Below are 56,303 nucleotides of genomic sequence, written 5' to 3' on the forward strand. Positions count from 1 at the left end.
CCCTACCGTCGGGCGCACCCGGAGGACGGGGCCCTGCCGCACGAGCACGAGGAGCGCACATGCACGACGGACGAGAACGCCATCGCCCACCGCCGGCCTCGGCCGCCGACGCTTCCTCCCGGCCGCGGCCGGCGTGGGCGCCGGGGGCGCGTTGGCGCCAGGCGCCCCGGCCCGAGCGGGTGCCGTACCCCGCCTGCGGCCCCCCCCCGCCCCCCCCCCGGGGGGCCCCCGCGCCCCCCCCCCGGGGGGCTCGCGGGCCTCTCGCGTGTTCACTGTTGTGTGATGTTGTGTTCCGATCTGTTCACTCGCGGGCCAAGTTGTTACCGCACCGAGACCGCAGGAGTTTGACCAGATCGGCCAAGATCGGCCAGAGTGTGTCGCGGACACCAGCTCATCACCCTCGTTGCCGAGGTTGACCCACAGGGACGTGGACATGACGAGTTCACAAACTCACACTCTTGAACACAGAAACTCACAGACGACACCACGACGGCTCAGCGACGGACAGTTCGCCGTCCTCCTGCTCCTGCCGGGCGTCGCGCTGCTGGCCGGCGTCGTGCTCTACCCGCTCATCGCGGCACTGGTCACGGCGTTCTTCGAGCAGAGCCTCGTGCTGCCCGGACGCACGTTCGTCGGGCTGCAGAACCTCGTGGACGTGCTGCAGGGCGACTTCCTGCGGCTGTTGCGCCAGACGCTCGTCTTCACGCTCGGCACCACGATCCTGCCGTTCGTGGTCGGCTTCGCCCTCGCGCTGGCGCTGAACACGAGGATCCGCGGCGCCAAGGTGCTGCGCGGCCTCATGCTCATCCCCTGGCTCGTGCCCGGCGTCGTCGTCTCGTTCCTGTGGATGTGGATCTTCAACGCCAACTACGGCGTGATGAACGCGCTGCTCCAGACGGTCGGCCTCGTGGACGAGCCGCAGGCGTGGCTCGCCCAGCCGGGCACCGCGATGGGCGCCGTGATCCTCGCGAAGACCTGGCAGTCGTTCCCCTGGATGATGGTCATGCTCCTGGCCGGCCTCCAGACCGTGCCGGTCGAGCTGCACGAGGCCGCCGAGATGGACGGTGCGGGTACCGTGCGCCGGTTCTTCTCCATCACGCTGCCCCACCTCAAGGGCATCGTCGGCCTGGTGCTGCTGCTGGAGTTCATCTGGAACTTCCAGCACTTCGACATCATCTACGTCCTCACCGGCGGCGGCCCCGCGGGTGCCACCCAGACGTTCGCCACCGCCGTGTACGAGACCGCCTTCCAGGGCTACGACCTCGGCAAGGCCGGCGCGCTCGGCCTGCTGTGGATGGTCCTGCTCATGGCGCTCGTCGTCGTGTACGTCCGCTTCTCGGAGAAGGGAGAGGAGCGATGAGCGCGACGACGCAGCTCCCCGCCGCGCCCACCCCACCGTCGGCGCCCTCCCCGGCCGACGACGCGCCCCGCCCGCCGCAGCGCCTCCGCCGCGGCGCGCTGCGGTCGGAGCGCCCCGGCGTGCGGATCGCCGCCTGGGCCACGGTCGTCGTCTGCGGCGGGTTCGGCCTGCTGCCGGTGTACTGGCTGCTCGCCACGTCGCTCACGCCGCGCGACCAGGTGTTCAGCTACCCGCCGAAGTTCTTCCCGTCGGCGCCGACGCTGGACGCGTTCGCCTCGCTCGCCTCGAACGACCAGCTGTTCGGCTACCTGCGCAACAGCGTCATCGTCTCGGTGATCACCGCGGTGCTGTCGGTGCTGGTCTCGGCGTACATGGGGTACTCGTTCTCCAAGTTCCGCTACCGCGGCCGTCGCTCGCTCATGTACCTGGTGCTGGCGTCGCAGATGTTCCCGCAGGCGCTGCTGCTGGTCACGCTCTACAGCGTGTTCAGCGCCTACAACCTGCTGAACACGTACACCGCGCTGGTGCTGAGCTTCACCACGTTCACGCTGCCGCTGTGCGTGTGGATGCTCAAGGGCTTCTTCGACACCATCCCCGACGAGCTCATCGAGGCGGCGCGGGTCGACGGCGCCTCCCGGCTGCGGATCATCCACTCGATCGTGCTGCCGCTGGCCGCGCCGGGCCTCATCGCCGCGGGGCTGTTCGCCTTCGTCCGCGGGTGGAACGACTTCGTCTTCGCCCTCACCCTCGCCGGCCCGGAGAAGCAGACCCTGCCGCCCGGCCTGGTCAACACGTTCATCGGCGAGGCCTCGACGGCGTGGCCGGAGCTCATGGCGGCGTCGCTCGTCGTCTCGCTCCCGGTCGCCATCGCGTTCATCGCCCTGCAGAAGTACCTCGTCGGCGGCCTCACCGCCGGCGCCGTCAAGGGCTGACCGAGCCCGCGACGCCCGTCGTCTCCACCCACCTTCCCCACCCCGAACGACCCTCGATGCGGAGGACCCCCATGTCTCTCACCCTTCCCCAGAGCACCATGTCGCGACGTCGCGTGCTCCAGCTGCTCGGCATCGGCGCCGGCACCGCCGCCCTCGCCGCCTGCGCGCCGTCCGCCGGCTCCGCGACCGGCAGCGCCGCGTCGGCCGCCGCGACCGGCGGCGCGAAGACGGACTTCGCGTTCTCGTCGTGGTCGTTCACCGAGGAGGCCGCGGCCCCGGCCCTCGAGGCGATCGTCAAGGCCTACCAGGACCAGGCCGGCGTCACCGTGAAGGACGTCTCGTTCCCCTACAACGAGTACATCAACCAGCTCACGCTGCAGGTGAAGGGTGGCCAGTTCACCGGCGCGGCGCACGTCGACGTCGCGTGGCTCGGCTCGCTCGCCGCCATGGGCAAGCTGCAGGACCTGTCGGCGCTGACCGAGGGTCGCGGCTACACCGACGCGGCGCTGTCGGCGGCCCAGTTCGACGGCGTGCAGTACGGCCTGCCGTGGACCATCGGCGCCATCGGCCTCGTCGCAAACTCCGAGATCCTGCAGAAGGCGGACATCGACCCCGACGCCTTCCCGGCGACGGTCGACGAGTTCGAGAAGGCGCTCAAGGACCTCAAGGGCCTCGGCGGCGGGCTGATCCCCTACGCCGCGTCCACCAAGGCGGCCCAGCTCAAGGACATCCTCATCTGGATGGAGACGTTCGGCAGCCCGCTCGTCGACGGCGACACCGTCACCATCGGCGACGACGCGTCCGTCGAGGCCGTGACCTGGTACAAGTCGCTGTACGACCAGAAGCTCATCGCCGCCGACGTCGACCGCTTCGACGCCCGTTCCCTGTTCGCGCAGGGCCGCGCCGCGATCTACGACGACGCCCCCGTCGGCCGCAACGCCGTCCAGGAGGAGTCGCCCGACAAGGACCTCGGCAGCAAGCTGACGCCGCTGTCCCGCCCGGTGCTCACGGCGGGCGAGACCCCCCGCGCGCTGGTGTGGGGCGGCGCGATCGCCGTCGTCGACGGTGAGGGCGCCGGGACCGCCGCCGACTTCGCCCAGTTCGCGACGTCCGACCTCGACACGGTGCTGGCCGACTACGAGGTGCGCGGCCTGCCCCCCGTCACCACGGAGGCGCAGCAGTCCGACGTCGTCGCCGCCGACACCTTCGGGTCGCTGTTCAACGAGCGCATCACCGCGACGTCGACGAGCAACCCGTTCTGGAAGTTCACCGCGTACTCGCAGGTCGAGACGGTCATCGCCGAGCAGGTGCAGGCCGTGCTGGTCGGCAAGACCGACGCGAAGACGGCCATGAAGAAGGCCGGCGAGGCAGCGCAGAAGCTGGTCGGCTGATGGGCCGCCGGACCGCCCGCGGGGTCGCCCTCGCGTCGGCGGCGCTCGCCCTGGTCGCCGGCACGTCCCTCGCCGGCGCGGCGTCGGCGGCGCCCGCCGGCGTGACCGCGCAGGGGAAGCACGCCGAGACGATCGAGCAGCTCCCCTACCCGGTGGACCGCTCCAACAACGCGGGCTGGTGGACGCCGCTCGACGTGGTGGACGGCGTCACCTACATGGCGTTCGACTCCCCCGCCGCCGACGCCGCGCGCCACGAGGTGCACGTCGCGGCGAAGGGCGCCGACGGCGCGTGGACCGTCGGCTGCCTGCGCGCCGACGACGGGTCCTGCGCGACGTTCCTCGACGACAGCGGGCACGACCAGCCGTCGATCGTCGTGGACGGCGAGGGCACGATCCACGCGTTCGTGTCGATGCACCACGTGCCGTGGCAGTACTACCGCTCGACGACGCCGGGCGACGTCACGTCGCTGGTCGACGCGAGCGCCGACCTGCCCGACCAGGGCGTCCCCATGACCTACCCGGTCACGGCGCGCGGCGCCGACGGCGACGCGTACGTCATGGTGCGCGGCGGCCGGGACGAGGCCACCGTGCGCGACGGCCGCCTGTACCGCTTCGACACCGCGGCGGGCACCTGGTCGCGGGTGGCGGTCTTCGCCTCGGGCACGGGCGCGTCGGTCTACCCGGACGACCTGGAGGTCGGCACGGACGGGCGCCTGCACGTGCTGTGGGAGTGGCACCGCTGGGCCGCCGGCCCGTACCGGCACCTGGGCTCCTACGCGGTCTACGACCCGAAGGACGACTCGTGGCACGACGCCGCGGGCAACGCCCTGAGCACGCCGATCGCCCCGTCCGCGGGCGGCGCCGTGGTCTACCAGCCGTTCGCCGACGGCGAGTCGCTCCAGACGGACGGCCCGACGGTGCAGACCGCCAAGCTGGCCGTGCACGGCGACACGCTCGCCGGCGTCGTCTACCGCTACGCCGCGGCGAAGGCCGACGGCACGCCGGACCGCTTCGACGTGCGGTTCGCGCAGTGGGACGGCTCCGCCTGGCAGCGGGAGACCGTGATCGACGCCGCCGACCTGGGAGCCGGGACCGACACCGTGGCCGCGCTCGACGCCACCTCCGCGGCGGGGACCACCCGGGCGTACGCCGTCGTGCAGGGCACGGTCGACGGCCAGGTCCGCACGCAGGTGGTCCGCGCGGAGCGCGGGCTGGACGGCGGGCAGTGGCGCTTCGCCGGGCTCGGCGACGTGCAGGTGGGGCAGCAGCGCCTCGCCGCGCGCACGATCCGCACCGGCCCCTCGTCGGGCACGGACGTGCTGTACGTGAGCGCCGCCGAGTCGGGGCCGACGTCGGGCACGCTGTTCCACGCCCGCGTGCCCCGCACGGGCGGGCCGCTGGTCGGCAGCCCGATCGCGGACGTCGTGGCGGGGGTCCGCGGCGACGACGGCGGCGAGGACGGCGGCGACCCGGGCACCCCGGGGCCCACCGGCAACCTCGCCCTCGGCGGCACCGTCACGGCGTCGTCCGCGCTGCGCGCCGACACGGGCGGCGACAAGGCCGTGGACGGCCTCCTCACCGACGCCAGCCGCTGGATCTCCGCCGCGGACGACGCCACCCCCACGCTCACCGTCGCCTGGGACGACGCCGCCCCGGTGGCGTCGGTCCGGGTGCACAGCGGCTACCGCGCCGCCGTCGACCCGGCCTCGGCCGTGCTGCGCGACTTCACCGTCGAGCTGCACACCGCCACCGGCTGGGTCGAGGTCGGCTCCGTCACCGGCAGCACGTCGGGCACCGTCACCGTCCCCACCCCCGGCGTCACGGCCGACCAGGTCCGCCTGGTCGCCACCGACCCGTCGGCGTCCGAGACCGACGTCGCCCGAGTCTTCGAGATCGAGGTGCTGGCCGCGGGCTGACGCCCGTGCCCCGCGCCGCACACCCACCCCTGCACCACCAGAAGCACCGCGTTCGACCAGCACAACCACCGGATTGAGGACTGAGAGATCATGCGCACGCAGACCGTCGAGGCGGACGTCGTCGTCGTCGGAGGAGGGCTCGCCGGCGTCAGCGCGGCGGTCGCCGCCGCGCGGCTGGGCCGCCAGGTGGTGCTGGTGAACAACCGGCCCGTGCTGGGCGGCAACTCCTCCTCCGAGGTGCGGGTGTGGGTGTGCGGCGCCACCGCGCACGGCAACCAGCGCTGGGCCCGGGAGACCGGGATCGTCGGCGAGATGTACGTCGAGAACCAGTACCGCAACCCGGAGGGCAACCCGGTCTACTGGGACGACGTCGTGCTGGACACCGTCCGCCGGGAGAAGAACATCCGGCTGTTCCTCAACACGGACGTGCGCGACGTCGCCGCGACCGGCCCCGACGACGCGCGCCGCATCGAGTCCGTCACGGGCTGGACGATGGGCTCGGAGATCCTCACGACGTTCACCGCGCCGGTCTTCCTCGACTGCACCGGCGACGGCCTGGTCGGGCACCTGGCGGGCGCACGGTACCGGCTCGGCAAGGAGTCCCAGGCGGAGTTCGGCGAGGAGTGGGCGCCGCCGGAGCCGGTGCGCGAGTTCCTCGGCTCCACGCTGCTCTTCTACACCAAGGACCTCGGCCACCCGGTGAAGTACGTGGCGCCGGAGACCGCGATCGACATCACCACCACGCCCATCCCGATGAACCGCGTGATCCGCAGCGGCGACTCGGGCGCCCACTACTGGTGGATCGAGTGGGGCGGCGAGCTCGACATCGTCGACGACAACGAGCGCATCCGCGACGAGCTGCGCGGCGTGATCCTCGGTATCTGGGACTACATCAAGAACTCCGGCAAGTTCGACGCCGACAACCTCACGCTCGAGTGGATCGGCAACGTGCCGGGCAAGCGCGAGTACCGCCGCCTGATCGGCGACTACACGCTGCACCAGGGCGACGTCGTCGACCAGACCGTCTTCGAGGACGGCGTCGCGTTCGGCGGCTGGTCCATCGACCTGCACCCCGCCCAGGGCATGTACGCCGAGGGCGCGGGCGCGCTGCAACGGTTCTCCGAGGGCGTCTTCGAGATCCCCTACCGCTCCCTGTACTCGGTGAACGTGGAGAACATGCTGTTCGCGGGTCGCGACGTGTCCGCCACGCACATCGCCTTCGGCGCCGCGCGCGTCATGGCGACGTGCGGCGCGATGGGCCAGGCCGCGGGCACGGCGGCGGCCCTGTGCGTGGAGCACGGCACCACCCCGCGCGGGATCTACACCGACCACCTCGACGAGCTGCGCCAGACGCTGCTGCGCTGGGACGCGCCCGCCGTCGGCATCGCCAACACCGACACGCACGACCTCGCCCGCCGCGCCCGGGTCACCGCGTCCAGCACGACGACGCGGGTCGCCGCGCCCGTCGCCGAGCCCAGCGACGGCGACCCCTACGACGCGTACGACGTCTACGACCTCGACGTCGACCTCGGCATCGTGCTGCCCGTGGACCCGCGCCTCGACACGGTCGAGCTGCTCGTCTCCGCCCGCCGCGACACGACGCTGTCGGTCGAGGTGTTCTCCACCGGCAAGCCGCAGAACGTGGTGCCCGCCCACCTGGAGGCCAAGACCGACGTCGTCGTGCCGGCGGGCGACGAGCGCTGGGTCACGGCGCACGTGCCGTTCGCCCCCGACGTGCCGCAGAACGCCGTCGTCGTGCTGCGCGCCAACCCGGACGTCGCCGTCCGCCTCACCTCCCCGCTGCCGGCCGGGGTGCTCACGCTGGTGCACCGCGTCGACAACGACGACCAGAACGTGCAGATCAGCTCCGAGGAGCTGCTGGTGCAGTGGCCCACCAAGCCGCTGCGCGGGCGGTCCGTCGTGTTCCGCGCCGGCCCGGACACCCGGGCGCTCGCGCCGGAGCGTGCGACGAGCGGCTACCACCGCAACCACGGCGGCCCGAACCTCTGGGCGTCGTCGCCGATGGTGGCGGGCCGCGACGAGTGGCTGCGCCTCGACTGGGACGAGCCGGTGACCGCGCGCGAGGTCCGCCTCGTGCTCGACGACGACCTCGACGTCGAGCTGAACACCCTGCACCACCACCGCACGCCCGACGAGATCATGCCGACCCTGGTCAAGGACTACCGGGTCGAGGTGCTGCCGGCGGACGGGGGCGACTGGGTGACGGTGGCCGACGAGACCGACAACCGGTGGCGCCTGCGCACCCACCCGCTGCCCGACGACCTCGGCGCGCTGCGGGCCGCGCGGCTCGTCGTCCGCGCCACGAACGGCTCGGCGCAGGCCCGCGTGGTCGCGCTGCGCGTGCAGGAGTGACCGTGCCCCATGCAGGACTCGCCCGCACCGCGCGCAGCGTCGCGACGGTGTCCCGGACGGCGGACCGGGCTACGCTGACCGCCGTGCACAGGAAGGAGCGCACCGGCATCGTGGCGCTCGCCGTGCCGGACCTCGAGGAGCCGTACTTCGCCGAGCTCACGGCGCTGCTCGTGCGGCGCGCCGACGAGCGCGGGCTGTCGATCCTCATCCAGCAGACCGCGGGCGACCACGAGCGCGAGGTGGACGTCGCCAACGGCATCGGGCTGCCCCCGACCGACGGGCTCATCCACATCCCCCGCGCCCTGTCCGTGGCCGACCTGACGCGCCGCACCTCCCCCGGGCCGTTGGTGCTGCTCGGCGAGCACATCCTCGTCAGCCCCTTCACGCACGTGACGATCGACAACCGGGCCGCGTCGTACGCCGCCACCGAGCACCTGGCGTCGGTCGGGTGCCGGCGGGTCGCGTTCGTCGGCCCGCGGGACGCGCGCCCCTCGGACGCCGCCGACCGCCGGTACGCCGGCTACCGCGAGGCCGTCACCGCGCTCGGGATCGCGGACGACCCCGCGCTCGTCGCCCAGGTCGAGTCGTTCACCCCCGCCGAGGGGCGGCGCGCCGTCCGCGACCTGCTGGAGCGTGGCGTCGAGCTCGACGGCATCGTCTGCTCCAACGACTCCGTCGCGTTCGGGGCGCTGCCCGCCCTGCACGAGGCCGGGCGGCGCGTCCCCGACGACGTCGCCGTCGTCGGGATCGACGACGTGCGCGGCGCGCAGTTCGCGACGCCGTCGCTCACGTCCGTCTCCCCCGACAAGGAGGCCCTCGTCGAGCGCGCGCTGAGCGAGCTGGAGCGGCAGATCGCCACCCCGCCGGGTGCCAACCTGCCGGTGCAGCACGTGGTCGTGGACGCGCGCGTCGTGCCGCGCGCGAGCACCGCCCGCTGACGGGTGGCGCCGCCCGACAGCGTGCCGGGGCACGGCGGTCAGTCGACCGGCACCACCCAGAGCTCGCCCACGTGCGCCTCCAGCAGCTCGCGCGCGTCGTCGTCCAGGCCGTCGTCCGTGACGAGGTGCTCCACCTCGTGCAGGTCGACGATCGTCGTGAGGCCGACGACGCCCCACTTGGTGTGGTCGGCGAGCACGACGGCGTCCTGGCCCGCGGCCAGCAGCGCGCGGTCCGTCTCCGCCTCCAGCAGGTTGGGCGTCGTGAGGCCCGCGTGCAGGTCGACGCCGTGCACGCCGAGGAACGCGAGGTCGAGGTGCAGGTGCTCCAGCGACCGGACCGCGACGGGGCCCACGAGCGCGTCGGACGGCGTGCGCACCCCGCCGGTCAGCACCACGGACTGCGTGTACGGCTCGTCGGAACGGTCGGGGCGGCGGAACACCTCCGCGACCGGCAGCGAGTTGGTCACCACGGTGAGGTCCGGGACGGCGCGCAGCTCCTGGGCGAGCACCCACGCCGTCGTGCCGCCCGAGAGCCCCACGGCCATGCCGGGCTCCACGAGCTGCGCGGCGCGGCGGGCGATGGCCCGCTTGGCCCCGACCTGCTGCTGCACCCGCGAGGCGAACCCGTGCTCCTGCACGGCGCCCGCGTCCCCGCGGGTGGTGGCCCCGCCGCGCACCCGGTCGAGCTCGCCCGCGTCCGCGAGCGCCTCGATGTCCCGGCGCACCGTCATCGCGCTGACGCCCAGCTCCTGCGCCAGCTCCGTGACGCTCGCGGCGCCCCGGCGGCGCACCTCGGCCACGATCCGCGACCTGCGTTCTGCGACGAGCACCCGCTCCCCTTTCGACCCGCGGCACAGTCTGTCACGCAGCGTGCCGCCCGTTCCCCCGGACCTCGAGAACCTGGAGCTCCCGTGACCCTGCCCGCCCCCTACGACGCCTGGTTCCCGGACAGCCCGATCGACGGCACCTACGGGTACGACGAGGCCGGCCTGCGGGCCGTGCCGCCCGCCGCCGAGCCGGACGGCTTCGCCGACCTGTGGCGGTCGTGGCACGCCGCGGCGCGCGGGGTCCCCGCCGACGTCGTGGCCGAGCCGGCGGGCCGCCGGGGAGCGCACGAGGTCTCCGTGGTGACGTTCACCGCCGACGGCGGTCTGCGCCTGCGCGCGTGGCTGGCGCTCCCCGTGGACGGCCCGGTCCGGGTGGGGATCGTGCACGGCCACGGGTACGGCGGGCGCGAGGCGCCGTCGTTCGAGCGGGTGCCGCACGACGCGGCGGTGATCTTCCCCGTCGCGCGAGGGCTCGGGACGCTCAACGCCGGGGTCGGGGCGCCGGACGTGAGCACCGCGCACGTGCTCGCCGGGATCGAGGACGTCGAGGCGTACGTGCTCGGCCGCTGCGCCGTCGACCTGTGGCACGCCGCGACCGCGCTGCAGGAGGCGCTGACCGACGTCCCGGGCGTGCCCGCCGACCTTCCCCTGTACTACGCGGGGACCAGCTTCGGCGGCGGCGTCGGCGCGCTGGCCGTGCCGTGGGACGACCGGTTCGTGGGCGCCACGCTGGAGGTGCCGAGCTTCGGCCAGTACGACGAGCGCCTCGCCGTGCCGTGCACCGGCAGCGGCGAGGCGCAGCGCGCGTACGTGGCGGAGCACCCGGAGGCCCGCGCGGTCCTCGCGCTCACCGACGCGTCCGTCGCGGCGACGTACCTGCGGGTGCCGACCCGCGTGGAGTGCGCCCTGTGGGACGCGCACGTGCCGCCGCCCGGGCAGTTCGGCGTGGCGGCCGGCGTCTCCGCCGCCGAGCGCGCCGGGACCGGGGCGGAGCTGGAGCTGGCGGTGCACTCCGCCGGTCACGCGGAGTACCCGGGCCAGGCGCGCGAGATGGCGGCGGCGTTCGCCGCCACCCGCGGCCACGTCAAGCGGGCGGTCAGCCGCGCGACGTCGCCGCGTCTTCGGTGAAGAAGTCGAGCAGCAGCTGACGGCTGGTCTGCGAGGTGAGACTGCCGTAGGCGTCGTCGAACGCGTGCTCCGCGAACGGCAGCACCTCGACCTGGGTGTCGACCCCCTGCTCGGCGAGGGCACCGCCGAGGTCGGTGACGGTCCCCGGCCGGGCGCTGCGGTCGCGGTCGCCGACCACCAGGAGGGTACGGGGCAGGCCGGGGCCGACGTGGCTGGTCGGGGACACCTCGCGGTAGCGGTCGGGGTGCTCCTGCGGCGTGCCGCCGGTGAACAGCTCGGCGGCCTCCCGGGTACCGGCCACGTCGTCCGCCCACATCCGGGCGACGTCGGTGCCGGGGTAGAAGCCGACCACCGACGCCGGGGGCTCGACGGCGGCACCGTCGGCGGCGGCGAGGGTGCCCTCCTGGAGGCGGTAGGCAGCGTCCAGCGCGAGCGTGCCGCCCGCTGACATCCCGCCGAGGGAGACCTGCGCCGGGTCGACGCCGTACTCGTCGGCGTGCTCCCGCACCCAGGCCAGCGCCGAGGCGAGGTCCTGCGGCGCCTTGTCCCAGGTCGGCCGGTCGGCGCGGGCCAGGCGGTAGTCGACGGCGAAGACTGCCACGCCGTGGTCGGCGAGCCAGCGGCCGGTGCCGCGCAGGTCGCTCTTGTCGAAGGTGTGGAAGCCGCCCGCGTGGGCCAGGACCACGGCCGGAACCGTGGTGCCCGGCGTGCTGTCAGGCACGTAGACGTCGACGTCGAGCGGCTCGCCGTCGGGGCTCGCGAAGGTCGTGGTGTCGTCGGCCACCACGTCGGGATAGCCGACCTCGGAGAGGACCGAACCCCAGGAGACGTCGGCTCCGGCGTCTTGCGCGGTCTGAAGCTGGACGCCCCCGATCGCGAGCGCCCCGACGGCGGACGCCGCGGCGACCGCCGCGACCGTCCGGCCCCAGCGCACCGTGCCGCCGAGCCAGGCGAGGGCCGCGAGGGCGGCGGCGAGCACCGCCAGCATCGCGACGTGGAACGGGTACTGCCCGCCGAGCACGGGCCCGATCACCCCGATCCTCGGGATGGCGGGGACGTACGCCCCGAGGACGATCGCGACGGCGAGGAAGGCGAGGACCGACGCCACGAGGGCGCTCAGGGTCCGCAGGACCCGGACGGGCCGCGACCGCCGGCGGTCGGGGTCGCGGCGGGCGCGCGGTGCGGGCGGGGTCAGGACGGGGTAGGTCACGGAGGAGGTCATGCCACGACGCTAGGAACGGGGTACCCGCTCCCACCTCCCGCCACGGAGCCAACTTCCGGCCTGGCTCTCAGGTAGGGGGTGTCCGAGGTGCCGTGCGTCCCGGGGCGACGAGGCCCGACTCGTAGGCGTAGACGGCCGCCTGCGTGCGGTCCCGCAGCTGCAGCTTCGCCAGGATGCTGCCCACGTGCGTCTTGACCGTCTGCTCGGCGACGACGAGCTCGGCGGCGATCTCGGCGTTCGACAGCCCCTGGGCCACGCACGTCAGCACCTCGGTCTCGCGGCCGGTGAGCGCCTCGACCCGCGCGCCGGGCACGGGCCGGCCCGGGCCGCTCAGCCGCGAGAACTCCGTGATGAGCCGCCGGGTGATCTCCGGGGACAGCAGTGCGTCGCCCGCGGCCACGACGCGCACCGCATCGGCGAGCTGCGCCCCCGACGCCTCCTTGAGGAGGAAGCCGCTGGCGCCGGCGCGCAGGGCCTCGTACACGTACTCGTCGAGGTCGAACGTGGTCAGCACGAGGATCTTCGCGGCCAGGTCGGGGTCGCCCACGATCTGGCGGGTGGCCTCGATGCCGTTCGTCCCCGGCATCCGGATGTCCATGACGACCACGTCGGGCCGCAGCTCCCGCGCGCGGGCCACCGCCTCCGCACCGTCGGCTGCCGTCGCGACCACCTCGACGTCCGGCTGCACGCCCAGGAGCACCGAGAACGCCTCGCGCACCATCGCCTGGTCGTCGGCGATCACCACCCGGATCGTCATGCGGGACGCTCCTCACTGGTCGGCGCCGCGAGCCGGGCGGCAACCTCGTAGCCGCCGTCGGGCGTCGGGCCCGCGGTCAGGTCCCCGCCGAGCATGGCGGCCCGCTCGCGCATGCCCGGGATCCCGTGCCCGGCGCCCGGGAACGCGGTCGCCGGGCGGCTGCCGGGGCTGTTGACCACCCGCAGGCGCAGGACGTCCGGGGCGTAGTCCAGCTGCACCCGCGCCGCCGCGCCGGGGGCGTGGCGCAGCGTGTTGCTCAGCGCCTCCTGCACGATCCGGTACGCCGACAGCTCCACGCCGTCGGGCAGCCGGCGGCGGGCGCCGGAGACCGCGGTCGTGACGTCGAGCCCGGCCGCCCGTACCCCGGCGACCAGCTCGTCGAGGCCGTCCAGGGTGGGCTGCGGGGCGTCGGGAGACCCCGCGTCGGGGCGTTCCTCGGAGCGCAGCACCCCGAGGATGCGCCGCAGCTCGGTCAGCCCGGACAGCGCGCCCGCGCGGATGTCGCCGAACGCGCCGACCAGCTCCTCGGGCGGGGCCGGCACCCGGTGGGGGGCGGCGTCCGCCTGGATCGCGATGACGGACATGTGGTGCGCGACGACGTCGTGCAGCTCGCGGGCGATGCGGGTGCGCTCCTCCAGCACGGTGCGCGCCGCGCGCTCCTGCGCGAGGGCGACCTCCTGCTCCGCGAGCCGGGAGCGGACCTCCCGCGTGCCGCGCGCCCCCGCCGCGGCGGCCACCGCGGCGGCGAACATCGCCAGCACGATGAGCGTGAAGCGCCACGGGCCCATCTCTCCTGCCGCCAGCAGGACGCCCAGCATCACGAGGCTCAGGCCGACGGTCTCGAGGGTCACCCGCCAGGGGTTGCGCAGCGCCACCAGGAAGAGCAGCCCGGCATGCACCGCCCACGCCCACCCCACGTAGGTGGCGAACGACGGCACGAGCGCGACCACCGGGAGCGTCGCCAGCGACAGCCACCACGCGGGCAGCGGCCACCACAGCGCCACGACGAGCAGGGCCACGTGGAGCACCGCGACGACCCGCGTCGGGACGTCCTCGGTGGCCGTGACCGCCGCGAACGCCGCCACCGCGACGATCGCCCCGTGCGGCAGCCGGCGCAGGGCCCGCGGGCCGCGCATCGGCGGCATCGGCTGCGGGGCCAGGGTGAGCAGGTCGCGGCGCACCATGCCAAGCGCCTCGCGCACCCCGCTCCCGACCATCCGCCCAGTATGGCCGCCGGTCGGGGACGGCTCCCGACGCGGCCTCAGTTCCAGTTGTCGATCTTCACGTCCCGGGGCGACGGCGCGGCGTCGCCGCCCTCGACCAGGGCCTTGAGGCTCTGCAGGAACGTGGCCCACTTGGTGCTGCAGTGGTGCATGAACTCGACGGGCTCGCGCCAGCCGCGGTGCGCGAACAGCAGGATCGTCCAGTCGCCGTCCTGGCGCAGGTCCCACTCGACCGTCGTGCCGACCCACTCGTCCGGGCCGCCGACGACGCGCCACACCACGCGCTCGCGCGGTCGCAGCTCCTCGACCTCCATCACGAACCCGCCGTCGGGGAAGCGGAACTCGATCTTCCCGCCGAGGCCGGCGTCGCCGGTCGTCTCCTCGGTCCACCAGCCGGCGAGACCGTCCACGGTCGTCAGCGCGTCGTACAGCTCCTGGGGCGTCGCGGTCGTCGTCCCGATCCTGTGCAGGATGTCCACCATCGTCGTGCTCCTCTCAGCTCGGTGCTGCTCAGCTCTGCCGTGAGCTCTGGATCGCCTCGGCGATCCCCTTGATGCGCTGCAGGCGGTGGTCCCAGGTGCGGCCGACGGCGGCCAGCTGGTCGGCGGCGCGCGCGAGCTGGGCGGCGTCGACCTCGCACCGCTTCTCCCGGCCCGCGGTCGTCGACCGGACGAGCCCGGCGCGGTCGAGCACGTCGAGGTGCTTCGCCACGGCCTGCCGCGTCACCGGCAGCTGCCGGCTCAGCGACGACGCGGTACCGCCGCCGTCGGCGAGCAGCAGGTCGAGGATGCGGCGCCGGGTGGGGTCGCCGATCGCGGACCAGAGCGCGTCGTCGACGGGCGACGACATCTCGGTCATGAGCGGACCTCCAGCGACGCCGCGTAGGTCACCAGCCGCGGCAGGTAGTAGGTCCAGCCCTCGACGTGCTCGCGGTAGCGCTGCTCGAGGACCGCGATCTCCCAGCCCTGCTCGCGGAAGCCGGTCTCGGTCATGCGCAGCAGCGTCCCGTCGCCCGACGGCACGAGCTCGAAGGTGACGAGCAGGGAGTTGCCCGGCGCCGCCTCCTGCCCCGCCGGGTGCGTCCAGCGGAACGAGAAGGTCCGCGGCGGCAGCGACTCGACGACGGTGAGCTGCTCGACCGTCCGGTCGGCGCCCTCGCCGAACGCGATCTCCCCGGTGCCGCCCGGCGCGGGGTCGTACCGGGCGTCGTCCGGCCACCACTGGCGGACGTGCTCCGGGCTGCTCACCACCTCGAAGACGACCTCCGGCGCCGCCTCGACGTAGACCTCCCGTTCGATGCTTCCCAGCTCGCTCGTCGACCCCATGACCCCTCCTGCAACTAGTGGTTGCGCATCACCGTAGCCCGCAGGCCAGGGATACGCAACCACTAGTTGCAGAACGGGTGGGTCTCGCTACCGCCGACGCGTGGCCAGGAACTCCCCGATGCGGCCGATCGCCTCGGTGAGGACCTCCTCGTCGGGCAGCGTGACGAGGCGGAAGTGGTCGGGCTCGAACCAGTTGAACCCGGTGCCGTGGGTGACCAGGATCTTCTTGGCCCGCAGCAGGTCGATGACGAACGCCTCGTCGTCCTCGATCGGGTACATCTCCGGGTCGAGACGCGGGAAGCAGTACAGCGCGCCCTTCGGGCGGACGGACGTGACGCCGGGGATCTCGTTGAGCAGCTTGTCGGCCAGCATCGCCTGGTCGTAGAACCGGCCGCCGGGCACGATGAGCTCGTCGATCGACTGGTAGCCGCCCAGCGCCGTCTGGATGGCGTGCTGCGCGGGCACGTTCGCGCACATGCGCATGTTGGCCAGCAGGGTGAGGCCCTCGAGGAACTCGGTGGCGGTCTCCTTCGGGCCCGACACCATGACCCAGCCCGCGCGGTAGCCGCAGACGCGGTACGCCTTGGACAGGCCGCTGAACGTCAGGCACAGCACGTCGTCGCCCGCCGCGGCCGCGGCGTGGTGGTGCGTGGCGCCGTCGAACAGGATCTTCTCGTAGATCTCGTCGGTGAGGACGACGAGGTCGTGGCGGCGGGCGATGTCGACCATCGCCTCCACCATCTCCTTGCTGTACACGGCGCCGGTGGGGTTGTTCGGGTTGATGATCACCATGGCGTGCGTGTTCTCGGTGATCTTCGACTCGAGGTCCTCGAGGTCCGGCATCCAGCCGTTCTCCTCGTCGCACCGGTAGTGCACGGCCGTACCGCCGCACAGCGTGACGGCGCCCGTCCACAGCGGGTAGTCCGGCGCGGGGACGAGGATCTCGTTCCCCTCGTCGACGAACGCCTGCAGCACCATCGAGATGAGCTCCGAGACGCCGTTGCCGATGAACACGTCGTCCACGCTCGTGTCGCGCAGCCCGCGCGACTGGTAGTACTGCGCCACCGCGGTGCGTGCCTCGTAGATGCCGCGGGAGTCGCTGTACCCCTGCGCCTCCGGCAGGTGGTGCACGACGTCGGCCTGGATGGCCGCCGGTGCCTCGAAGCCGAACGGCGCCGTGTTGCCGATGTTCAGCTTGAGGATGCGGTGGCCCTCGGCCTCGAGGCGCTGGGCCTCGACGAGGATGGGACCGCGGACGTCGTAGCGGACGCCGCGGAGCTTGCGGCTCTGTCGGATGGTGCGCACGGGGACCATCATCCCCCCGCCGGAGCGGTGCCCGACACGGCCAATCCGCAACCAGCGGCCCCGTCGTCCCGCGACGTGACGGCGGGCGCCGCCCCCACCAGCGCGTCCAACCGCTCCAGGCGTTGCGCGGTCACGTCGTCGGCCGGCGTCATGACGATGATGCGGTCGCCGCGGGCCCGGTCCAGCCACAGGCTCTGGAAGTGCACGTCGAGGCGGCCGGCGCGCGCCGAGGTGTAGTGCCGCAGCTGGGTGCCGTCCCCGGCGACGTCGTACGACTCCCAGTGCCGCACGAAGTCCGCCGACGACGCCCGCAGCCGCGCCAGCAGGGCGGTCCAGCGGGGGTCGTCGCGATGCTCGGGCTCGCGGGCCCGCAGCCGGGCGGCGATGTTGTGCAGCACGACGTCCTCCGCGTCGCCGAGCGCCCCGCGCCAGCGCGGCTCGGTGAACATCAGCCAGGCGCAGTTACGGTCCTCCGCCGGCCGGGCGTCGAGGTCGTCGAACAGGTAGCGGTACGCCCGGTTGGCCGCGAGCAGGTCGTAGGCGTCGGTCTGCACCGCCGCCGGGTACGGGAGCAGCCCGGCGAGCACCGCGAGCTGTTCCGGTCGCACCCCGGGCGGCGGTCCGGGCGCGACGGCGGTCTCACGGCCGGCGAGCACCATGAGGTGGCGGCGCTCGGCGTCGTCGAGCCGCAGCACCCGGGCGACGGCCTCGAGCACCTGGTCCGAGACGTTCCTGGCCCTCCCCTGCTCGAGCCACGTGTACCAGGTCACCCCCACGCCGGCGAGCTGCGCCACCTCTTCGCGGCGCAGCCCCGGCGTGCGGCGCCGGCCGCCGGCGGGCAGCCCGACGTCGCCGGGCGCCACGCGTCCGCGGCGCTCGCGCAGGAAGGCGCCGAGGGCGGCACGGTCGGGGGTCGTCGAGGTCACCGCCCCAGTGTCGCTCCCGCCCGGGCACGCAACCAGGTGGTGGTGGTACCACGATCGGCAGGCTCCTGGTACCAGGATGGGCGCGGGCGCACCGTCGTCGTCATGACCACCACCACCCCGCCCGCACGACGCGTCGCGCGACCCGTGACGGCGTCGCCGCGCGCGCTCACCGGCCTCGGGCTCGCCGTCCTGCTCGTCGCGTACCTGCCCGTCAACATGACGTTCGGGTCGGTCAACCTGCTCGCCCCGGCCATCACCGCGGACCTCGGCACCGCGGTCTCGGGCGGGCAGCTCGTCCTGTCCGCGTACACGACGACCTTCGCCGCGACGCTGGTCGTGGCAGGCCGGCTGGGCGACCGCTACGGGCGACGGCGGCTCCTCGCCGCGGGCCTCGCGGCGTTCGCCGTGCTCTCCGTGCTGGCGGCGTTCGCCCCGACGCTGCCCGTGCTCGTGGCGCTGCGCGCGGGGCTCGGCGCCGCCGCGGGGCTGTTCACCCCGCAGGTGCTGTCCACCATCCAGGCCACCGCGCCCGACCGTCTGCGCACGCTCGGCGTCACCCTGTTCACCGCCGTCAGCGGCGTCGCGACCATCGCCGGGCAGGTCCTCGCGGGAGCCGTGGCCGGCGTCGCCGGCGACCACCTGGGCTGGCGCGAGGTGCAGGCCGCCACCGGGGCGATCGCCGTCGCGGCCCTGCTCGCGCTGCGCACCGTGCCGGAGTCGCGGTCGACGGCGCCGCTCGCCCTCGACCTGCGCGGCGCCGCCCTGCTGGCCGCCGGCCTGCTCCTGCTCGTGGTGCCGCTGACGCTCGGCGCGTCCGCCGGCTGGCCGCCCGCGCTGCTCGGGATGCTCGCCGCGGCGGGCGTCGTCCTCGGCCTGTTCGCCCGGTCGCAGCGCGCCGCCGAGCGGCGCGGTGAGCTGCCGGTCGTGCCGCCGAGCGTGCTGCGCACCCGCGTCGTGCGGGACGGGCTGGTGATGACCCTGCTGTTCTTCACCGGCTACGGAGCGTTCCTCTACGAGATCTCAGCGCTCACGCAGGGCGCGCTGGGCGCCGACGCCTGGGGGACGGTCGTGCTGCTGCTCGGCTTCGGCGGCGCGTTCGTCGCCACGGCCCTCGCGACGCCCGCCATCGAGCGGCGCACCGGGCGCTGGACGATGACCGGCGCCGCCGTCGCGCAGGCCGCCGTGCTGGGCGGGCTCGCCCTCGTCGTCGGCGGCGGGCACGCCGGGACGACGGCGGCCCTGCAGCCGCTGCTCATGGCCCTCGGCGCCGCCCAGGCGCTCATGTACGGACCCGTGCTGCGCACCGTCCTGTCACGCACGCCCACCTGGGCGGCCGGCGTCGCGGGCGGGCTGTTCACCACCCTGCAGCAGCTCGGCCTCGGCCTCGGGGTCGCCGTGCTCGGCGGGCTGTTCCAGGCCGTCGCGGCGCAAGGCGGGGTGCCCGACGCCCCCGGCCTGCCGCGCGGGTTCGTCGTCGCCGTCGGCGTGCAGGCCGTGCTGGCGCTCGGCTTCGCCGTGCTGGCCGCCCGGATCGCGCGGGCCCGCTGACCGCGGGTTCCCCTGCCCACGGTGGCGACCCGCCCGCGGGCGCTTACGGTGGGAGTCCGGTCCCTCGCCCCGTTCGGAGGTCGTCATGAAGGTCGTCGTCATCGGTGCGCTCGGCAAGGTCGCGCGCCAGCTCCTCCCGCTGCTCGCCGACGGTGGCACGGGGCCGGTGGTCGACGTCGTCGGGGTGGTGCGCAAGCCCGAGCAGGTCGACCGTGTCGCCGACCTCGGCGCCGAGCCCCTCCTGCTGGACGTGGAGCACGCCGGCACCGACGAGATCGCCGCCGCGCTGACCGGCGCGGACGCCGTCGTGTGGTCCGCCGGGGCGGGCGGCGGCGACCCCCAGCGCACGTACGCCGTCGACCGCGACGCGGCGATCCGGTCCATGGACGCCGCCGCGAGCGCCGGAGCGCGCCGGTACGTCATGGTGTCGTGGGTGGGCTCGACGCCGGAGCACGGCGTCCCCGAGAGCGCGGGCTTCTTCGCCTACGCGGACGCGAAGCTGGCCGCGGACGACCACCTGCGCACCACCGACCTGGACTGGACGATCCTCGGCCCCGGCACGCTGACGGACGAGCCGCCCACCGGGCGCATCGCCGTCCTGCCCGAGACCGGCGCCGTGCCCGCCGGGACGGACACGAGCGTGCCGCGCGCCGACGTCGCGCAGGTCGTGGCCGCGACACTGCGCGAGCCCGCGACCGTGGGGCGCTTCGTCCGGTTCTCCGCCGGGGAGACGCCCATCCCCGCGGCGCTGCGCACCCTGGACTAGAGCGGGCGCCTTCGTCAAGGTTTCGTTCACGGCGCTGACCGCCTACCGCGACAGCGACGCACGGCCGATCGTCGAGCGCTTCACGGACGCCGCCCGACGCCGTGCGCTGATCGCGCCGTGCGGGCGCACGCCCGGGTCGGTGCGCTCCGCCGTCTCGACGACGTCGAACCCCGCCCGCACGACCCGCGCCGCCAGCTCGTCGACGGGCCAGAACCAGGCGGTCGTCACGGCGTGGTCGAACGGCTCGACGCGCGGGCCGCGGCAGAACCCGAGCAGCAGCCCGCCGCCCGGCGCGACGGCGCGGGCGAGCTCCGCGAGCACGTCGTCCACACCCGTGCAGTCCTCACCCGTGCCGTCCCCACCCGTGCCGGCCACAGCCTCGGGCGGGGTGTGGATGAGCGAGTACCAGGCCAGCACGCCGCCGAGGCCGCCGTCGGGCACGCCGAGGTCGGCGAGCGAGGCACGGCGGAACGGGACGCCGGGGTACGCCGCCCGGGCGAGGGCCAGGAACGGTTCCGCGAGGTCGACACCCTCCGCGTCGAGGCCCTGCCGGGCGAGGAAGTCCGTCCAGTGCCCCGGCCCGCACCCGGCGTCGACGACGCGCCCGGTCAGCCCGGCGGCCCACCGCTCGACGAGCGCCCGGTCGTCGTCGTGCACGGCGTCCATGGAGCCGAACAGGTCCGTGTACTCCTGCGCCCGGGCCGCGTAGGCGGCACTCGGGTCGTGGGCCGTCGAGGGCACGGTGCTCAGCCGAGCTCGCGCAGCGGCGCGGTCCGCTCGCCGCCGGCGTCCCCGGTGTTGACGGTCGCGGTCGGCTCGACGAGCAGCGCGTGCACCTCGCCGTCGGCCCGCGGGCAGTGCTCGACGCCCCGCGGCACGACGAACACGTCCTGCGGCCCGAGGACGACGTCACGGTCCCGGAGCTGGATGGTGAGCCGCCCGCTGAGCACGAGGAACAGCTCGTCCGTGTCGTCGTGCGTGTGCCACACGAACTCGCCGTCGAGCTTGACCACCTTTACCGCGTAGTCGTTGACGCTCGCCAGCAGGTGGGGCTGCCAGGGCTGCGCAATGCTCTCGAGGGCGGTCCGGATGTTCCTCACGTCGCTGCTCATCCGGTCAGCGTAGGCACGCGGCGACCTCGCTCAGGAGGGCTCGGGGGAGATCCGGTCCTGCAGGTCGAACAGCTCGTCGGCCGCGGTCGACGCCTCGGGGTCGGTGTCGACGTCGTACGCGGCGCTGGTGCGCCAGGCGAGGTCGTGCACGCGGGGCTCCTGCGCGGCGTCCGCGGCGACGATCGTGCGGACCGCCTCGACGGTCCCCTGCTGCGGGATGCGGACCAGGGAGCGCTCGGCGATCGCGGCGCCGCGCGCCGCGTCGTCGGCACCCTCGACCCGTGCCTGCCGGCGGGCCACGGAGGCGAGGACGCCGCCGGTGATCGGCCCGAGGACGGCGGCAAGGAGCACGGAGTAGAGCAGCGTCCGGGTCACGGTCAGGTCGGACGCCACGGTGAGCACGGCGAAGGCGAGCACGGCGACGAGCACGTACCAGACGTAGCCCAGTCGGGAGACCGCCCGGTACCAGCCCGGCTGGGGTGGGGCGGTCATGACGGCCGAGACGCCGTCGAGTCGTCCGAGGGCCTCGCGGATCGCGGCGGGGTCGCCGTCGGGGCTGGTGAGGAACGTCAGTCCCGACCGCTCACCGGTGACCAGCCACGCGATCTCTGCCATCGGGCCACTCCTCCGTCTCGGGATGCCGCCGTGTCCGCGACAACGGCGCGCGGCGAGGCGGCCGACGGCAGCCCGCCAGGAACCTAGCAGAGCGGGTCGTTCCCCGGACGCGGGCAGGCAGGGGGACGACGCGCGCTCCAGGGACGGTGTGCCACCTCACGCCCCGACGTCCTGCGGAAACACGGCGTCGGAGGCAGGATCGAGACGGACCAGCCGCCGTCATCAGGAGGTCTCGTCATGGCCCGCACCGTCGCCGAACACCTCGTCGACCAGCTCGTCGCCGCCGGCGTGAAGCGCATCTACGGGATCGTCGGGGACTCCCTGAACCCCGTGGTCGACGCCGTCCGCCGCACCGACGGCATCGACTGGGTGCACGTGCGCCACGAGGAGGCGGCGGCGTTCGCGGCCGCCGCCGACGCCGAGGTGACGGGCGAGCTCGCCGTCTGCGCCGGGTCGTGCGGGCCGGGCAACCTGCACCTCATCAACGGCCTCTACGACGCCAACCGGTCGCGGCTGCCCGTGCTCGCCATCGCGTCGCACATCCCGAGCGCGCAGATCGGCACGCAGTTCTTCCAGGAGACGCACCCGGACCGCATCTTCAACGAGGCGTCCGTGTTCTCCGAGCTGATCTCGTCGCCGGCCCAGCTGCCGCGGGTCACACGGTCGGCCATCCAGCACGCGCTCGCCGCCCCGGGCGTCGCCGTGCTCACCCTGCCGGGCGACGTCGCCGACGAGCGCGTGCCCGACGACGACGCCCCGATCCTCGTGCCCGGCGCGTGCCCCGCGCGCGTCGTGCCGAACGACGGCGACGTCGAGGCCCTCGCCGACGCCATCAACCAGGCCAAGAAGGTCACGCTGTTCGTCGGCGCCGGGGCGCGCGACGCCCGCGACGCCGTCCTGGAGCTCGCCGACCTGGCGGCCGCGCCGGTCGGCCACTCGCTGCGCGGCAAGGAGATCATCCAGTACGAGAACCCCCACGACGTCGGCATGTCCGGCCTGCTCGGCTACGGCTCCTGCCACGAGGCGATGCACTCGGCCGACCTGCTGGTCCTGGTGGGTACCGACTTCCCGTACGACTCGTTCCTGCCCGCCGACGTGCGCACCGCGCAGATCGACGTCGACGCCTCCCACCTCGGTCGCCGCACCCGCCTCGACCTGCCCGTGCACGGCGACGTCGGCGAGGCCCTGAAGCTGCTCAACCCGCTGATCAAGCGCAAGAAGGACCGCAAGTTCCTGCGCTCCATGGTCGACAAGCACGCCGGGATCATGACCAAGGTCGTCGGCGCGTACACCCGCAACGTGGAGAAGCACACGCCCATCCACCCCGAGTACGCGGCCGTGCAGCTCGACGAGACGGCGGCCGACGACGCCGTGTTCACCGTCGACACCGGCATGAACAACGTCTGGGCGGCGCGGTACCTCACGCCCAACGGGAAGCGGCGCGTCATCGGGTCGTTCATCCACGGGTCGATGGCGAACGCCCTGCCGCACGCCATCGGCGCCGCGTTCGCGGAGCCCGGCCGGCAGGTCGTGGCCCTCGCCGGCGACGGCGGGCTGTCGATGCTGCTGGGCGAGCTCATCACGGTCCGCACCTACGACCTGCCGGTGAAGGTCGTCGTCTTCAACAACGCGACGCTCGGCATGGTGAAGCTCGAGATGCTGGTCGAGGGGCTGCCGTCGTACGGCACCGACTCCCCGCCGGTGGACTACCGCAACATCGGCCTCGCCGTCGGGATCCCGTCCGTCCGCGTGGAGCGCCCCAAGGACCTGCGCCGCGCCCTCGCCGACGGCCTCGACCGCAAGGGCCCGGCGCTCATCGAGGTCGTCACCGACCCCAACGCCCTGTCCATCCCGCCGTCCATCACGTCCGGCCAGATCCGCGGCTTCGCCACCGCGATGACGAAGCAGATCTTCGGCGGCGGCATGGGCGAGGTCATGTCCATGGCCCGCTCGAACCTGCGGAACCTGCCCCGGTAGCGGCGGTGCCGGCACGGCCGCCTCATGGCGGCCGTGCCGACCCCCCTGCTAGTAGCTGAGCATCGTGTACCAGTAGGGGTTCGAGGCGCTCCCGTGCTTGCCGCAGTACTCGCGGATCGTCACCTTGTACCCCTGGTTGTTCAGGGAGACCATCTTGTTGAACGTGCCCGCGTAGCAGTTGACGCGGCTGTCCCAGCTCCAGCCCCAGGTGGTGGCCTGGGCGGGGGCGGCCGACACCAGGGCGGCGACGGCGATCCCGAGGGTGGCCATAGCCCCCACGACGGCGCGACGAAGCTTCACTCGACTGTCCTCCTGCGATTGACGTGACCTCACGGACAGCCGGAAGGTAGCGCATCACCGCAGGTCGCGCGCGGGGTGACCGCCGTCAGCGCCAGGTCGCGGCGACGGCGAGGAAGGCGTCGTTCGCCTCGACCTCGCCGATGCTGACCCGCAGGCCGTCGCCGGCGAACGGGCGCACGAGGACGCCGGCGGCGGTGGCCTCGGCGGCGCGGGCCAGGGTCTCCTCGCCGAGGGGGAACCAGACGAAGTTGGCGTGCGTCTCGGGCAGGTCCCAGCCCTGCTCGCGCAGGGCGGCGGTGACACGGTCACGCTCGGCGACCAGCGCGTCCACCCGCTCGCGCAGCTCGTCCTGGGCCACGGGCTCGAGGGACGCCAGGGCCGCCCGCTGGGCGACGTGGTTGACGCCGAACGGCGTCGAGACGGCGCGGACGCCGGCGGCGAGGCGCGGCTCCGCGACGGCGTACCCGACGCGCAGGCCCGCCAGCCCGTAGGCCTTCGACAGCGTGCGGAGCAGGACGACGTTCGGGTGCCGGCGCAGCAGGTCGACGCCGTCGGGCGCCTGCGGGTCGCGCACGAACTCCAGGTACGCCTCGTCGACGATCACCAGCACGTCGCGCGGGACGGCGGCGAGGAACTCCTCCAGCTCGTCGGCGTGCACCACCGGCCCGGTCGGGTTGTTCGGCGTGCAGACCATGACCACCCGCGTGCGAGGCGTGACGGCGGCGGCCATGGCCGGCAGGTCGAGGCGGCCGTCCGCGCGCACCGGCACCGTCACGGCGGCGCCGCCCGCGACGGCGACGACGATCGGGTAGGCCTCGAACGACCGCCACGGGAACACGACCTCGTCGCCGTGCTCGACGACGGCCTGCAGCACGTGCCCGAGCACGGCCACCGAGCCGTTGCCCACGACGACCTGGTCGGCCGGGACGCCGACGTGCGCGGCGAGCGCCTCGACCAGCTCCGTGGCGTACATGTCGGGGTAGCGGTTGGTCTCCTCCGCCGCGCGCGTGATCGCCTCGAGGACGGACGGCAGGGGCGGGTACGGGTTCTCGTTCGACGACAGCTTCCACAGCTTCGCGCCCTCGGCGGGCCGCGCGCCCGGCACGTAGGCGGGCAGCGCGGCGACGGCGGCGCGCAGGGGGACGGTCGACGAGTCAGCGGGGGTGGTCACAGCGTTCAAGGATGCCACCGCTCAGTGCGCGCCCGACGCACCCGCCGTCACCGGCTCGCGGACCAGGCCGGCGAAGAACCGGGCGATCGCGTCCGCGGCCGGCACCTCGACGGCCCCCTCGACGTCCGGGCTGTAGTTGGTGTTCGTGTTGATGTCGTACGGCACGGTGCGGCCGTCGACCGTCTCGAAGAACTCGACCCCGGCGATCTCGATCCCCTGCTCGGCGAGCAGCCGCTCGAGCCGCTCGACGAGCGGGTGCTCGGCCGTGATCTCGGGCCGCAGGGCGAAGAGCGGCGGCGGGGCGACGCCGTCGGCGCCCGGCAGCGCGCACGCCTCGGCGGGGCACAGCTCGAACCCGGTCGAGGTGTCCACGCGGACGGCGTAGTGGAACCGGCCGCCGACGAACTCCGCCCGCGTGACGAACGGCTCCGGCGCGACGAGCAGCTCCTGCAGCAGCCACACGCCGTCGACGGGCTCGTCGAGGAGGCCCGCGTCCAGGGCGGCGGCGAACGTCTCGACGTCGTCGAACCGCTGCACCCCGAGGCCCTTGCCGCCGCGGTTGTGCTTGGTGATGAACGGCGCCCCGAACCGCTCCGCCGCCGCGCGCAGCGCGGCGCGGTCCGTGACGGCCGTCGTGCGCGGCACGTCGAGCCCGGCGGCCCGCAGCAGGGCGTACTGCCGCACCTTGCTCACCTCGAGCGCAGCGGCCCGCGTGCCGTTGACGACCCGGCGCCCGGCGGCCTCGGCGCGGGACAGCACCGCCTGCGCGGCCTCCGGCGCGTGCGGCACCCCGCGCGTGTGCGCGGACGCGCTGAGGCGCGACCAGTGCACGGCCCGGGGCGGCTCCTCGGCGAGGTCCAGGGCGACGGCGCCCAGGTGCACCGGTTCCAGCGGCACTCCGGCGCGGTCGAAGGCCCGCTCGAACGGCGGCAGCCAGTCGGGGTTGTCGTGCAGGACGAGGACGGAGGACTCGCTCACCCGGCGAGCCTACGCGCGTCGTCCGCGCGCCGGGACCCGGACGCCGAGCCTCGCGCCGCCGAGCGTCGCGCCAGCCTCGCGGGGGCATGACGTGCCACGATGGCGGCATGAACTTCATCGTCCGCACCCTCGTCACGGCCGTGGCGCTGTGGCTGAGCGACCTGATCTTCACCAACCTCGAGATCCTGCCCCCGTACGACGGCGACAACGTGCTCGAGTACATCCTGGCGGTCCTCGGCGTGGCACTGGTGTTCACCATCATCAGCAGCTTCGTGAAGCCGATCGTCAGCATCATCTCGATCCCGCTGCTCATCCTCACTCTGGGCCTCTTCTACCTGGTCATCAACGCCGGCGTGCTGTGGCTCACCACCTGGATCACGGACCAGGGGTGGTTCGGCGACTGGGGCGTCGACGTCAGCGGCGGCTTCTGGTGGTTCGTGTGGATCGCCCTCATCCTCGCCGTGCTCCAGGCGATCATCGGCGCGTTCGCGCCGAAGAAGGGCTGACGCAAGGCATCCTCAGCACGGCACGCTCAGTGCAGCATCGCCCCCGTCGGGTTCCCCGGCGGGGGCGACGTCGTCCCGAGCACGGTCGTCCCCTGGCCAGGGCCCGGGCCGGGCGCCAGGACGAGGGGCGGCTCCGGGTCCACCCGGCGCACCGCGAAGAACCTGGTGCGCGAGCGGGTGCCGTCGAGCAGCCGTTCCAGCCGGCCCGTCACCCCCGCCACCTGCACGTTCCCGGAGCGCTGCGCGGCCGACAGCGTGCGCAGGTGCGTGGGCATCGCGTGCGCGAGGGAGACGCTCCCGGCCGCCGCGACGTCGACCGGGTCGGCGGAGTCCAGCAACCGGCGCCCCACCGTGACACGGTCCACCGTGGCCGGCCCCTCCCCGCGGGACCGGCCGTCGACGTTCTCGACCAGGCTCTCCTCGTTCTCCACGTGCAGCGCCGGCACCCCGCCGGGGATCGCGAACGTCGCCGTCGGCGACCCGGCGGTCACCACGCCGCCCACCGGGTGCCTCGCGCGGAACCCCGGTGATGCCGCGAGCGCCGCCGCGGAGATCCCGCCGAGGCTGTGCCCCACCAGCACGACAGGCTCGTCCGGAGCCGCGCCCGCCGCGTCGAGGGCCTGCTCCACGGCCACGGACACGTCCGCCGTCTCGTGGGCCATGAGGCTCAGGTCGGTCGCCGCGTCGAACGGGTTCGAGGACGACAGGAACCGCTGCGTGCCGGGGATGAGCACGGTCCACGACGTCGTGCCGTCGCCGTGCACGACCTCCTCCACCGCGAGCGTCCCGGCGGGGACACCGGCCGCGGGCCGGTCGACGATGCCGCTGCCCTGGGGGTAGAGGTCCGCTGTGCGGGCGAGCGCCTCCGCGACGGAGCCCGCCGGCCGGTCGGCCCACCGGGGCCGCGGGCCGGCGAGGTCGGTGTCGGTCAGGGCGACCACCTGCGGCACGGAGTCCGGCAGCAGCGCGGCCACCACGTCGGACAGCGAGGCCGCGCCGCGCGTCACGGGGTCCAGCGCGGCGGCCGGGCCCTCCTCGATCCCCCGCCGCAGGTCCTGCCAGGTCAGCGGCCGGGTGGCGCTCAGCCCCGCCGCGAGCCCCGCGACCGCCTCGTCGGAGAGCGGCGCGACGGCCCGCCAGACGTCCGAGAGGCGCCCGCCGGCGTCAGCCGTCACGGGAGCCGTCGGCGGATCGGGGGGCCGGGCCGCCGCCGGCGCTGCCACGGCCGGAGCCGGGGAGCCGTCGCGCGCAGCCGCACCGTCCAGGGCGTCCGCCACGGACGCGACGGCGAGCACCGGCCTCGCCCCGAGCCCGAGCACGACCCCCGCCGCACCCGCCAGCAGCGTGACCGCACCGCCGGTGACACGCTGCGCCAGGCTCTCCGCCTCCCGGTACAGGCCGGCCGCGGAGCGCAGCCGGCGGGCGCACCGCTCCGCCGTCGATCCCCGCCCGCGCAGCCGGGCGCCCGCCTCGTCCAGCCGGGCCGCCGCCGTCTCCCGGCGCGCGGCAGCCGCGGCGTCGTCCTCCGGGACGCCGGGCAGCGCCAGGGCCGGTCGTGACCACGGGTCGGGGGCCCACACCGCGCCCCGCAGGGCCCCGGCGGCGCCGAGGCACCGGTGGGAGGCCTGCAGCAGCCGGTCCGCCGCGGCGTCGAGCAGCACGGCAGCGCCGTGCACGGCCTCCGCGTCGACCCGGGAGACGGCCCGGCCGCCCCGGACGTCCAGGGTCTCCTCGGGCGGCAGCCCGCGCGTCACCGGGCCAGCACCTCGGCCGCCTCCTCGAGGAGGCGCAGGTCGGCGTCGAGGCCGACGAGCAGGGCGGCGACGTCGTCGCGGAACCGGTCCGCCGCCGTCGACTCCCAGGCCACCGCGAGGCTGCGCCGCGCGCTCGCCGTGGCGTCGAGGACGTCGCGGTGCGCCGTGAGGACGGTGGCACGCGCGGCACCCGTGTCGGGGGCCGGGGACGAGAAGGGCGGAGCCGGTGAGGTCATGCCCGCGACGCTAGGCCGCGCCCTCGCCACGCCCGCCCGCCGCCCCCGACCCTGTGGACGACGTCGCCCTGGGGACAGGCTCCCGACCGCACGACAGGTGCCGGCGACGTCAACCGACGTCCGATGCCGACGTCCGCTACGACGGCAGCACCCCGACGAGCCGGTCGGCGTCGGACAGGATGTCGATGCCGACCACCCGGCCGCCGCGCACCGTGAACGCGAGCAGCGAGTAGACCGTGCCGTCGTCGAGCACCGTGACCAGCCCCGGCGACCCGGCCACGAGCGCGAGCCGCGAGAACCGCGCGGTGCCGAAGTGCAGACGGGCCTGCTCCGCCACGGCCCGCGCGCCGCGCAGCACGCGCGACAGGTCCCCCGGCCCGTAGTCGAGACGCACCACGACCTCGGGGTCGAGCAGCGCCACGAGGCGGTCGAAGTCGCCCGTCTGCGACGCCGCGAGATAGGCGGCGACGACCTCCCGCCGACGCGCGACGTCGTCCTGCGCGGGTACCGCGTCACGCACCTTGCGGCGCGCGCGGCTGGCGAGCTGGCGCGTGGCGGGGAGCGACCGGTCCAGGAGCGGCGCGATCTCCTCGAAGGGGACCGCGAACTGGTCGTGCAGCACGAACGCGACGCGCTCGGCCGGCGCCAGCGTGTCCAGCACGACCATCAGCGCGGCGCCGACCTCGTCCTGCTCGACCGCCCGCCGCTCGGGGTCCTCCGGCCCGTCGACCGGCGCCACCTGCAGGTCCGGCAGGCGCCCGTCCCACGCCTGCCCTTCCCCCGCCGATCCGTCCCACGCCGTCTCCCGGCGCGTGGCCCGCGAGCGCAGCAGGTTGAGCGCGACTCGCCCGACGATGGTGGTGAGCCAGCCGCCGAGGTTCTCCACCCCCGCGCTGCCCGCCGCGTGCGCGCGCACCCAGGCGTCCTGCACGGCGTCCTCGGCGTCCGCCGTCGAACCCAGCACGCGGTAGGCGACCGAGCGCAGGTGCGGCCGGAACGCCTCGAACTGGTCCGCCGTGAACTGGCCTGCCGCGAACTGATCCGTGCTCACCGGTCACACTCCTTCGTCGGGCCGTGTCAGAGAGGTGACAGCGCACGCTGCCGGTGACACCGAACCACGAGAGTGCGACACCGGCCCGACGGACCAGGAGCCCGCATGACCTCCCTGACCTCGAACGATCTGGCCTCGACCGACACCTTCTCCCACGCCCTCGCGAGCGACCTCGCGGGCCGGCTGCTCCTGCCCGGCGACGAGGGCTTCGACGCCGCCGCCACGCCCTGGAACCTCGCCGTCCGGCAGCCCGTCGCGGCCGTCGTCGAGGCGGCCGACGCCGACGACGTCGCCGCCACCGTGCGGCACGCGCGCGCCGCTGGGCTCACCGTCGCCGCGCAGTCCACGGGGCACGGCGCGTCGGGCGACGTGGCGGGCACTGTCCTGCTGCGCACCCGGGCGCTCGACGCCGTCGAGGTGGACCCGGCACGCCGCACCGCCCGCGTCGGCGCGGGGGCGTCGTGGGGCGCGGTGCAGGCCGCCGCCGCGCCGCACGGCCTCACCACCCTGCTCGGCAGCGCGCCCGGCGTCGGCGCCGTCGGCTACACCCTCGGCGGCGGGCTCGGCTGGTTCAGCCGCGCCCACGGCCTGGCGGCCGACCACGTGCGGTCGTTCGACGTCGTCTCCCCCGCGGGCGAGCAGGTCACCGTCACCGCGGCCGACGACCCCGAGCTGTTCTGGGCGCTGCGCGGCGGGGGCGGCGACCTGGCCGTCGTGACGGCGATGGAGATCGACCTGGTCGAGCTGCCCGCGTTCTCGGGCGGCAAGGTCGCCTGGCCGGCCGCGCGCGCCGCCGAGCTGCTCGCGGTGTTCCGCGAGGTCACGGCCGCCGCACCGCCCGAGCTCAGCGTCTGGCTGTCCCGGGTGGAGGCGCCCGGCGCCCCGGCCGTCGTCGTCGTGCACGCCGCCCACCTCGGCGACGCGGCCGAGGCCCGGACCCTGCTCGCACCGTTCGCCGCCGTTCCCGACGTCCTCGGGCCAGGCGTCCACGCCGCGATCGGCCCGGTCGCGTTGGCCGACGTCGGCGACATCGCCGCCGACCCGACCGACCCCGCCGCGGGGAAGGGGCGCGCCGAGCTGCTGCGCGGCATCGACGACGAGGCGGTGGAGCGCCTGTTCACGATGTCGGTCGCGCCGCTGCTCATGCTCCAGCTGCGGCACCTGGGCGGCGCCCTGGCCGCGCCGGCGGACGACGCGGGCGCCCTCGGCGCGATCTCGGAGCCGTACCTGCTGTACGCGTTCGGCCTGGCGTTCGAGCCCGGCCTGGCGACCGCCGTCGGGCACCGGCTGGAGGCGCTGCCGGCCGAGCTCGCGGGGAACGCCACGATGCGCAAGCCCGCCACGTTCCTCGCCCCGGGCGAGAGCGCGGCGGCCGCGTACGACGGCGCCGCGCTCGCCCGCCTGCGCGACCTCAAGCGGTCCCGCGACCCGCTCGGCACGGTCCGCGGGAACTACCCGCTCCTCGGCTGACCACCCCGACCGCTGCGAGCACGAAGACGGCCCGGTTCGCGGACTCGGACCGGGCCGTCTTCGTGCTCACAGCACCTCGGTGGGCCCATGGGAGAATGTGGGCCGTGACCTCCCCCGCGCCGCAGACCTCGCCGTCCGACGTCCAGACCCGCGTCAACCTCGCGGACGTCACCCCGCCGATCGCCCTCGGGCCGCTCGACGGCCGCTACCGCGGCGCCGTCGCGCCGCTGGTGGACCACCTCAGCGAGGCCGCGCTCAACCGGGCGCGCATCCACGTCGAGGTCGAGTGGCTGGTCACGCTGTGCAACGGCACGACGGCGGCCCCCGGCGCCGTCGTCCCCGGCGCCCCGACGCTGACCGACGCCGAGATCGCCTACCTGCGCCGGATCCCCGCCACGTTCGGCGCGGACGAGATCGCCGAGCTCGCCGCCATCGAGCGCGAGACCGTGCACGACGTCAAGGCCGTCGAGTACTTCATCAAGCGCCGCATCGCCGCCGCGCCCGAGGCCCTCGGCGAGACCAGCCTCCCGGCCGCGAGCGAGCTGGTGCACTTCGCGTGCACGTCCGAGGACATCAACAACCTGTCGTACGCGCTCATGGTGCAGGGCGGGGTGCGCGACGTGTGGCTGCCCGCCGCGACCGCGCTGACCGACCAGCTCGCCGACATGGCGCGCGAGCACGCCGCGGTCCCGATGCTGAGCCGCACGCACGGGCAGCCGGCCACCCCGACGACGATGGGCAAGGAGCTCGCCGTCCTCGCGCACCGCCTGCGCCGCCAGCTGCGCCGCGTCGAGGGCGCCGAGTACCTGGGCAAGCTCAACGGCGCGACCGGCACCTACGGCGCGCACGTCGTCGCCGTCCCCGGCGCCGACTGGCCCGCGGTCTCGAAGGCGTTCGTCGAGCACCTGGGCCTGGTGTGGAACCCGCTGACCACGCAGATCGAGTCGCACGACTGGCAGGCGGAGGTCTACGCCGACGTCGCCCGCTTCAACCGCATCCTGCACAACCTCGCGACCGACGTGTGGACGTACATCTCGCTGGGCTTCTTCACGCAGATCCCGGTCGCGGGTGCCACGGGCTCGTCGACGATGCCGCACAAGGTCAACCCGATCCGGTTCGAGAACGCCGAGGCGAACCTCGAGATCTCGTGCTCGCTGCTCGACACCCTGTCGGCCACGCTCGTGACGTCCCGCCTGCAGCGCGACCTCACCGACTCCACCACGCAGCGCAACATCGGTCCCGCGTTCGGCCACTCGCTGCTCGCGATCGACAACGTCCGCCGCGGCCTCAAGGCGCTCAACGTCAACGCCGCGCTCATGGCCGACGACCTCGACCACAACTGGGAGGTGCTCGGCGAGCCCGTCCAGTCGGCCATGCGCGCCGCGTCCGTCGCCGGTGTCGAGGGCATGGAGAACCCGTACGAGCGGCTCAAGGAGCTCACCCGCGGCCAGCGCGTCGACGCCGCCCGGATGCGCGAGTTCGTCGCGGGCCTCGGCCTGCCCGACGACGTCGCCGCTCGCCTCGCGGACCTCACGCCCGCGTCGTACACCGGCGTCGCCGCGCGGCTGGTCGAGGACTACCTCGCCTGACGCGGCGTCCTGCGCCGTCCGAAGCGTTTAGGAGCTCCCAGGCCGCGCCGGCGCGCTCCTAGCGTGGCCCCGTCCGCACCCACGACGCGACGGAGCCTCGCATGCGCACCGAACGACGCCCTCGACCGACCTCCCGGGTCGCCACCCTCACCGCGGCCGTGCTGGCGGGCGGCGCCGGCCTCACCGCCGGCGCCGTCACCCTCGCCACGTCCGCCGCGGGCGCGACGACGGCCTGCGAGGTGGACTACGCCGTCACGAGCTCGTGGCAGGGCGGGTTCCAGGCCGACGTCACGCTGACCAACCTGGGCGACGCCCGCTCGGGGTGGGAGGTCTCGTGGCGGCAGGCCGACGGCGACCACGTCTCCCAGGTCTGGAACGGCCGGCTCGTGCAGGACGGCGCGCAGGTGCGCGTGGCCGACGCCGGCTGGAACGGCACGCTGGCGACGGGCGCGACGGCGTCCTTCGGGCTGATCGCGACGTCGGCGGGGGCGGCGAAGGTGCCGGCGAGCTTCAGCCTCGACGGCGTCGCCTGCACGGGCGACCTCCCCACGACGGACCCCTCGGACCCGCCCACGGAGCCGACCGACCCGCCCACCGACGACCCCGGTGAGCCCGGCGGGCCCGCCGACGCGACGTTCTTCGTCGACGAGGGCACGCAGGCATGGGACGCCTGGCAGGCGGCGTCCGGCACCTACCGCGCGCTGCTGGAGAAGATCGCCACCACGCCGCAGGCGTCCTGGGTCACCGACGCCGACTCCGCCGAGGCGAGCGCCGGCGTGGCCGACTACACGGGCCGGGCCGCCGCGGCGGGCGCGACGCCGCTGCTGGCGGTGTACGCGATCCCGGGCCGCGACTGCGGCTCGCACTCCGGCGGCGGCACGGACGAGGCCGCGTACCGCGCCTGGGTCGAGCAGGTCGCGGGCGCGATGGTCGGCGAGCCGTGGGTGGTGCTGGAGCCGGACGCCCTCCCGCAGCTCGGCGACTGCGACGGCCAGGGCGACCGCGTCGGGATGCTGGCCGACGCCGCCCGCATCCTCGACGAGGCCGGCGCCCGCGTGTACCTCGACGTCGGCCACTCGGCCTGGCTGCCCGCCGCGGAGGCGGCGTCGCGGCTGCAGCGGGTGGGGCTGGAGCACGTCGCGGGCTTCGCGCTCAACGTGTCCAACTACCGCACCACGGACGAGTCGCGCGCCTACGGCGAGGAGGTGTCCGCCCTGCTCGGCGGCGTCCCGTTCGTCGTCGACACGTCGCGCAACGGCAACGGCTCGAACGGCGAGTGGTGCAACCCGCGCGGCCGCGCCCTGGGTGAGCGGCCCGCCGTCGTCGACGACGACAGCCACCTCGACGCGCTGCTGTGGGTCAAGCTGCCCGGCGAGAGCGACGGCGCCTGCAACGGCGGCCCCGCCGCCGGCGCATGGTGGCAGGAGATCGCCCTGGAGCTCGCCCGCAACGCGAGCTGGTAGCAGCCCCGCCCCCTCGCCGAACAGGCGGTCGACACCGTTATGGGCCTCCGACGACGCCCGTTCCGGGACCGACCGCCTGTTCGGCGTCGAGCCGGAGGCGGGCCCGCACCTCTGCGAGCTCACCGATCCGGTTCACGACCCACCGGGCCGAGCACGCCGCCCCGAGCGAGAGCGCGAGCAGACCGAGGACGTTGCCCAGGTCCACGGTGCTCGGGTCGACGGAGCCCGACCAGAAGAACTGCGACCCGCCCAGCACGATCCCGGTGAGAACCCCCGCCATCAGCGGCACGGCCTGCCGAGTCCGCGCCCAGAGCGTCGCGGCCAGGCCCAGGACCATGAGCGGCGCGACGAGGGCCTCGGTCGACCACGTCGTCGAGGCGACCGACGACCACCACGGCAGGCCGAGGTGCCCCGCGTCCGCGACCGTGGCCAGGACGTAGGCCACCACGGCGAGCGCCATGCCCGCCGCGGTGATCGCGGCGAGCCGACGGTCGTGCTCGGACGCTCGGCAGCGCGCGTGCTCGACGACCACCAGGGCATGCGCGGCGAGCCCGACCGCCCATCCCGTCTCCAGGAACGCCGCGTGCGCCTGGCCGATGGCGAGGAGCGCACCGACGGTCAGGGCCGCGACCACGGCGGCCGCGGCCACGAGCGTCCGGCCTGCCCGGCCCGCACCCGTCAGCAGCGCGACGACTCCGAGGGCCCAGATCGCCCAGGCCACCACCATGGGCACGGTCGACAGGAGCGGCGGTGCCCCGTCCTGGGAGACCAGCGAGGCCGCGTGGCCGCCTGCCCTGACGGCCGGGACCGCGAGCAGCGCCGGGAGCGCGACGCACAGCAGCCCGGTCCCGGCACGCCGCTCCGGCGCCGTCGACCCCAGGGGCGCGAGCGCCCATTCCCGCGCGGCGGCGCGCAGCAGGTCGACGACGTCCCCGCGCGCGGGCCGCGACTGCCCGGGCGCGGCGGCGTCGAGCAGGTGCCCGAGCATCTCGGCGCCGTGCGCGCGCCGGTACGCGAAGGGGAACAGCCGCAGCAGCCGCCGGTAGTCGCGCACCAGCGCGGGGACGACGGCGGTCGCCTCCGCCCTCTCGGGACGGTCGGCGCTCATGCCGGCACCTCCCCCAGCCCGCCGGCGACGGCGCGGCCCGGTCGCGACGTCCGGCGCGCCGCGAGCCGGTCGAGCGCCTGGCGGGCCTGCGCCTCCGACCGGCGGGCCTCGGCGTCGAGCCGGGCGCCGCCCTCGACGGTCAGGCGGTAGTAGCGCCGCAGCCGGGAGTCGACCACCTCCTCGTGGTCCACCTCGACCAACCCGGCGGCGACGAGCCGGTCGATCGCGCCGTAGAGGGTGCCGGCGCGCAGGGTGACACGGCCGCCGGAGCTCTCCTCGACGTCCTTGGAGATGCCGTACCCGTGGGCCGGCCCCTGCGCCAGGGCGGACAGGACGAGGAACGCGGGTTCCTGCAGCGGTCTGGGTGCGGGCTTCGATGCCATGCCGAGGACCATACTCTCGTCACAAGGGTATGCACCACGACGCGCCGGTCGCCGAACATGCGATGTCGCACCGAATACCCGTCGACTCCGTGCGCAACCGCCTGTTCCGCGACGGGCAGGGGTCAGCGCGCCATGGCCTGCTGCCCGACGACGGCGAGCAGGGCGAGCTTCTCCTCCGCCTCGGAGCGCGGCGGCGCGGTGAGCACCAGCAGCGCCTGGGTCTGGTCCTCGGTGAACAGCACCTGGCAGTCCAGCTCGATCGGCCCGACCTGCGGGTGCATGAGCGTCTTGTGGTCGGCGAACCGCTGGTGCACCTCGTGCCGGTCCCACAGCTCGGCGAACTCGGCGCTGCGCGCCCGCAGCTCGCGCACCAGCTCGCCCGCGCGCGAGCGCGGCCCGAGCATCCCGTGCGCCACGCGGAGCGTGGAGACGAGCGAGCGCCCCTGCCGGTCGCGGTCGTCCTCGGGGTACAGCAGCCGCTCGGAGGGGTCGGTGAACCAGCGGTAGACGTCGCTGCGCGCCCACCCCGTCAGCGCCGACCGGTCGCCCAGCAGCGCCACGGCGAGGTCGTTGGCCACGAGCGTCTCGCCGAGCGCGGACAGCACGAGGGCGGGCGTGTCGGACAGGCGGTCGAGCACGCGCAGCAGCGCGGGCGACACGTGGGACGACATCGTCACCCGGTCCGGCGTCCCCCGACCGGCCACGCGGAACAGGTAGTCGCGCTCGTCGTCGGTGAGCCGGAGCGCCCGAGCCAGCGACGCGAGCATCTGCTCGCTCGGCTGCGGGCCGCGCTGCTGCTCCAGCCGCGTGTAGTAGTCGGCGGACATCGCCGCGAGCGCCGCGACCTCCTCCCGCCGCAGCCCCGCGGTCCGACGTCGCGCCCCGGCGGGCAGGCCGACGTCGGCGGGCTGCACCGCCTCCCGACGACGTCGCAGGAACTCGGCCAGCTCTCGACGGTCGGCGGCACGCTCGGTGCGTCCTTCATGAGCCATGCGCCCATCGTCCGCCGACGACGCCGGTCGAGCCAGGCCGTAGCCAGGGATCGCCGGTCCCCCGACGACCGCTCCTCTCCCGCCCGGGCGGCGGCCCGCGCAGGGTGGTGGCCATGGACCTCACCCGCAGCACCGTCTTCGTCCCCGGCGCGACCAGCGGCATCGGCCTCGCGCTCGCCCTCCGGCTCCAGGCCCGCGGCAGCACCGTGATCGTGGGCGGCCGCCGCACCGCCCTGCTCGACGAGATCGTCGCCGCCCACCCCGGGATCGACGCCGTCCGCATCGACACCGCCGACCCGGACAGCATCGAAACCGCACGACGCGAGGTGCTCGGGCGCCACCCCGACCTGGACGCCGTCGTCGCGATGGCCGGCATCATGCAGGCCGAGGACTGGACCTCCGAGGACTTCCTCGCCACCGCCGAGCGCACCGTGACGACCAACCTGCTCGGCCCGATCCGCCTGGCCGCCGCGTTCCTGCCGCACCTGCGCGCCCGCGCGGGCTCGGGCGCGGGCGCCGCGTTCGTCACGGTCTCCTCCGGGCTGGCGCACGTGCCGCTCGCCGTGACGCCCACCTACAACGCGACGAAGGCCGCGATCCACCGGCTGAGCGAGGGCATCCGGCTCCAGCTCGAGCCGGCGGGGGTGCGGGTGATCGAGATCGTGCCGCCCGCGGTCCGGACGGCCCTCATGCCGGGGCAGGAGGACAACCCGGTCGCCATGCCGCTGGACGCGTTCGCGGACGAGGTGGTCGAGCTCCTCGCGGCCCGGCCCGACGCCCACGAGATCCTCGTCGAGGGCGTGAAGCCCCTCCGCTTCGCGGAGACCTCGGGCGCGTACGACGCGACGGTCGCGCGGCTCAACGCCACCGACCGTCACGCCGCCTGACGCCCGCGCTCAGGGCTTCGTCGACCCGACGTACTTCGACGCGACGTAGCCCTGGCGGCCGTTGACGAAGACCTTGACCCACCCGCCGGAGGAGTCCCAGATCTTCTTGACGGCCTTGCCCTTGTTGAGCGTGTCGATCGCCTTGTAGCCGGTGCCGGGGCCCGAGCGCAGCCGCAGGCCGTCGACCTTGACGTAGCGGGTGCCCAGCGAGGTGAGCCCCGGCGAGACGTAGTTCGCGTGCATCCAGCCGGTGGTGCCGCCGTAGGTGACCTTGCGCCACACGCCCGAGCCGGCGCCGGGCTTGGCGGTGAGCCAGCGGTTGACCTTGACGGTCTTGAGCGTGCGGTAGCCGGTGCCCGGGCCCGAGCGCAGGTTGACGCTGGTGGTCGTGTAGTAGGTGCACGACTTGGGCACGACGCGCTTGTTGGCCCACGCCGCGCCGGTGCTGAGGTTCGCGCCGTGGTTCTTCATCCACGGCAGCGGGTCGGTGGTGCTGCCCGACCCCTTGTACGCGCCCTTCCAGATCTCCAGGTGCAGGTGCGGCGCGGTGGAGGTGCCGGAGCTGCCGACGTCGGCGATGCGCTGGCCGCGCTTCACGTACTTGCCGGCCTTCACGTACTTGTCGCCGTCGACGACGTGGCCGTAGACGGCGAAGACCTTGCCGCCGTCGGCGTTGGAACGCACCACGACGACCTGGCCGAAGCCCGGCGCCGAGCCCGCCTTGATGACGGTGCCCGGCGCGACGGACTTGATCGCGGTGCCCTTCTTGGCGCTCATGTCCTGACCGAGGTGGTACGTGGACGCCGCCTTGATCGGCATGCATCTCGGCCCGTAGTAGGACGAGAGCCCGTAGCTCTTGTCAGGGAGCGGCCGGACGGCGGCCGTCGCCGCCCCCGCTCCCGCGATTCCTGTCGTGAGCGCCACGGCCGTGGCGATCCCCATGGTGACTCCGGTCGTGATGATGCGTCGCACGGTGCGCATGGTGGTGCCCTCTCAGCGTCAGGGTCCTGAGGCATCGTTGCCCAGCCGCACGGTAAGCACAGGGTGCGGGGTGGCGCGCGCGGTGCCGCATCCGCGACACTCGTCTTCACAGGTACCCGTGAGCGTGAAACTCCCTTACCCACGCCTGACCACCGGAGGTCTGCAATGACGCACCCCGTTCCGACCGGCCGAGCCGACCACAGTGCGAGTTCCCGCGCCCTCGGCCGCCGCGGCTTCCTCTCCCTCGCGACGGCAGGTGTCGCCGGCTCGGCGCTGTCCGTGACCGTCGGCTCGATGGCCCCCGCCGCCGCGGCGACGGCGGAGGCGGCCGGTCCCACGGCCCGCAAGCGCGAGCTGCGCGCGATGTGGATCTCGTCGGTCGTCAACATCGACTGGCCCTCGCGCACCGGACTGACCGCCGACGAGCTGAAGGCCGAGTACCTCCACTGGCTCGACGTCGCGGTGGGCATGAACCTCAACGCCGTCTTCGTCCAGGTCCGGCCGACGGCGGACGCCTTCTGGCCCAGCCCGTACGAGCCCTGGTCGCAGTACCTCACCGGCACGCAGGGCGGCGACCCGGGCTTCGACCCGCTCGCGTTCGTCGTCGCGGAGACGCACGCCCGCAACCTCGAGCTGCACACCTGGTACAACCCCTACCGGGTCTCCATGCAGGCCGACCCGACGAAGCTCCTGCCCGAGCACCCGGCCCGCCAGCACCCGGACTGGGTGTGGCCGTACGGAGGCAAGCTCTACTTCGACCCGGGCCTGCCGGAGGCGCGCGAGCACATCTACGCCGCGATCCTGCACAGCGTCGAGCACTACGACATCGACGGCGTGCACTTCGACGACTACTTCTACCCGTACCCCGTGGCGGGCCAGACCCTGCCCGACGCCGCCACGTACGCCGAGCACGGCGGCGGTTTCGCGACGGTCGAGGACTGGCGGCGGCACAACGTCGACGAGTTCGTCCGGACGGTCTCGGAGCGCATCAAGGAGCTCAAGCCCTGGGTCAAGTTCGGCATCAGCCCGTTCGGCATCTGGCGCAACGCGTCGACCGACCCGCGCGGCTCGGACACGGGCGGCTCGCAGAGCTACGACCTGCAGTTCGCCGACACCCGCAAGTGGGTGCTGGAGGGCTGGCTCGACTACATCAACCCGCAGATCTACTGGCAGTTCGGGCTCGCCGTCGCCGACTACCGCAAGCTCGTGCCGTGGTGGGCCGAGGTCGCGGCGACGTCCGGCACCCACCTGTACATCGGGGAGGCGCTCTACAAGGTGACGTCCGGCGTGTTCACCGACCCGGCGGAGCTGAGCAACCACCTCACGTTCTGCGCGGAGGTGACGGCGCAGGGCACGCCGGTGCTCGGCAACGTGTACTTCTCCGCCGTGCACGTGCCGCAGGACCCGCAGGGCTCCATGTCGCGCGTGCGCGCCGACCATTACGCGCACCCCGCGCTGGTCCCGACGATGCCGCACCTGGCCGGCACCCGCGTCCAGCCGCCGGTGCTCACGCACGCCCGCCCGGGCGGCGACGGCGTCGAGCTGCGCTGGGTGGACGCGGCACCGCACCGTCGTCGCGCGACGTCGTTCGCCGTCTACCGGGCCGCCGGGAAGGACGCCCGGGTGGACGTCGAGGACGCCACGCAGCTCCTCGGCACGGTCCGCTCCGACGGCGGCGTGCTGCACGGCTTCACCGACGCGACGGCGGTACGCGGCGAGCGTTACGCCTACGCCGTCACCGCCCTCGACCGGCTGTGGAACGAGTCGGCCCCGAGCCGCACGCAGCGCGCGTGAACCGTCCCGGCGACGGGATCATCCGTCCAGGAAGATCCCGTTGCCGGGCCCCACGGGCAGGTCGAGGAAGAAGAACACGCTGAGGATGGCCGCCCACACCAGCCAGAAGCAGACGGTGAACGGCAGCAGCCGGGCCATCACGGTGCCGAGCCCGGCGCTCGGCTCCCACCGGCGCAGGTAGGCGAGCAGCACGATCATGTACGGGTTGAGCGGCGTGATGATCTGCGTCGCGGAGTCGCCCACGCGGAACGCGGCCTGCACGAACGCGGGCTCGTACCCGATGAGGGCGAACATCGGCACGAAGACGGCGGCCATGAGCGTCCACAGCGCCGAGCCCGAGATGATGAACAGATTGAGCAGCGACGCGACGACGAGGAAGCCGAGGATCGCGCCGTAGCCGGTGAGCCCGATCGACTCGAGCGCGGAGGCCCCGGACACCGCGATCCACTGCCCGACGCCGGACCAGTTGAACAGCGCGATGAACTGGCCGAGCACGAACGCCAGCACGACGAACCCGATCATGTCCTTGAGCGCCTGGCCGAACATGATCGGCACATCCTCGATGCGACGCACCGTCCCGACCGCGCGCCCGTAGACGATCGCCGGCACCAGGAACATCGTGAAGACGATGAAGACGATCGAGCTGAGCAGCGGCGACTCGGGCAGGAACGCCCCGTCCTCGTTGCGCCACGGCGACGCCGGCACGAGCACGGCGGCGACCATCACGGCGGCCACGCCGAGGGCCACGACCAGGGCGTTCCGCAGCCCGCGCCGCTCGTCGTCCGTGGTGGCGGCGGACGCGTTCGCGAGCGGGTCCTCCCCGTCCTCCACGACCTGCTCCATGGGCACGCCCTGCCGGCGGATGCGCGGCTCGAGCACCTTGTCGATGAGGAAGCCCGCCAGCAGGGCCAGGGCGATCGACGAGACGGCGTTGAAGAACCAGTTCGACAGCGGGTTCACGGGCGAGCCCGGGTCGGGCAGGATCTGCGCGACCGAGCTGGTGATGCCCGCGAAGAGGGCGTCGAGGCTGGTGACGAGGATGTTCGTCGAGTACCCCGCGCCGGCCGCCGCGAACCCGCCGAGCAGGCCCGCGACCGGGTGCCGACCCGCGGCGCGGAACACCATCGCCGCCAGCGGCGGGATGATGATGAACGCGGTGTCCGACATGATGCTGCCCATCACGCCGACGAAGCCGACGGCGTAGGCGAGCGCCCACCGCGGCGCGGACCCGAACGCGTACCGCACGGCGGCCCCGAGCAGCCCCGACTTCTCCGCCACGCCCACCGCCATGAGGATCGGCAGCACCGTGACGAGCGGCGGGAAGCCGAGGAAGTTCTCGCCGAGGTTCTCGGTGAGCCAGGTCATCCCCTCGGCGGTGAACAGGCCCTTGACCTCGACGACCTCGTCGCTGCCGGGCATCTGCACGGTGACCCCCGCGAGCGCCATGCCCGTGGACGCCAGCGCGATGACGCCGAACAGGATGAGGAACAGGGTGAACGGCTCGGGCAGCTTGTTGCCGACCCGTTCGACGAACGCCAGGAACCGGTCGGTGCGGGATCGTGCGTCGACGGAGGTGGTCACGCGGTCTCCTCGGGTCGGCCCGCCACCGCGGGCGTGTCCGCCCGAACGTAGTGGCCCCGGTCATCCGTCGCGAGGCATTCGTCCGCATCGTGAGATTCGCGTCGTTCCTCCCGTCCGCCGCGACCGCTTCCCTACGATGCCTGACATGACCGTGCCCGACGCCGTGCCCCACGAGGACCACGTTCCCCCCGCCCGCCCGAGCACCGCCTACCTCGACCACCTGTTCCACGAGAGCGAGGAACGCCGGCGGGCGGCCCCGCCGTCCGACGTCGCCCCCTCCCTGCTGCCCGACGCCGTGGCCGACGCCGTCGAGCGCGCGGCCGAGGCGCTCGAGCCCGACCTGCGCGACGTCGTCGAGCGGCTGCACGCCGACCCGGAGCCGGCCTGGGAGGAGCACCGCAGCGCCGCCCTGCTGGTCGACGTCCTGGCCCGGCACGGCGTCGAGGCCGAGCTGGGCGCGCACGGCGTGCCGACGGCCTTCCGGGCGGAGCTCCGGGGGGCCGCCGACGGGCCGACGATCGCGATCTGCGCGGAGTACGACGCGCTGCCCGTCATCGGGCACGCCTGCGGGCACAACGTCATCGCCGCCGCGGGCGTGGGCGCGTTCCTCGCGCTGCGCGACGTGCTGTCGGGCGAGGGCCACTCGGGCGCGGCGCCCGCCGGCCGCGTCGTCCTGCTCGGCACGCCCGCCGAGGAGGGCCACTCCGGCAAGGAGGTCCTGGCGCGCGCCGGCGCCTTCGACGACGTGGACGCGGCGATCATGGTGCACCCGTACGGGCAGGACGTCGCCGAGCAGGTGTGGCTCGGCCGGCGCCTGCTCACCTGGACGTTCACGGGCCGCCCGGCCCACGCGTCCGCCCAGCCGTTCATGGGGCGCAACGCGCTCGACGCCGCGAACCTCGCCTACCAGGGCATCGGCCTGCTGCGTCAGCAGCTCCCGCCGGTGGACCGCGTGCACGCGACGGTCGTCGAGGGCGGCACCCGGCCCAGCATCATCACCGAGCGCGCCGTCATGCGGCTCTACGCCCGGTCGAAGTACCCGGACACCCTGCGCGACCTGTCCGCGCGGCTCGACGACGTCGCGCGCGGCGCGGCGCTCATGACCGGCACCGAGGTCGAGATCGTGTGGGACGACGGCGCCCTGCCGAGCCTGCCCGTGCGCACCAACGCGGCGCTCACGGAGCGCTGGGTGGCGGCGCAGCGGCGACGCGGGCGCGACCCGCTGCCGCCCGGTGTGGTGTCCGAGACGCTCGCGGCGTCCACCGACTTCGGCAACGTGTCGTTCCGCGTGCCCGGCATGCACCCGCTGATCCAGGTCTCGGCGCCCGACGTGGCGCTGCACACCGCCGAGTTCGCCGACGCCGCCGGCGGACCCGCCGCCGTGCCGGCCGCCGTCGACGGCGCCGTCGGGCTGGCGCTCACCGCGCTGGAGTACCTGTCCGACGACGCGCTGCGGACCGCCGTGCACGACGAGTTCGTCGCGCACGGCGGCCCGCTGGACGTGCCGACCTACTTCGACTGAGGAGATCGGCGGGTGCCGGTCAGCGTGCGCTGAGCTCCGCCGGGTCGGCGGGGCCCTGCGGCGCCGGCTGCACCGGCGCGTCGTCGCTCGGCACGTCGCCGCGCAGCACGGTCGCGGTGGCGGCGGGCCGGTCGTCGGCCACCGTGAACCGCAGGGTGTCGGTGAACTCCCGGCCGTGGTTGTCGGTGGCCGTCACCGTCGCGGCGTGCGTGCCCGCCCCGAGGTCCTCGGGGAGCGGCAGCCGCCACAGGTGCGCGTTCGACCGCGTCGCGTTCCCGCTGGTGAGCAGGTTGCGCGTGGCCGCCGTCGGGTCGGAGTACTCCCAGCCGGTGCGCAGCGACTCGCCCGTCATCGGCTGCGTGTGCTCGGCCTCGACCGCGGCGCCGTCGTCGATCGACACCTCGACGTGCGCCGCCGACGAGCCGGCGTAGAAGTTCGCGGTGAGCCAGCTGTCGCCCGCGAGGTCCTCGGCGCTCACCAGACGCTCGTCGCCGAGCGCGGGCGCGTCGCCCTCCTTGCCGCCGTCACGCCACGCGAGCGCCTCGCCGGCCCAGTCGCGCCAGTGCGGCGTGTTGACGCCGAGCGCGAGCTGGAGGTCGTCCGGCTCGCCACGGACCGTGTACCGCTCCGCGAACGCGTTGCCGTCCAGGTCCAGGGTGAGGACGCCCGGGCGGGCGCCGTCGGCCATGTACGCGAACGGCAGGCCCTGCTCGTCCAGCCCGCCGGAGTACCAGTCGCCCGAGACGGCGCCGGCCACGAGCTGGGTGTGCTCGAGCTCCTCGACGCCGCCCGCCTGCCACTCGGCGCGGGTGTCGCCCGGCAGCAGGTTCTCCAGCATGTGCGTGTGCCCGCCGACGGTCACCGCGTTGCGCCCGCGGAGCACGTCGTACAGCTCCGGCGCGTTGTCCGTGATGACCTGGCGGTGGTCGACGATCGGGGCGTGGGCCGCGACGACGACGAGCTTGTTCCTCGGCACCTCCGCGAGGTCCGCCTCGAGCCAGGCGAGCTGCTGCTCGTCGACCTTCTCGAGGTAGCCGCCGTTCTTGCCGTCCGGCTTGGCGCCGTTGTAGACGATGTTGTCGAGGACGACGACGTGCGCCTGCCCGACGTCGTAGGAGAAGTAGCCGGGCCCGACCTCCTGGCGGAACGTGTCCAGGGACCGGGAGTCGTCGGCGGCGTCGTAGTCCATGTCGTGGTTGCCGGGCGCCATGCGGACCGGGCCGTTCGCGGCGGCGTAGATGTCCTTGAGCTCGGGGTAGAGGCTCAGGTCGTCGCCCACGTTGTCGCCGAGCAGCAGGATGCCGCAGCTCGCGTAGTCGTCGCGGGCCATGAGGTCCGCGACGGCCCCGTCCCGGGCGTAGCCGACCTGGGTGAGGTCGTACGTCTGGGTGTCGGCCGCGATCGGGCAGCTCTGCTTCGCCCTCCCGGTCGCCTTCGACTTCCCGAGCGGGAAGTTGACCGCCTTCGGCAGCGGCCCGGTGGGCTCGAGGCCGCCGTACCTCAGGTCGGGCGACCCCTCGGGCAGGTGGTTGTAGCTGAACTGGGCGATGGCGTTCTCGTCCACCGGCACCTGGTAGCCCGCGGGCTGGGTGACGAAGACGGTCATGTCGTCGAAGGCCGGGATGCTGTAGCGCCCCTTGCCGTCGGTCGTGACGACGTCGCGGCCGTTGGACACCTGGACGCCGGCGACGCCCTTCTCGCCCTTGTCCTGGGTGGAGTCCTCGTCCTTGTCGTGGAACACGGTGCCGGTGAGCACCTCGGGGTCGGCGGCCTCGCCGCGCACGACCTCGACGTGGCCGGTGTACAGGCCGGCCTGGGCGCGCTGGGCGGCCGCGGCCGCCTTGACCTCGGCCGGGTCGGGCGACGGCGCGGCCGCGGCGCCGGGCGCCACGAGGACGAGCCCGACGAGCGAGGCGGCGCCGGCGGCGGCGGCGGCACAGGCCTGGCGGATGCTGCGGGGGTTCATGTACTTCCTCCGGGGTCGTGAGAGAGCGGATCGAGTACACGCCCTCGTCAGGGCGCTCCGGCATGCCGATGGCGACGACGGTAGGCGGCCGAGGCAACCGTCCGGTGTCGCCGAGACGCCGGGCAGCGGAACGCCAGGGCGTCCTCGGCGAACTCCCAGCGAACGCGGCCCGTCCGTTACCCGGCGGACACCGGCGGCGAACACGCCCGTCATGCGCGCTCCCTACCGTCGGGCGCACCCGGAGGACGGGGCCCTGCCGCACGAGCACGAGGAGCGCACATGCACGACGGACGAGACGCTGCCGAGACCCTCACCGCCGGCCTCGGCCGCCGACGCTTCCTCCAGGCCGCGGCCGGCGTGGGCGCCGGGGCCGCGCTGACCGTCGGGGCGGCGGCCCCCGCCGCCGCCACCTCGGGCGGCACCACCGCCGCGGGCCGGGGCGGGGCGGCGGGCTTCGGCGGCATCCTGCAGCCGGGCCGGGGCCGCATCCGCGGGGACCACTACCTGCGCTCCGACGTCGACGACGTGCTGTGGGGCTACGTCCCGTCGGTGCACGCGACCGCCGTGGCGCGCGTCCGGTCCGGCCGCACGATCACGATCGACTCGGTGTCGCACGAGGGCATCCTCGAGGACCAGGGCCGCGACCCGGTCGCCTGGTTCGGCGAGCGTGGCATCCACCGCCGCGAGGTGCTGGACGACGCCGTCGCCATCGCCGGCGGCTACGACCGCACCTCGCGCAACTTCGACGCCGACGGCCCCCACGTCATCACCGGCCCCGTGCACGTCGAGGGCGCCGAGCCCGGCGACGTGCTGAAGATCGAGACGCTCGACGTCGTCCCGCGCGTGCCGTACGGCGTCATCTCGTCGCGGCACGGCAAGGGCGCGCTGGCCCTCACCGCCTCCGGCGCACCCGCCGGCATCACGCTCGACGAGGTCATGCCGCCCGTCGCGACGGACGGCCGCGGCACCGGCGTCCCCACCGAGTACGGCAACGTGTCGGTGCTCGCGCAGATCCGGGGCGGCAAGGCGGCGATCGGCGAGGGCCGGTCGCGCGTGTCGTTCCCCCTGCGGTACTTCTTCGGCACGATGGGGGTCGCTTTCTCGGAGAACACCGGCCTCACCGCCCCCGAGGCCAACTCGATCCCGCCGACGCTCGGCGGCGGCAACATCGACATCAGCCGCCTGGGCGCGGGCTCCACGTTCTACCTCCCGGTGCGCGCGCCGGGCGCGCTGTTCTACGTGGGCGACCCGCACATGGCGATGGGCGACGGCGAGGTGGCGCTCACCGCGATGGAGGGCTCACTGCGCGGCACGTTCCGCCTCACGGTGTGCAAGCCGGGCTCGGGCGACGCGCCGTCCGTCGCCTACTCGTACCCCTTCGCGGAGACGGAGGACGCCTGGATCCCCATCGGCCTGTCCGACCCGGACGGCGCCGTCGGCGGCAACGGCAGCGACCTCGACGTCGCGATGCGGCGCGCCGTCGTCAACGCCCTCGACTTCCTCGAGCACGACCAGGGCCTGGACCGCGCGATCGCGTACGCCTACCTGTCCGCGGCGGCCGACTTCGCCGTCTCGCAGGTCGTGGACCGCACGGTGGGCGTGCACGGGCTGGTGCGCAAGGCCGACTTCCGACGCTGACGGCGCGCGGGACCGCCCTGACGCCCGACGGCGACGACTGGCAAGATCGACCCATGCACGAGCGCGCAGGGAAGCCGGCCCAGGACATCGACCTCATCGACGTCGACCAGGTGGTGGGGGCGTACTACGACCTCGTGCCGGACGTCTCCGACCCGGCGCAGCAGGTGGTGTTCGGCACGTCCGGGCACCGCGGCTCCAGCCTGGACACGGCGTTCAACGAGGCGCACATCGCCGCGATCACGCAGGCGATCGTCGAGTACCGCGCGTCGCAGGGCACGGACGGCCCGCTGTTCATCGGCCGGGACACGCACGCGCTGTCTCTGCCGGCGTGGCAGACGGCGCTGGAGGTGCTGGCTGCGGCGGGCGTCACGGTGATGGTCGACGCGCGGGACTCGTTCACGCCGACGCCCGCCGTGTCGCAGTCGATCCTCATCCACAACGGGGCGACGACGGGCGACGGCGTGCGCACGCAGGGCCCCGGCCTGGCGGACGGCATCGTCGTCACGCCGTCGCACAACCCGCCGCGCGACGGCGGCTTCAAGTACAACCCGCCGCACGGCGGCCCCGCCGGGTCGGAGGCGACCGGCTGGATCGCCGACCGCGCCAACGAGATCCTGCGCACCGGCGGGCTCGCGTCCGTGCGCCGGGTCGCGCTCGAGGACGCGCTCGGCGCCGACACCACGCACAAGCACGACTTCCTCACCACGTACGTGGACGACCTGCCGAACGTCGTCGACCTCGAGGCGATCCGCACGGCCGGCGTGCGCATCGGCGCGGACCCGCTGGGCGGCGCGTCGGTGGAGTACTGGGGCGCGATCGGCGAGCGGTACGACCTCGACCTCACCGTGGTGAACCCGCAGGTGGACCCGCGCTGGTCGTTCATGACGCTCGACTGGGACGGCAAGATCCGCATGGACTGCAGCTCCCCGTACGCGATGGCGTCGCTGGTGGAGCGCATGGCCGGTCGTGACGGCGGCGACGCGCCGTTCGACGTCGCGACCGGCAACGACGCCGACTCGGACCGGCACGGCATCGTCACCCCCGACGCCGGGCTGATGAACCCGAACCACTACCTGGCCGTCGCGATCGAGTACCTGTACGGCGGCGCGCGGCCGGGCTGGCCGGACGGCACCGCGGTCGGCAAGACGCTCGTGTCGTCGGCGCTGATCGACCGCGTCGTGGCGGGCCTGGGCCGGCAGCTGGTCGAGGTGCCGGTGGGCTTCAAGTGGTTCGTGCCCGGCCTGCTGACCGGCGAGGTCGGCTTCGGGGGCGAGGAGTCGGCCGGGGCGTCGTTCCTGCGCCGCGACGGCCGCGTCTGGTCCACGGACAAGGACGGCCTGCTGCTGGCGCTGCTCGCCTCCGAGATCATCGCGACCACGGGCCGCACGCCGTCCGAGCACCACGCCGACCTCGTCGACCGTTACGGCGAGTCCTGGTACGCCCGCGTGGACGCGCCGGCCACGCGCGCGCAGAAGTCGCGCCTGTCGGCGCTCTCCCCCGACGAGGTCAGCTCCACGACGCTCGCCGGGCAGGACATCACGGCGACGCTCACCGAGGCGCCGGGGAACGGCGCGAAGGTCGGCGGCCTCAAGGTGACCACCGCCGACGCGTGGTTCGCCGCGCGCCCGTCGGGCACGGAGGACGTGTACAAGATCTACGCCGAGTCGTTCGTGTCCGCCGACCACCTCGCGGAGGTGCAGGCGGCCGCGAAGGAGCTGGTCGACGGCGCGCTCGGCGACGCCTGACCGGCCGCCCGCCGTGCCGGCTCCCCGCACCTACGTCGTCACCGGCGCCGACTCCGGCCTCGGCCGGGCGGTCGCGGACCTGCTCGCCACGCGCGGGCAGGTGATCACCTGCGGGCTGGCCGACGACGTGGACGTGCGCGCCGACCTCACGACCGCCGCGGGCCGGGCCGACCTCGTCGAGCAGGTGCGGTCGCTCGGCGGCGGCCGGGTCGACGGCCTCGTCGCGGCGGCGGGAGCCGGCGCGCCCCGGCCGGAGACGGTGGCGCTGAACTACTTCGGCGCCACCGCCGTGCTGGAGGGGCTGCGCGGGTGCCTGGCGGCGTCGGACGCCCCGGCTGCGGTCGTCGTCTCGTCGTCGTCGACCCTGAACCGCGGCAGCGGCGCGCTGGTCCGCGCCTGCCTCGGCGGCGACGAGGAGCGCGCGCTCGCCGTCGCACGCCGACTGGTCCGCACCGGGCGCGGGAGCCAGCTCTACCGCTCGAGCAAGGCGGCGCTGAACCTGTGGGCACGGTCCACGGCCGTGTCGCCGGCGTGGACGCGCGCGGGCATCGTGCTCAACGCCGTGGCCCCGGGGATCGTCGCCACGGACGTCGTGACCCGCACCTGGGCGCGCGACCGGCTGCTGCTGGAGACGGCGCTCCCCCAGCCCCTCGGCGCGCCCGGGCCGGTCGCGCCGGTCGCCGACCTGCTCGCGTTCCTGGTCTCGCCGGAGAACCGCTTCATGACCGGCCAGGTCGTCTACTGCGACGGGGGCACCGACGCCCTCACGCGCGGCGGTCGCCCGCAGCGGGTGTACCTGCGGTACGGCGTCCGTGAGATGGCGACGATGTGGCGCGAGGCGCGGAGGCGCGCGACCACTCCCTGACACCCATTTGATTTCAGCAGGCAACCTTTTTATGTTTGCTCCCCGCAACCAATATGGGGGTGGGCAAGCATGCCTGAGCACGTGCGGTACGAGGAGCTCCAGCGCCAGCTGCGCGCCGTCGGCGCGGTCAAGCGGACCATCGTGCGGAACCTGCCGCAGGACTGCGCCGTCGGGCCGACGGCCGTCATGTCGACCCTGCGCCGCCAGGGGCCGATGCGGCTGAGCCGCCTCGCCGACCAGCTCTGGCTCGACCTGTCCGTCACCAGCCGGCACGCGTCGCACGCCGTCGAGCAGGGCTGGGTCGAGCGCACGCACGACCCCGACGACCGGCGGTCCTGGATCCTCAGCCTCACCCCGGCGGGACGGCACAAGCTCGAGCAGATCTCCGAGCGCACCACCGGCCTGTTCGCCGAGCGGATGGGCGACTGGGACGACGCCGAGATCGACCGGCTGACCGAGCTCATGGCGCGCCTGCACGGCAGCTTCGCCGAGTGCCCGACGTCGGCCCGCGCCGCCGTCCCCGCCCGGGCCTGACGGCCCCCGCCCCCACCTCGACCCCGCAGCACCTCGAGAGGACCTTCATGGCATCGACCACAGCGGCGGCGCCCGCGCACGCCAAGCGCGGCGCGCGCACCGACCACCAGCCCGGGGTCTCGATGAGCCACCGGCAGATCCTGGAGGCCCTGTCGGGCCTCATGCTGGGCATGTTCGTCGCGATCCTGTCCTCCACGATCGTCTCGAACGCCCTGCCGGAGATCATCGCCGAGCTCGGCGGCGGCCAGTCGGCCTACACCTGGGTCGTCACGGCCTCGCTGCTGTCGATGACCGCCACCACCCCGCTGTGGGGCAAGCTCGCCGACCTGTTCAGCAAGAAGGTGCTGGTGCAGGTCGCGCTGGTGATCTTCGTGCTCGCCTCGGCGGCCGCGGGGCTCGCGCAGTCCGCGGAGTGGCTCATCGTCTGCCGCGTGTTCCAGGGCATCGGCACCGGCGGTCTGTCCGCCCTGGCGCAGATCGTCATGGCGACGATGATCGCGCCGCGCGAGCGCGGCCGGTACTCCGGCTACCTGGGTGCCACCTTCGCCGTCGCCACCGTCGGCGGCCCGCTGCTCGGCGGCGTCATCACGGACACCGACTGGCTGGGCTGGCGCTGGTGCTTCTACGTGGGCGTCCCGTTCGCGCTCGTCGCGCTGATCGTGCTGCAGAAGACGCTGCACCTGCCCGTCGTGAAGCGCGACAACGTGAAGATCGACTGGGGCGGCGCGTTCCTCTCGACCGCCGCCGTCTGCCTGCTGCTCCTGTGGGTCACGTTCGCGGGCGACAAGTACGACTGGAACTCGTGGCAGACGTACGCGATGACGGGCGGCGCCCTCGTCCTCGTGCTGCTGTTCGTGCTGGTCGAGTCGAAGGTCTCCCAGCCGATCATCCCCATGCGGCTGTTCCGCAACCGCACCGTGGCGCTCTCGTCGGTGGCCTCGCTCTTCGTGGGCGTGGCGATGTTCGCCGGCACCATCTTCTTCAGCCAGTACTTCCAGCTGGCGCGCGACAAGTCGCCGACGATGGCCGGCGTCATGACGATCCCCATGATCGGCGGCCTGTTCGTCTCGTCGACCCTCTCCGGCCTCATCATCACCAGGACCGGCCGCTGGAAGGGCTGGCTGGTCTCCGGGGCCCTGCTGCTCACCGCCGGGCTCGGCCTGCTGGGCACCATCCGGTACGACACCGAGTACTGGCACGTCGCCGTCTTCATGGCGGTGATGGGCGTCGGCGTCGGCATGATGATGCAGAACCTCGTGCTCTGCACACAGAACCAGGTGGCCCCCGCCGACCTGGGGTCCGCCAGCTCGCTGGTCACGTTCTTCCGCTCGCTCGGCGGCGCGATCGGCGTCTCCGCGCTCGGCGCCGTCCTGGCCCACCGGATCCCCGACTACGTCGCGGACGGCCTGGCGAACCTGGGCCCGAAGGGCGCCGAGCTCGCCCAGGGCGCGGCGGGCGGCTCGGGCGAGATCCCCGACATGGACCAGGTGCCCGAGCCCCTGCGCGGCGTCCTCGAGAGCGCGTACGGGCACGGCATCGCCGACGTCTTCCTCATCGGCGCGTGCGCCGCCCTCGTCGCCTTCCTGCTCGTCGCCTTCATCAAGGAGGTCCCGCTGCAGACCAAGGGTGCGATGGAGCAGTCCGCCGCCGAGGAGGCCGGCTCCGCGGCCCCGGAGGCCCTCGAGGACACCGAGGCCTACGCCCCTGAGCTCGTCGCGGTCGGCGCCGGGCCGACCGCTCGGCGCGCCGCTCCGGCGGCGGACGTCCTGCCCGACGGCGGCACGGACGGCATCACCGTGCACGGCCTGGTCCGCGGCGTCGAGGGCGCCCCGCTGCCGCAGGCGGCGATCACGCTCATCTCGCTGGGCGGGCGACAGCTCGGCCTCGCGATCGCGCGGTCCGACGGCGCGTACGCGGTCGACGCGCCGGGCGCCGGCACGTACGTGCTCATCGCCTCGGCCGACGGCTTCCAGCCGCAGGCCTCGACGATCGTCGTCGGCGCGACGCCGCTGGCCCACGACGTGCTGCTCAGTGGCACCAGCGGCCTGCGCGGCGTGGTGCGCGGCCCGGACCTGCACCCCGTCGCGGGCGCGATGGTGCTGGTCACGGACGTGCGCGGCGACCTGCAGGCGAGCACGGTCACGGCGGAGGACGGCGCGTTCGCCCTCGAGGAGCTCGTGCCGGGGCCCGTCACGGTGGCCGTCAACGCCGCCGGGTTCCGGCCCCGCGCGCTGCCCGTCGAGGTCGGCGCCGCCGGCGTCACGCGCGTCGAGGTGGAGCTCGCGGCGGGCGCCCGGGTGACCGGCGTCGTGCGCGCCCCGCACGGGCCGCTCGCGGACGCCCGGGTGACGCTCGTCGACGCGGCGGGCAACGTGGCCGGGACGGCGACGACCGGCGCGGACGGCGCCTACGCGTTCACCGACCTGGACGGCGGCGAGTACACGGTGATCGCGACGGGCTACCCGCCTGCCGCGACGGCCGTGAGCCTCGCCGGCGCGGGCGTCGACGGGCACGACCTCACCCTCGCCCACCCCGCGGAGTGAGCGGCGTGCTGACCGCCACGGTCCGGACGCGCGACGGGTGGGCCGTGCCGCACGCGGTCGTCACCCTCACGGACGCCGCCGGCGCGCAGGTGCTGCGCGCGGACGCGGACGACGACGGCGCGGTCCGCGGCGAGGCCGCGCTGGCCCCGGGCGCGTACGTCGCGATCGTCACGGCGGTGGGCTACGCGCCCGCCGCGACGTCGGCGATCGTCACCGCCGCGGGCCGCGCCGCCCTGGGGGCCGTGACGCTGGCCCGGCAGGGCGGCACGGAGCTGCCGCCGCCGGGCCCGTGGACGATCGACCCCGCGCACTCGTCGGTGGCGGCGGTGGCCCAGCACCTGGGCATCTCCAGCGTGCGGGGCCGGTTCACCGAGCTCGCCGGCCGGATCGACGTCGCGCCCGGCGACGTCTCCCGGTCCGGCGTCGCCGCCGTGATCGCCGCGGCGTCCATCGACACCGGCAACGCCTCTCGGGATGGCCACCTGCGGTCCCCGGACTTCCTCGACGTGGAGCGGTACGAGCACATCACGTACCGCTCGACGGGGATGACGCCGGTCGCCGACGGTCGCTGGACGGTGCACGGCGACCTCACCCTGCACGGGCTGGCGCACCCGGTCGACCTGGACCTGACCTACCTGGGCACCGGCGCCGACGCGCAGGGTGTCGTGCGCGCGGCGTTCCGCGCCACCACGGAGCTGCGCCGCGACGCCTTCGCCATCCGGTACAACGAGGTCGCCGCGGCCGGCGTCGCGATCGTGGGAACGACCCTCAAGGTCGAGCTGGAGATCCAGGCCGCGCAGGGCGCCGCGCTGCCCGCCTGACCGCGCGCCCTACGCGCGGCCGGTGCCGTCCATGTCCTCCAGCTCCGCGACGAGCGTGCTGTGCTCGGCGTCCCGCCGGATCGCCGCCCCGAGGGCGCGCGCCGAGCGCGCGTACGACGGGTCGTCGAGCACGCGCCGGACGGCGTCCGCGAACCGCGCCGACGACGCCGTGCGCGGCAGCCGGACGGCCGCGCCCCGCAGGGTGACGCGGACGGCGTTGTCCGCCTGGTCGCGCCCGTGCGGGACGACGACGGCGGGGAGGTCGGCGGCGAGCGCCTTGAGCAGGGTCCCGTGCCCGCCGTGCGTCACGACGGCGGCGGCCTCCCGCATCGCCCTCCCGTGCGGCGCCGAGGCGACGACCGTGACGTCCGGCGTGCCGCGGACCGCCGCCGGCGACACGGCCGGGCCGGTCGTGACCAGGCCGCGCACGGGCAGCGTCGCGAGCCCGTCGACGACCCGCTGCAGGACGCCGACGTGGTCCTGGAACGTCGACGACATGGCGACGAGGACGAGCGGGGCGTCACCGGGCGGCGGCGACCAGTCGTCGTCGTCCGCCCAGGACGGGTCGTCGAGCACCGGCCCGACGTACCGCGCCGCGGGGGGCAGCGTCGCGGGGAGGTCGAACGCCGGGCTGGTCATGACCAGGTGGCGCCGCGCGCGGTGCACCTGCTCCCACGAGTGCGCGATCGGCCCGACGCCGAGCTCGGCGCGCAGGGCGTTGAGCCGCTCCAGCGTGTAGCGGTCGAGCCCGGCGACCGTCATCCGACGCATGGCCGCGTCCCGCGCCCTGCCGAGCGGGCCGCGCGCAGGCACCAGGCCCATCCCGACCGGCGTCGCGCCCGGGGTGGGCGGGACGTAGACGTTGGGCATGAGGACGTCGAACGGGATGCCGCGCGACTCGGCCGCCATCATGGCGCCGAACGCGAAGATCGACGAGACGACGAGGTCCGGCCGGTCGTCGTCGATGGCCGCGGCGACGTCGCGCGCGTGCCCGGGCGCGGGCCCCGCGATCGCACGGTCGCCCATGAGGCGCGCCTGCGCGAGCGGGCTGGTGCGCTCCCAGTCGCGGAACGGGTCGTGCGCCGGGTCGCGGTCCGGGCGGTTCGGCCCGTGCTCCCAGCGCACGACGCGCGCCCCGGTGGCGCTCGCCTCCGGGAGCATCGAGTCCTCCACCAGCACCGTCACGCGGTGGCCGCGCTCCACGAGCCGTCGCGCGGCGCCGAGCTCGGGCGGTACCGTGCCGCCGCCGTCGGTCAGCGCGAAGAGGTAGGTGTGCGACATCGCGGCCCCTCGGAGGTCGACTCACGGTGTTCGGCGTGCTCGGCTCCACGGTAGGCCGGCCACGCTCACTCGCAGGCGGTCCCGTCCCCGTCGCGGTCCAGCCGGGAGGAGTAGCCGGGGTCGCCGCGGTGCACCGGCGCCGCGCCGGCCGCCCGCGCCGCGTCGCAGTTCGCGAACGGCTCCTGCGTGGGACCCGTGTCGTCCGAGCTCGTGTCGTCCGAGCTCGTGTCGTCCGAGCTCGTGTCGTCCGGGCTGGTGTCGTCCGAGCCGGCGTCGTCCGGGCCGGCGTCCACCCGCGGCGCCGGCCCGCCGGACGGCAGCGGTTCGTCGGGGCACCGGGACAGGATGCCCGCGATGGCGTCGTGCTCGGCCTGCGTGACCCACAGCGCGTACGCCTGCTTCACCGCGACCTGCCGCGCCACGTACTGGCAGCGGAACGCCTTGGACGGCGGCAGCCAGGTCGCGGCGTCGCCGTCCCCCTTGCCCGAGTTGGTCGGGCCGTCGACCGCGAGCAGGTTCAGCGGGTCGTTGGCGAGCTGCCGGCGCGCCACGCCGTCGAGCTGCTGCGCCCCCTTCTGCCACGCGTCGGACAGCGCGACCACGTGGTCGATCTGCACCGCCGTGGACGTCGCCTGCCCGCGCAGGAAGTCGATCCGCGTGGCGGTGTACGGGTCGGCGAGCACGCCGCTCAGCACGATGCAGTCGTGCGTGTCCGGGTCGGTGACGGTGCGGGTCAGGTCGCGCGCGAGGACGTCGTTGCGGGTGTCGCACCCGTTGTGGTCGACGTCGGCCCACGCCGGGCCGAACTGGTCGCGGGAGTAGCCCGTCTTGGGCGCGCGACCCTTGACCGGCAGGCCCTCCAGCGCCGCGAGCGCGGTCCCCGCTGGTGACGTGCCCGGCGACACGGGCGGGTCCGAGGGCGCCGGCTCGTCCGACGGAGCGGGCAGGTCGGACGGCGCTGCCAGGTCGGAGGGCGCGACGTCGTCGACACCGGGGGTCGCGGGCTCGAGGCCGCCGGCGCACGCGCCGAGCAGGAGCGCGACGGAGACACCCAGCGCCGCGATGCCGCCGCGCCGGGTGGTGGTCGCCGCCCTCACCGGGCGGGGTGCGCGAGCAGGTCGGCGTACTCGGGGTGGCGCTGCACGTAGGCCTTGATGAACGGGCACAGCGGCACGATCTTCTCCCCCGCGGCGCGCACCTGGTCGAGCGCGCCGGCGGCGAGCTGCGACCCGATCCCCTGCCCCTCGAACGCCGGGTCCACCTCGGTGTGCGTGAAGACGACCACGGCCGACCCCTCGTCAGCCTTCCGCTCGTAGTACGCGCCGCCGGCGCGGCGGCCGTCGTCGAGCCGGGCGAGGAAGACCTGGTGGTCGCGGTCGTCGACGACCGTCACGGGGGTGGGGGTGGCGTTCATGGCCCCCATCCTGGCCGCTGACCCCGACATCTGTCGCCCCCCGTGCCGGGGGCGAGACGGACCTCACGGCGCCTGGTGGACCGGCTCCT

General features: G+C 74.4%; 51 protein-coding genes (1 of these 51 running past the window's edge). 23 read left to right on the plus strand and 28 right to left on the minus strand.

What is annotated here, in order from left to right:
- The first annotated feature begins 433 nt into the window (after positions 1-433).
- The 6 genes from ACFQ80_RS09285 to ACFQ80_RS09310 all read left to right on the plus strand — a co-directional run bounded on the left by ACFQ80_RS09285 (position 434) and on the right by ACFQ80_RS09310 (position 8,910).
- Positions 434-1,360, plus strand: coding sequence for a carbohydrate ABC transporter permease (locus ACFQ80_RS09285; RefSeq protein ID WP_430563441.1), 927 nt, complete (start codon positions 434-436; stop codon positions 1,358-1,360).
- Entirely contained in the window at positions 1,357-2,292 is a 936-nt protein-coding gene (locus ACFQ80_RS09290; protein ID WP_430563442.1) for a carbohydrate ABC transporter permease, read from the plus strand. Before ACFQ80_RS09285 ends, ACFQ80_RS09290 begins: the two co-directional genes overlap by 4 nt.
- A 71-nt stretch (positions 2,293-2,363) precedes the next feature.
- A complete protein-coding gene (locus ACFQ80_RS09295; RefSeq protein ID WP_430563443.1) occupies positions 2,364-3,683 on the plus strand; it encodes an extracellular solute-binding protein in 1,320 nt (439 codons plus the stop codon).
- Positions 3,683-5,599, plus strand: a complete 1,917-nt coding sequence (locus tag ACFQ80_RS09300; RefSeq protein ID WP_430563444.1) for a BNR-4 repeat-containing protein — start codon at positions 3,683-3,685, stop codon at positions 5,597-5,599. The genes ACFQ80_RS09295 and ACFQ80_RS09300 overlap by 1 nt, the downstream gene beginning before the upstream one ends.
- A gap of 90 nt (positions 5,600-5,689) precedes the next feature.
- Positions 5,690-7,972: an FAD-dependent oxidoreductase gene (locus tag ACFQ80_RS09305; protein ID WP_430563445.1), complete on the plus strand. Its 2,283-nt coding sequence runs from the start codon at positions 5,690-5,692 to the stop codon at positions 7,970-7,972.
- Between the two features lie 83 nt (positions 7,973-8,055).
- Entirely contained in the window at positions 8,056-8,910 is an 855-nt protein-coding gene (locus ACFQ80_RS09310; protein WP_430563446.1) for a LacI family DNA-binding transcriptional regulator, read from the plus strand.
- Between the two features lie 38 nt (positions 8,911-8,948).
- On the opposite strand, the gene ACFQ80_RS09315 is transcribed toward ACFQ80_RS09310, so the two are convergent.
- Positions 8,949-9,740 (minus strand): DeoR/GlpR family DNA-binding transcription regulator, encoded by a 792-nt coding sequence (locus tag ACFQ80_RS09315; RefSeq protein ID WP_430551570.1) that lies wholly within the window; start codon positions 9,738-9,740, stop codon positions 8,949-8,951.
- Between the two features lie 81 nt (positions 9,741-9,821).
- Here ACFQ80_RS09315 and ACFQ80_RS09320 point away from each other — a divergent pair, with 81 nt between their 5' ends.
- Positions 9,822-10,865: an acetylxylan esterase gene (locus tag ACFQ80_RS09320; protein WP_430563447.1), complete on the plus strand. Its 1,044-nt coding sequence runs from the start codon at positions 9,822-9,824 to the stop codon at positions 10,863-10,865.
- Here ACFQ80_RS09320 and ACFQ80_RS09325 read toward each other — a convergent pair.
- From ACFQ80_RS09325 to ACFQ80_RS09360, 8 genes are all read right to left on the minus strand, one after another.
- On the minus strand, positions 10,834-12,087 hold the full coding sequence (locus ACFQ80_RS09325; RefSeq protein WP_430563448.1) for an alpha/beta hydrolase: 1,254 nt from the start codon (positions 12,085-12,087) through the stop codon (positions 10,834-10,836). The two genes, ACFQ80_RS09320 and ACFQ80_RS09325, sit on opposite strands and share 32 nt — an antisense overlap.
- A gap of 67 nt (positions 12,088-12,154) precedes the next feature.
- Positions 12,155-12,844 (minus strand): response regulator, encoded by a 690-nt coding sequence (locus tag ACFQ80_RS09330; RefSeq protein WP_430563449.1) that lies wholly within the window; start codon positions 12,842-12,844, stop codon positions 12,155-12,157.
- Positions 12,841-14,061, minus strand: coding sequence for a sensor histidine kinase (locus tag ACFQ80_RS09335; protein WP_430563450.1), 1,221 nt, complete (start codon positions 14,059-14,061; stop codon positions 12,841-12,843). The genes ACFQ80_RS09330 and ACFQ80_RS09335 overlap by 4 nt, the downstream gene beginning before the upstream one ends.
- A 44-nt stretch (positions 14,062-14,105) precedes the next feature.
- A complete protein-coding gene (locus ACFQ80_RS09340) occupies positions 14,106-14,549 on the minus strand; it encodes an SRPBCC domain-containing protein (protein ID WP_430563451.1) in 444 nt (147 codons plus the stop codon).
- A 28-nt stretch (positions 14,550-14,577) separates the two neighbouring features.
- The gene (locus tag ACFQ80_RS09345; protein WP_430563452.1) at positions 14,578-14,925 is read right to left on the minus strand and encodes an ArsR/SmtB family transcription factor; all 348 of its coding nucleotides are present in this window, start codon (positions 14,923-14,925) and stop codon (positions 14,578-14,580) included.
- Complete coding sequence (locus tag ACFQ80_RS09350) at positions 14,922-15,392, minus strand: SRPBCC family protein (RefSeq protein ID WP_430563453.1); 471 nt, start codon at positions 15,390-15,392, stop codon at positions 14,922-14,924. Before ACFQ80_RS09350 ends, ACFQ80_RS09345 begins: the two co-directional genes overlap by 4 nt.
- 87 nt (positions 15,393-15,479) lie before the next feature.
- Entirely contained in the window at positions 15,480-16,697 is a 1,218-nt protein-coding gene (locus tag ACFQ80_RS09355) for a pyridoxal phosphate-dependent aminotransferase (protein WP_430551565.1), read from the minus strand.
- Positions 16,698-16,705: 8 nt separating this feature from the next.
- Positions 16,706-17,623: a helix-turn-helix transcriptional regulator gene (locus ACFQ80_RS09360; protein ID WP_430563454.1), complete on the minus strand. Its 918-nt coding sequence runs from the start codon at positions 17,621-17,623 to the stop codon at positions 16,706-16,708.
- 102 nt (positions 17,624-17,725) lie between these two features.
- On the opposite strand from ACFQ80_RS09360, the gene ACFQ80_RS09365 reads away from it, so the two are divergent.
- Together ACFQ80_RS09365 and ACFQ80_RS09370 are read left to right on the plus strand one after the other, a co-directional pair.
- A complete protein-coding gene (locus tag ACFQ80_RS09365) occupies positions 17,726-19,171 on the plus strand; it encodes an MFS transporter (RefSeq protein WP_430563455.1) in 1,446 nt (481 codons plus the stop codon).
- An 85-nt stretch (positions 19,172-19,256) separates the two neighbouring features.
- The gene (locus ACFQ80_RS09370; RefSeq protein ID WP_430563456.1) at positions 19,257-19,937 is read left to right on the plus strand and encodes an SDR family oxidoreductase; all 681 of its coding nucleotides are present in this window, start codon (positions 19,257-19,259) and stop codon (positions 19,935-19,937) included.
- Positions 19,938-19,979: 42 nt separating this feature from the next.
- Here ACFQ80_RS09370 and ACFQ80_RS09375 read toward each other — a convergent pair whose 3' ends face one another.
- From ACFQ80_RS09375 to ACFQ80_RS09385, 3 genes are read right to left on the minus strand one after another with little or no spacing between them, the layout of a single operon-like run.
- The gene (locus ACFQ80_RS09375; protein WP_430563457.1) at positions 19,980-20,678 is read right to left on the minus strand and encodes a class I SAM-dependent methyltransferase; all 699 of its coding nucleotides are present in this window, start codon (positions 20,676-20,678) and stop codon (positions 19,980-19,982) included.
- Positions 20,679-20,683: 5 nt separating this feature from the next.
- Positions 20,684-21,049: a cupin domain-containing protein gene (locus ACFQ80_RS09380; protein WP_430551560.1), complete on the minus strand. Its 366-nt coding sequence runs from the start codon at positions 21,047-21,049 to the stop codon at positions 20,684-20,686.
- Positions 21,050-21,079: 30 nt separating this feature from the next.
- A complete protein-coding gene (locus ACFQ80_RS09385) occupies positions 21,080-21,664 on the minus strand; it encodes a hypothetical protein (RefSeq protein WP_430563458.1) in 585 nt (194 codons plus the stop codon).
- A 237-nt stretch (positions 21,665-21,901) separates the two neighbouring features.
- Between ACFQ80_RS09385 and ACFQ80_RS09390 the strand changes: the two genes are divergently transcribed.
- Positions 21,902-23,641 carry a pyruvate dehydrogenase gene (locus ACFQ80_RS09390; RefSeq protein WP_430551558.1) on the plus strand — a complete coding sequence of 580 codons (1,740 nt, stop codon included), beginning with the start codon at positions 21,902-21,904 and terminating at the stop codon, positions 23,639-23,641.
- A 48-nt stretch (positions 23,642-23,689) separates the two neighbouring features.
- Here the strand turns inward: ACFQ80_RS09390 and ACFQ80_RS09395 are convergent, their stop codons facing one another.
- The 3 genes from ACFQ80_RS09395 to ACFQ80_RS09405 all read right to left on the minus strand — a co-directional run bounded on the left by ACFQ80_RS09395 (position 23,690) and on the right by ACFQ80_RS09405 (position 26,090).
- The gene (locus ACFQ80_RS09395) at positions 23,690-23,941 is read right to left on the minus strand and encodes a hypothetical protein (RefSeq protein ID WP_430551557.1); all 252 of its coding nucleotides are present in this window, start codon (positions 23,939-23,941) and stop codon (positions 23,690-23,692) included.
- A gap of 85 nt (positions 23,942-24,026) precedes the next feature.
- Positions 24,027-25,112: a histidinol-phosphate transaminase gene (gene hisC / locus ACFQ80_RS09400; protein ID WP_430563459.1), complete on the minus strand. Its 1,086-nt coding sequence runs from the start codon at positions 25,110-25,112 to the stop codon at positions 24,027-24,029.
- A gap of 21 nt (positions 25,113-25,133) precedes the next feature.
- A complete protein-coding gene (locus ACFQ80_RS09405) occupies positions 25,134-26,090 on the minus strand; it encodes a RimK family alpha-L-glutamate ligase (RefSeq protein WP_430563460.1) in 957 nt (318 codons plus the stop codon).
- Positions 26,091-26,197: 107 nt separating this feature from the next.
- On the opposite strand from ACFQ80_RS09405, the gene ACFQ80_RS09410 reads away from it, so the two are divergent.
- A complete protein-coding gene (locus ACFQ80_RS09410) occupies positions 26,198-26,596 on the plus strand; it encodes a phage holin family protein (RefSeq protein ID WP_429765549.1) in 399 nt (132 codons plus the stop codon).
- 26 nt (positions 26,597-26,622) lie between these two features.
- On the opposite strand, the gene ACFQ80_RS09415 is transcribed toward ACFQ80_RS09410, so the two are convergent.
- The 3 genes from ACFQ80_RS09415 to ACFQ80_RS09425 form a co-directional block, all read right to left on the minus strand.
- Positions 26,623-28,350 (minus strand): hypothetical protein, encoded by a 1,728-nt coding sequence (locus tag ACFQ80_RS09415; RefSeq protein ID WP_430563461.1) that lies wholly within the window; start codon positions 28,348-28,350, stop codon positions 26,623-26,625.
- On the minus strand, positions 28,347-28,586 hold the full coding sequence (locus ACFQ80_RS09420; protein ID WP_430563462.1) for a hypothetical protein: 240 nt from the start codon (positions 28,584-28,586) through the stop codon (positions 28,347-28,349). Before ACFQ80_RS09420 ends, ACFQ80_RS09415 begins: the two co-directional genes overlap by 4 nt.
- A 136-nt stretch (positions 28,587-28,722) precedes the next feature.
- Complete coding sequence (locus tag ACFQ80_RS09425) at positions 28,723-29,637, minus strand: sigma-70 family RNA polymerase sigma factor (protein WP_430563463.1); 915 nt, start codon at positions 29,635-29,637, stop codon at positions 28,723-28,725.
- Positions 29,638-29,742: 105 nt separating this feature from the next.
- On the opposite strand from ACFQ80_RS09425, the gene ACFQ80_RS09430 reads away from it, so the two are divergent.
- From ACFQ80_RS09430 to ACFQ80_RS09440, 3 genes are all read left to right on the plus strand, one after another.
- The gene (locus tag ACFQ80_RS09430; protein ID WP_430563464.1) at positions 29,743-31,107 is read left to right on the plus strand and encodes an FAD-binding oxidoreductase; all 1,365 of its coding nucleotides are present in this window, start codon (positions 29,743-29,745) and stop codon (positions 31,105-31,107) included.
- A gap of 95 nt (positions 31,108-31,202) precedes the next feature.
- On the plus strand, positions 31,203-32,696 hold the full coding sequence (gene purB / locus ACFQ80_RS09435) for an adenylosuccinate lyase (protein WP_430551550.1): 1,494 nt from the start codon (positions 31,203-31,205) through the stop codon (positions 32,694-32,696).
- Positions 32,697-32,797: 101 nt separating this feature from the next.
- Positions 32,798-34,159 carry a glycoside hydrolase family 6 protein gene (locus ACFQ80_RS09440; protein WP_430563465.1) on the plus strand — a complete coding sequence of 454 codons (1,362 nt, stop codon included), beginning with the start codon at positions 32,798-32,800 and terminating at the stop codon, positions 34,157-34,159.
- A gap of 37 nt (positions 34,160-34,196) precedes the next feature.
- On the opposite strand, the gene ACFQ80_RS09445 is transcribed toward ACFQ80_RS09440, so the two are convergent.
- The 3 genes from ACFQ80_RS09445 to ACFQ80_RS09455 form a co-directional block, all read right to left on the minus strand.
- Positions 34,197-35,267 (minus strand): hypothetical protein, encoded by a 1,071-nt coding sequence (locus tag ACFQ80_RS09445; protein ID WP_430563466.1) that lies wholly within the window; start codon positions 35,265-35,267, stop codon positions 34,197-34,199.
- The gene (locus tag ACFQ80_RS09450; protein ID WP_430551547.1) at positions 35,264-35,650 is read right to left on the minus strand and encodes a PadR family transcriptional regulator; all 387 of its coding nucleotides are present in this window, start codon (positions 35,648-35,650) and stop codon (positions 35,264-35,266) included. The genes ACFQ80_RS09445 and ACFQ80_RS09450 overlap by 4 nt, the downstream gene beginning before the upstream one ends.
- Positions 35,651-35,772: 122 nt before the next feature.
- Positions 35,773-36,642, minus strand: a complete 870-nt coding sequence (locus ACFQ80_RS09455) for a helix-turn-helix transcriptional regulator (RefSeq protein ID WP_430563467.1) — start codon at positions 36,640-36,642, stop codon at positions 35,773-35,775.
- 113 nt (positions 36,643-36,755) lie between these two features.
- On the opposite strand from ACFQ80_RS09455, the gene ACFQ80_RS09460 reads away from it, so the two are divergent.
- Positions 36,756-37,529, plus strand: coding sequence for an SDR family oxidoreductase (locus ACFQ80_RS09460; protein WP_430563468.1), 774 nt, complete (start codon positions 36,756-36,758; stop codon positions 37,527-37,529).
- A gap of 9 nt (positions 37,530-37,538) precedes the next feature.
- Here the strand turns inward: ACFQ80_RS09460 and ACFQ80_RS09465 are convergent, their stop codons facing one another.
- Positions 37,539-38,501 (minus strand): SH3 domain-containing protein, encoded by a 963-nt coding sequence (locus ACFQ80_RS09465; protein WP_430563469.1) that lies wholly within the window; start codon positions 38,499-38,501, stop codon positions 37,539-37,541.
- 174 nt (positions 38,502-38,675) lie between these two features.
- Here ACFQ80_RS09465 and ACFQ80_RS09470 point away from each other — a divergent pair, with 174 nt between their 5' ends.
- A complete protein-coding gene (locus tag ACFQ80_RS09470) occupies positions 38,676-40,304 on the plus strand; it encodes a glycoside hydrolase family 10 protein (RefSeq protein ID WP_430563470.1) in 1,629 nt (542 codons plus the stop codon).
- An 18-nt stretch (positions 40,305-40,322) separates the two neighbouring features.
- Here ACFQ80_RS09470 and ACFQ80_RS09475 read toward each other — a convergent pair whose 3' ends face one another.
- Positions 40,323-41,885: an AbgT family transporter gene (locus ACFQ80_RS09475; protein WP_430551542.1), complete on the minus strand. Its 1,563-nt coding sequence runs from the start codon at positions 41,883-41,885 to the stop codon at positions 40,323-40,325.
- Between the two features lie 145 nt (positions 41,886-42,030).
- Between ACFQ80_RS09475 and ACFQ80_RS09480 the strand changes: the two genes are divergently transcribed.
- Entirely contained in the window at positions 42,031-43,407 is a 1,377-nt protein-coding gene (locus ACFQ80_RS09480) for a M20 family metallopeptidase (RefSeq protein ID WP_430563471.1), read from the plus strand.
- A gap of 19 nt (positions 43,408-43,426) precedes the next feature.
- Here ACFQ80_RS09480 and ACFQ80_RS09485 read toward each other — a convergent pair whose 3' ends face one another.
- A complete protein-coding gene (locus tag ACFQ80_RS09485) occupies positions 43,427-45,373 on the minus strand; it encodes a calcineurin-like phosphoesterase C-terminal domain-containing protein (protein WP_430563472.1) in 1,947 nt (648 codons plus the stop codon).
- A gap of 279 nt (positions 45,374-45,652) precedes the next feature.
- Here ACFQ80_RS09485 and ACFQ80_RS09490 point away from each other — a divergent pair, with 279 nt between their 5' ends.
- From ACFQ80_RS09490 to ACFQ80_RS09515, 6 genes are all read left to right on the plus strand, one after another.
- The gene (locus tag ACFQ80_RS09490; RefSeq protein WP_430563473.1) at positions 45,653-47,011 is read left to right on the plus strand and encodes an acetamidase/formamidase family protein; all 1,359 of its coding nucleotides are present in this window, start codon (positions 45,653-45,655) and stop codon (positions 47,009-47,011) included.
- Positions 47,012-47,064: 53 nt separating this feature from the next.
- Positions 47,065-48,756: a phosphoglucomutase (alpha-D-glucose-1,6-bisphosphate-dependent) gene (gene pgm / locus ACFQ80_RS09495; protein WP_430551538.1), complete on the plus strand. Its 1,692-nt coding sequence runs from the start codon at positions 47,065-47,067 to the stop codon at positions 48,754-48,756.
- Between the two features lie 13 nt (positions 48,757-48,769).
- A complete protein-coding gene (locus tag ACFQ80_RS09500) occupies positions 48,770-49,621 on the plus strand; it encodes an SDR family oxidoreductase (protein WP_430563474.1) in 852 nt (283 codons plus the stop codon).
- A 69-nt stretch (positions 49,622-49,690) separates the two neighbouring features.
- Entirely contained in the window at positions 49,691-50,155 is a 465-nt protein-coding gene (locus tag ACFQ80_RS09505) for a MarR family winged helix-turn-helix transcriptional regulator (protein WP_430551536.1), read from the plus strand.
- Between the two features lie 47 nt (positions 50,156-50,202).
- Positions 50,203-52,698, plus strand: a complete 2,496-nt coding sequence (locus ACFQ80_RS09510; RefSeq protein ID WP_430563475.1) for an MFS transporter — start codon at positions 50,203-50,205, stop codon at positions 52,696-52,698.
- 5 nt (positions 52,699-52,703) lie between these two features.
- Positions 52,704-53,519, plus strand: a complete 816-nt coding sequence (locus ACFQ80_RS09515; RefSeq protein ID WP_430563476.1) for a YceI family protein — start codon at positions 52,704-52,706, stop codon at positions 53,517-53,519.
- Between the two features lie 9 nt (positions 53,520-53,528).
- Here the strand turns inward: ACFQ80_RS09515 and ACFQ80_RS09520 are convergent, their stop codons facing one another.
- The 4 genes from ACFQ80_RS09520 to ACFQ80_RS09535 all read right to left on the minus strand — a co-directional run.
- On the minus strand, positions 53,529-54,800 hold the full coding sequence (locus tag ACFQ80_RS09520) for a glycosyltransferase (protein ID WP_430563477.1): 1,272 nt from the start codon (positions 54,798-54,800) through the stop codon (positions 53,529-53,531).
- A gap of 65 nt (positions 54,801-54,865) precedes the next feature.
- Positions 54,866-55,897: a DUF1524 domain-containing protein gene (locus ACFQ80_RS09525; RefSeq protein ID WP_430563478.1), complete on the minus strand. Its 1,032-nt coding sequence runs from the start codon at positions 55,895-55,897 to the stop codon at positions 54,866-54,868.
- Positions 55,894-56,214 (minus strand): GNAT family N-acetyltransferase, encoded by a 321-nt coding sequence (locus tag ACFQ80_RS09530; protein ID WP_430551531.1) that lies wholly within the window; start codon positions 56,212-56,214, stop codon positions 55,894-55,896. Before ACFQ80_RS09530 ends, ACFQ80_RS09525 begins: the two co-directional genes overlap by 4 nt.
- A gap of 63 nt (positions 56,215-56,277) precedes the next feature.
- Positions 56,278-56,303: the 3' portion of a YitT family protein gene (locus ACFQ80_RS09535; protein ID WP_430563479.1), read on the minus strand. It continues 646 nt past the right edge of the window; 26 of the gene's 672 nt are visible here — the last part of the coding sequence; the start codon falls outside the window, past its right edge; it ends in the stop codon at positions 56,278-56,280.

It is taken from the genome of Isoptericola sp. NPDC056578, from assembly GCF_042793275.1.
In the GTDB taxonomy this organism is placed as follows: Bacteria; Actinomycetota; Actinomycetes; order Actinomycetales; family Cellulomonadaceae; genus Isoptericola.

What these genes read in the sequence shown, in the direction of transcription:
- ACFQ80_RS09295 (WP_430563443.1), top strand. Translation starts at nt 2,364, where the DNA reads ATGTCTCTCACCCTTCCCCAGAGCACCATGTCGCGACGTCGCGTGCTC.
- ACFQ80_RS09330 (WP_430563449.1), bottom strand. Translation starts at nt 12,844, where the DNA reads ATGACGATCCGGGTGGTGATCGCCGACGACCAGGCGATGGTGCGCGAG.
- ACFQ80_RS09385 (WP_430563458.1), bottom strand. Translation starts at nt 21,664, where the DNA reads ATGGCAGAGATCGCGTGGCTGGTCACCGGTGAGCGGTCGGGACTGACG.
- ACFQ80_RS09445 (WP_430563466.1), bottom strand. Translation starts at nt 35,267, where the DNA reads ATGAGCGCCGACCGTCCCGAGAGGGCGGAGGCGACCGCCGTCGTCCCC.
- ACFQ80_RS09365 (WP_430563455.1), top strand. Translation starts at nt 17,726, where the DNA reads ATGACCACCACCACCCCGCCCGCACGACGCGTCGCGCGACCCGTGACG.
- ACFQ80_RS09510 (WP_430563475.1), top strand. Translation starts at nt 50,203, where the DNA reads ATGGCATCGACCACAGCGGCGGCGCCCGCGCACGCCAAGCGCGGCGCG.
- ACFQ80_RS09290 (WP_430563442.1), top strand. Translation starts at nt 1,357, where the DNA reads ATGAGCGCGACGACGCAGCTCCCCGCCGCGCCCACCCCACCGTCGGCG.
- ACFQ80_RS09335 (WP_430563450.1), bottom strand. Translation starts at nt 14,061, where the DNA reads ATGGTCGGGAGCGGGGTGCGCGAGGCGCTTGGCATGGTGCGCCGCGAC.
- ACFQ80_RS09350 (WP_430563453.1), bottom strand. Translation starts at nt 15,392, where the DNA reads ATGGGGTCGACGAGCGAGCTGGGAAGCATCGAACGGGAGGTCTACGTC.
- ACFQ80_RS09345 (WP_430563452.1), bottom strand. Translation starts at nt 14,925, where the DNA reads ATGACCGAGATGTCGTCGCCCGTCGACGACGCGCTCTGGTCCGCGATC.
- ACFQ80_RS09455 (WP_430563467.1), bottom strand. Translation starts at nt 36,642, where the DNA reads ATGGCTCATGAAGGACGCACCGAGCGTGCCGCCGACCGTCGAGAGCTG.
- ACFQ80_RS09490 (WP_430563473.1), top strand. Translation starts at nt 45,653, where the DNA reads ATGCACGACGGACGAGACGCTGCCGAGACCCTCACCGCCGGCCTCGGC.
- ACFQ80_RS09520 (WP_430563477.1), bottom strand. Translation starts at nt 54,800, where the DNA reads ATGTCGCACACCTACCTCTTCGCGCTGACCGACGGCGGCGGCACGGTA.
- ACFQ80_RS09300 (WP_430563444.1), top strand. Translation starts at nt 3,683, where the DNA reads ATGGGCCGCCGGACCGCCCGCGGGGTCGCCCTCGCGTCGGCGGCGCTC.
- ACFQ80_RS09305 (WP_430563445.1), top strand. Translation starts at nt 5,690, where the DNA reads ATGCGCACGCAGACCGTCGAGGCGGACGTCGTCGTCGTCGGAGGAGGG.
- ACFQ80_RS09380 (WP_430551560.1), bottom strand. Translation starts at nt 21,049, where the DNA reads ATGAGCAGCGACGTGAGGAACATCCGGACCGCCCTCGAGAGCATTGCG.
- ACFQ80_RS09505 (WP_430551536.1), top strand. Translation starts at nt 49,691, where the DNA reads ATGCCTGAGCACGTGCGGTACGAGGAGCTCCAGCGCCAGCTGCGCGCC.
- purB (WP_430551550.1), top strand. Translation starts at nt 31,203, where the DNA reads ATGTGGGCCGTGACCTCCCCCGCGCCGCAGACCTCGCCGTCCGACGTC.
- ACFQ80_RS09440 (WP_430563465.1), top strand. Translation starts at nt 32,798, where the DNA reads ATGCGCACCGAACGACGCCCTCGACCGACCTCCCGGGTCGCCACCCTC.
- ACFQ80_RS09485 (WP_430563472.1), bottom strand. Translation starts at nt 45,373, where the DNA reads ATGAACCCCCGCAGCATCCGCCAGGCCTGTGCCGCCGCCGCCGCCGGC.
- ACFQ80_RS09530 (WP_430551531.1), bottom strand. Translation starts at nt 56,214, where the DNA reads ATGAACGCCACCCCCACCCCCGTGACGGTCGTCGACGACCGCGACCAC.
- ACFQ80_RS09420 (WP_430563462.1), bottom strand. Translation starts at nt 28,586, where the DNA reads ATGACCTCACCGGCTCCGCCCTTCTCGTCCCCGGCCCCCGACACGGGT.
- ACFQ80_RS09340 (WP_430563451.1), bottom strand. Translation starts at nt 14,549, where the DNA reads ATGGTGGACATCCTGCACAGGATCGGGACGACGACCGCGACGCCCCAG.
- ACFQ80_RS09410 (WP_429765549.1), top strand. Translation starts at nt 26,198, where the DNA reads ATGAACTTCATCGTCCGCACCCTCGTCACGGCCGTGGCGCTGTGGCTG.
- ACFQ80_RS09450 (WP_430551547.1), bottom strand. Translation starts at nt 35,650, where the DNA reads ATGGCATCGAAGCCCGCACCCAGACCGCTGCAGGAACCCGCGTTCCTC.
- ACFQ80_RS09370 (WP_430563456.1), top strand. Translation starts at nt 19,257, where the DNA reads ATGAAGGTCGTCGTCATCGGTGCGCTCGGCAAGGTCGCGCGCCAGCTC.
- pgm (WP_430551538.1), top strand. Translation starts at nt 47,065, where the DNA reads ATGCACGAGCGCGCAGGGAAGCCGGCCCAGGACATCGACCTCATCGAC.
- ACFQ80_RS09325 (WP_430563448.1), bottom strand. Translation starts at nt 12,087, where the DNA reads ATGACCTCCTCCGTGACCTACCCCGTCCTGACCCCGCCCGCACCGCGC.
- ACFQ80_RS09480 (WP_430563471.1), top strand. Translation starts at nt 42,031, where the DNA reads ATGACCGTGCCCGACGCCGTGCCCCACGAGGACCACGTTCCCCCCGCC.
- ACFQ80_RS09460 (WP_430563468.1), top strand. Translation starts at nt 36,756, where the DNA reads ATGGACCTCACCCGCAGCACCGTCTTCGTCCCCGGCGCGACCAGCGGC.
- ACFQ80_RS09470 (WP_430563470.1), top strand. Translation starts at nt 38,676, where the DNA reads ATGACGCACCCCGTTCCGACCGGCCGAGCCGACCACAGTGCGAGTTCC.
- ACFQ80_RS09390 (WP_430551558.1), top strand. Translation starts at nt 21,902, where the DNA reads ATGGCCCGCACCGTCGCCGAACACCTCGTCGACCAGCTCGTCGCCGCC.
- ACFQ80_RS09430 (WP_430563464.1), top strand. Translation starts at nt 29,743, where the DNA reads ATGACCTCCCTGACCTCGAACGATCTGGCCTCGACCGACACCTTCTCC.
- ACFQ80_RS09285 (WP_430563441.1), top strand. Translation starts at nt 434, where the DNA reads ATGACGAGTTCACAAACTCACACTCTTGAACACAGAAACTCACAGACG.